The 47,409-nt window shown below is 45.6% G+C and carries 41 protein-coding genes and 1 pseudogene; 31 read left to right on the top strand and 11 right to left on the bottom strand.

What is annotated here, in order from left to right; genetic code table 11:
• Window positions 1-278: pseudogene (locus ACWI_RS18675) on the bottom strand (transposase); the annotation flags it as partial.
• A gap of 561 nt (window positions 279-839) precedes the next feature.
• Between ACWI_RS18675 and ACWI_RS17000 the strand changes: the two are divergent.
• From ACWI_RS17000 to ACWI_RS17035, 9 genes are all read left to right on the top strand, one after another.
• Window positions 840-1,394 carry an AlbA family DNA-binding domain-containing protein gene (locus ACWI_RS17000; RefSeq protein ID WP_070372644.1) on the top strand — a complete coding sequence of 185 codons (555 nt, stop codon included), beginning with the start codon at window positions 840-842 and terminating at the stop codon, window positions 1,392-1,394.
• 6 nt (window positions 1,395-1,400) lie between these two features.
• Entirely contained in the window at window positions 1,401-1,700 is a 300-nt protein-coding gene (locus ACWI_RS17005; protein WP_070372645.1) for a hypothetical protein, read from the top strand.
• A gap of 57 nt (window positions 1,701-1,757) precedes the next feature.
• Window positions 1,758-1,928 carry a hypothetical protein gene (locus ACWI_RS19150; RefSeq protein ID WP_175440977.1) on the top strand — a complete coding sequence of 57 codons (171 nt, stop codon included), beginning with the start codon at window positions 1,758-1,760 and terminating at the stop codon, window positions 1,926-1,928.
• A 26-nt stretch (window positions 1,929-1,954) separates the two neighbouring features.
• Window positions 1,955-2,206 (top strand): ATP-binding protein, encoded by a 252-nt coding sequence (locus ACWI_RS19575; protein WP_423230217.1) that lies wholly within the window; start codon window positions 1,955-1,957, stop codon window positions 2,204-2,206.
• 37 nt (window positions 2,207-2,243) lie between these two features.
• The gene (locus ACWI_RS17015) at window positions 2,244-2,699 is read left to right on the top strand and encodes a VOC family protein (RefSeq protein WP_070372647.1); all 456 of its coding nucleotides are present in this window, start codon (window positions 2,244-2,246) and stop codon (window positions 2,697-2,699) included.
• Between the two features lie 105 nt (window positions 2,700-2,804).
• Window positions 2,805-3,290, top strand: a complete 486-nt coding sequence (locus ACWI_RS17020) for a flavodoxin family protein (protein WP_070372648.1) — start codon at window positions 2,805-2,807, stop codon at window positions 3,288-3,290.
• 181 nt (window positions 3,291-3,471) lie between these two features.
• Window positions 3,472-4,314 carry a GNAT family N-acetyltransferase gene (locus ACWI_RS18680; RefSeq protein WP_084633804.1) on the top strand — a complete coding sequence of 281 codons (843 nt, stop codon included), beginning with the start codon at window positions 3,472-3,474 and terminating at the stop codon, window positions 4,312-4,314.
• Between the two features lie 48 nt (window positions 4,315-4,362).
• Window positions 4,363-4,974: a GNAT family N-acetyltransferase gene (locus ACWI_RS17030; protein WP_070372649.1), complete on the top strand. Its 612-nt coding sequence runs from the start codon at window positions 4,363-4,365 to the stop codon at window positions 4,972-4,974.
• A gap of 280 nt (window positions 4,975-5,254) precedes the next feature.
• The gene (locus ACWI_RS17035) at window positions 5,255-7,192 is read left to right on the top strand and encodes a sensor domain-containing diguanylate cyclase (RefSeq protein ID WP_070372650.1); all 1,938 of its coding nucleotides are present in this window, start codon (window positions 5,255-5,257) and stop codon (window positions 7,190-7,192) included.
• Between the two features lie 107 nt (window positions 7,193-7,299).
• Here ACWI_RS17035 and ACWI_RS17040 read toward each other — a convergent pair whose 3' ends face one another.
• The 3 genes from ACWI_RS17040 to ACWI_RS17050 form a co-directional block, all read right to left on the bottom strand.
• Complete coding sequence (locus tag ACWI_RS17040) at window positions 7,300-8,289, bottom strand: uroporphyrinogen decarboxylase family protein (protein ID WP_070372651.1); 990 nt, start codon at window positions 8,287-8,289, stop codon at window positions 7,300-7,302.
• 213 nt (window positions 8,290-8,502) lie between these two features.
• Complete coding sequence (locus ACWI_RS17045) at window positions 8,503-9,276, bottom strand: triose-phosphate isomerase (RefSeq protein WP_070372652.1); 774 nt, start codon at window positions 9,274-9,276, stop codon at window positions 8,503-8,505.
• A 7-nt stretch (window positions 9,277-9,283) separates the two neighbouring features.
• The gene (locus tag ACWI_RS17050) at window positions 9,284-9,733 is read right to left on the bottom strand and encodes an RpiB/LacA/LacB family sugar-phosphate isomerase (protein WP_070372653.1); all 450 of its coding nucleotides are present in this window, start codon (window positions 9,731-9,733) and stop codon (window positions 9,284-9,286) included.
• A 214-nt stretch (window positions 9,734-9,947) separates the two neighbouring features.
• Between ACWI_RS17050 and ACWI_RS17055 the strand changes: the two genes are divergently transcribed.
• From ACWI_RS17055 to ACWI_RS17145, 19 genes are all read left to right on the top strand, one after another.
• On the top strand, window positions 9,948-11,972 hold the full coding sequence (locus ACWI_RS17055) for a sigma 54-interacting transcriptional regulator (RefSeq protein WP_070372654.1): 2,025 nt from the start codon (window positions 9,948-9,950) through the stop codon (window positions 11,970-11,972).
• Window positions 11,973-12,127: 155 nt separating this feature from the next.
• Complete coding sequence (gene dhaM, locus ACWI_RS17060; RefSeq protein WP_070372655.1) at window positions 12,128-12,523, top strand: dihydroxyacetone kinase phosphoryl donor subunit DhaM; 396 nt, start codon at window positions 12,128-12,130, stop codon at window positions 12,521-12,523.
• Window positions 12,524-12,679: 156 nt separating this feature from the next.
• On the top strand, window positions 12,680-13,687 hold the full coding sequence (locus ACWI_RS17065; protein WP_070372656.1) for a dihydroxyacetone kinase subunit DhaK: 1,008 nt from the start codon (window positions 12,680-12,682) through the stop codon (window positions 13,685-13,687).
• A 137-nt stretch (window positions 13,688-13,824) separates the two neighbouring features.
• Window positions 13,825-14,466, top strand: a complete 642-nt coding sequence (dhaL, locus tag ACWI_RS17070; RefSeq protein WP_070372657.1) for a dihydroxyacetone kinase subunit DhaL — start codon at window positions 13,825-13,827, stop codon at window positions 14,464-14,466.
• Window positions 14,467-14,639: 173 nt separating this feature from the next.
• Window positions 14,640-15,362 carry a glycerol-3-phosphate responsive antiterminator gene (locus ACWI_RS17075; RefSeq protein WP_070372658.1) on the top strand — a complete coding sequence of 241 codons (723 nt, stop codon included), beginning with the start codon at window positions 14,640-14,642 and terminating at the stop codon, window positions 15,360-15,362.
• A gap of 45 nt (window positions 15,363-15,407) precedes the next feature.
• Complete coding sequence (locus ACWI_RS17080) at window positions 15,408-16,055, top strand: SGNH/GDSL hydrolase family protein (RefSeq protein WP_070372659.1); 648 nt, start codon at window positions 15,408-15,410, stop codon at window positions 16,053-16,055.
• 70 nt (window positions 16,056-16,125) lie between these two features.
• Window positions 16,126-17,664: an amidohydrolase gene (locus ACWI_RS17085; RefSeq protein ID WP_070372660.1), complete on the top strand. Its 1,539-nt coding sequence runs from the start codon at window positions 16,126-16,128 to the stop codon at window positions 17,662-17,664.
• A gap of 16 nt (window positions 17,665-17,680) precedes the next feature.
• Window positions 17,681-19,168, top strand: a complete 1,488-nt coding sequence (glpK, locus tag ACWI_RS17090) for a glycerol kinase GlpK (protein ID WP_070372661.1) — start codon at window positions 17,681-17,683, stop codon at window positions 19,166-19,168.
• A 114-nt stretch (window positions 19,169-19,282) separates the two neighbouring features.
• Window positions 19,283-20,089, top strand: a complete 807-nt coding sequence (locus ACWI_RS17095) for an amino acid ABC transporter substrate-binding protein (protein WP_070372662.1) — start codon at window positions 19,283-19,285, stop codon at window positions 20,087-20,089.
• A 96-nt stretch (window positions 20,090-20,185) separates the two neighbouring features.
• A complete protein-coding gene (locus tag ACWI_RS17100) occupies window positions 20,186-20,848 on the top strand; it encodes an amino acid ABC transporter permease (protein ID WP_070372663.1) in 663 nt (220 codons plus the stop codon).
• 9 nt (window positions 20,849-20,857) lie between these two features.
• On the top strand, window positions 20,858-21,652 hold the full coding sequence (locus ACWI_RS17105) for an amino acid ABC transporter ATP-binding protein (protein ID WP_070372664.1): 795 nt from the start codon (window positions 20,858-20,860) through the stop codon (window positions 21,650-21,652).
• Between the two features lie 378 nt (window positions 21,653-22,030).
• Complete coding sequence (rpoB, locus tag ACWI_RS17110) at window positions 22,031-25,696, top strand: DNA-directed RNA polymerase subunit beta (RefSeq protein WP_070372682.1); 3,666 nt, start codon at window positions 22,031-22,033, stop codon at window positions 25,694-25,696.
• A gap of 27 nt (window positions 25,697-25,723) precedes the next feature.
• Window positions 25,724-29,398, top strand: coding sequence for a DNA-directed RNA polymerase subunit beta' (rpoC, locus tag ACWI_RS17115; protein WP_070372665.1), 3,675 nt, complete (start codon window positions 25,724-25,726; stop codon window positions 29,396-29,398).
• 80 nt (window positions 29,399-29,478) lie between these two features.
• Window positions 29,479-29,718: a L7Ae/L30e/S12e/Gadd45 family ribosomal protein gene (locus tag ACWI_RS17120; RefSeq protein WP_070372666.1), complete on the top strand. Its 240-nt coding sequence runs from the start codon at window positions 29,479-29,481 to the stop codon at window positions 29,716-29,718.
• A 102-nt stretch (window positions 29,719-29,820) separates the two neighbouring features.
• Window positions 29,821-30,195, top strand: a complete 375-nt coding sequence (gene rpsL, locus ACWI_RS17125) for a 30S ribosomal protein S12 (protein WP_070372667.1) — start codon at window positions 29,821-29,823, stop codon at window positions 30,193-30,195.
• 140 nt (window positions 30,196-30,335) lie between these two features.
• On the top strand, window positions 30,336-30,806 hold the full coding sequence (gene rpsG, locus ACWI_RS17130) for a 30S ribosomal protein S7 (protein ID WP_070372668.1): 471 nt from the start codon (window positions 30,336-30,338) through the stop codon (window positions 30,804-30,806).
• Between the two features lie 36 nt (window positions 30,807-30,842).
• Window positions 30,843-32,918: an elongation factor G gene (gene fusA, locus ACWI_RS17135; RefSeq protein ID WP_070372669.1), complete on the top strand. Its 2,076-nt coding sequence runs from the start codon at window positions 30,843-30,845 to the stop codon at window positions 32,916-32,918.
• A 35-nt stretch (window positions 32,919-32,953) separates the two neighbouring features.
• Window positions 32,954-34,147 carry an elongation factor Tu gene (gene tuf, locus ACWI_RS17140; protein WP_070372670.1) on the top strand — a complete coding sequence of 398 codons (1,194 nt, stop codon included), beginning with the start codon at window positions 32,954-32,956 and terminating at the stop codon, window positions 34,145-34,147.
• A gap of 289 nt (window positions 34,148-34,436) precedes the next feature.
• Complete coding sequence (locus ACWI_RS17145) at window positions 34,437-34,694, top strand: hypothetical protein (RefSeq protein ID WP_070372671.1); 258 nt, start codon at window positions 34,437-34,439, stop codon at window positions 34,692-34,694.
• A gap of 39 nt (window positions 34,695-34,733) precedes the next feature.
• On the opposite strand, the gene ACWI_RS17150 is transcribed toward ACWI_RS17145, so the two are convergent.
• Entirely contained in the window at window positions 34,734-35,390 is a 657-nt protein-coding gene (locus tag ACWI_RS17150; RefSeq protein WP_070372672.1) for a TetR/AcrR family transcriptional regulator, read from the bottom strand.
• A 285-nt stretch (window positions 35,391-35,675) separates the two neighbouring features.
• Here ACWI_RS17150 and ACWI_RS17155 point away from each other — a divergent pair, with 285 nt between their 5' ends.
• Together ACWI_RS17155 and ACWI_RS17160 are read left to right on the top strand one after the other, a co-directional pair.
• Complete coding sequence (locus tag ACWI_RS17155; protein ID WP_070372673.1) at window positions 35,676-37,070, top strand: MFS transporter; 1,395 nt, start codon at window positions 35,676-35,678, stop codon at window positions 37,068-37,070.
• A gap of 155 nt (window positions 37,071-37,225) precedes the next feature.
• The gene (locus ACWI_RS17160) at window positions 37,226-38,620 is read left to right on the top strand and encodes an SLC13 family permease (RefSeq protein ID WP_070372674.1); all 1,395 of its coding nucleotides are present in this window, start codon (window positions 37,226-37,228) and stop codon (window positions 38,618-38,620) included.
• Between the two features lie 113 nt (window positions 38,621-38,733).
• Here the strand turns inward: ACWI_RS17160 and ACWI_RS17165 are convergent, their stop codons facing one another.
• From ACWI_RS17165 to ACWI_RS17190, 6 genes are all read right to left on the bottom strand, one after another.
• On the bottom strand, window positions 38,734-39,360 hold the full coding sequence (locus tag ACWI_RS17165; protein WP_070372675.1) for a corrinoid protein: 627 nt from the start codon (window positions 39,358-39,360) through the stop codon (window positions 38,734-38,736).
• 111 nt (window positions 39,361-39,471) lie between these two features.
• A complete protein-coding gene (locus tag ACWI_RS17170; RefSeq protein ID WP_070372676.1) occupies window positions 39,472-40,275 on the bottom strand; it encodes a methyltetrahydrofolate cobalamin methyltransferase in 804 nt (267 codons plus the stop codon).
• A gap of 66 nt (window positions 40,276-40,341) precedes the next feature.
• Window positions 40,342-41,322 (bottom strand): uroporphyrinogen decarboxylase family protein, encoded by a 981-nt coding sequence (locus ACWI_RS17175; RefSeq protein ID WP_070372677.1) that lies wholly within the window; start codon window positions 41,320-41,322, stop codon window positions 40,342-40,344.
• Between the two features lie 425 nt (window positions 41,323-41,747).
• Entirely contained in the window at window positions 41,748-43,208 is a 1,461-nt protein-coding gene (locus ACWI_RS17180) for an NAD(P)/FAD-dependent oxidoreductase (RefSeq protein WP_070372678.1), read from the bottom strand.
• Between the two features lie 43 nt (window positions 43,209-43,251).
• On the bottom strand, window positions 43,252-44,310 hold the full coding sequence (locus ACWI_RS17185) for an asparaginase (RefSeq protein ID WP_070372679.1): 1,059 nt from the start codon (window positions 44,308-44,310) through the stop codon (window positions 43,252-43,254).
• Window positions 44,311-44,433: 123 nt separating this feature from the next.
• Complete coding sequence (locus ACWI_RS17190) at window positions 44,434-46,230, bottom strand: ASKHA domain-containing protein (RefSeq protein WP_070372680.1); 1,797 nt, start codon at window positions 46,228-46,230, stop codon at window positions 44,434-44,436.
• Between the two features lie 1,046 nt (window positions 46,231-47,276).
• On the opposite strand from ACWI_RS17190, the gene ACWI_RS18685 reads away from it, so the two are divergent.
• On the top strand, window positions 47,277-47,409 hold a 133-nt coding region (locus ACWI_RS18685), incomplete at its 3' end, for a formate--tetrahydrofolate ligase (RefSeq protein ID WP_139142314.1).

Genomic DNA, 47,409 nt, shown 5'->3' on the forward strand with positions numbered 1-47,409 from the left:
AGCAGTTCCAGTAGAAATGGAAGGGCCAGCTGAAACCCGGAGTGGCAGAAAGAAGGCAGGATACTCACGGTCTTACCGCAATGAATACAGTAATGGCGTTGTACCGGAATGGAGAAGACATCCTCATGCCAGATTACATGTCGGTGATAGATACCATGAAGATGGAGCCGCCTGCGGGTGAAACAATGAGGGCAGCTGTCAATGCGGACTCTTTCCGTGGTGTGGAATTCGTTGATGTAATCCAGTGGGTGTTCAGAAAAGTGTTCCAGGTGAACCATGGTTGATGCTTCCTTAAAGTGCATAATGATTAATCATTATACCATAGTTAAAAAGCCGGGTTTAGCTGGAATAATTTGATTAAATCAGGACTGTTTTGACACTTATAATTTGCTAATTAACAACAAGATCCACCCGGATAGTGTCAGACATGATCAAAAGCAGAAGACGTGCCTGTAACCAACTTATACTAAAAATGCATACGAAGCCTATGACGAAATTATAAACTTCAACCCCAATGACGTAAAAGACTTTTTGAAAGCCCACGAGTTAATGACACAGGGCTTGGTTGAGGAATCTGGAAAGTTTCGAAGCGACCGCAATACTATGATACAATCGAAGCGGCAAGAAAATCGAATGATTCCGGCGTGTTTATTGAATTCACGCTATCCGCTGTTTTAGATACCATCGTCGAACAGGACAAGCACCAAGTAAAGCACCAAGTCGATTTAACCGGCACCCAGATAGACGTTTTGAAATCGCTTCAAGATAAAACGTTGTCGCATAAAGTGGCCCCGGGGCCAGGCACCACTTAACTAATGAAAATATAAATGAGGTGAACGATGAAAACAGAGCTAAAGAAACTACTAACGGCAGAATCAACCGATGTCGATTTTAAAGTTTCATTGGAAAAGGCAAAACCGAAGAGCTGGTTGAAAACGGTTGTTGCTTTTGCAAACGGCATTGGCGGTAGCATTCTGTTTGGCGTGGATGATGATCGCCAAATTATCGGCTTGGACCATGTTCAGGCGGATGCCGAAAAAATAAGCAACCTCATAAAAACCAAGGTTGATCCACTCATTATGTTTTCACTGAAGCCGGTCACCATGGAAAACAAGGACATTCTGGTTCTGGAGATTGCAGCCGGGAAAATGACCCCTTACTATTATGTCAATGAAGGGACAAGAACCGCATACGTGCGAATTGGTAATGAAAGTGTCGTTGCACCGGCGTATATCATTCATGAGCTGATGTTAAAAGGCCAGCGGCTTTCCTTTGATGCACTGTCAACCAATGAAAAGTTCAGCGACGCCAGCTTTACCCTGTTTAAATCCAATTTTTATAAAGCCACCGAAAAAAGAATTGAGGCCGGAAAGATTACATATCCTTTGGAATGATTGATCATGAAAAAACAAACAGGTGATGAGAATGAAGATTTCAGTGATGTGCAGAAACGAGCGGATAATGAGCGGATAATGAGCGAATATGAGCGGATAATGAGCGAATTAAACCCGAATGAAAAATTAATCGTTGAATACCTGATAAAAAATAAAAAAATAGTCAATCAGGAGGCAAGTTCATTAACCGGGTTATCACCGGCCCAGGTAAGACGGGTGTTTGTTTCATTACAGCAAAAACAAATTATCGAGGCCGTTGGAAAAAGCAGAGGTCGATTTTATCAATTAGCTCAGTCAGAGCTTTAAAATAGCGTCAATAACGAAAAAAAGGGAGACATCAGAGTTCAAGGGGACGAAGGTTTTGTGCACTATAAAACAAGATCCACCCGGATGGCATCAGACATGATCAATAATTCAGTCAAGCAGTTGCCGATCATCCATCTGACCAGCCGCCAGACCGAGTCCCAACTGGATCAGTTCATCATCGGTACAATCAGGGAGAAAGCCGTTAGAGCCTTTGGCGCATGCCCTTAACGTTTTAGTTTAAGAAACCGATTCTGATCCCCAAGAATCCTACCATTGCCCGATTCTTTAAGGAAATCGGACTGGTGGACGAACTGGGATCGGGTATCCGCAATACCTATAAATACTGCAAAATCTATTCCGGCACCGCACCCATTTTTATCGAGGGCGATGTGTTCCGGACGATTATCCCCTTGTCCATGGTAGCCGGTGACCAAGCTACCCCTACTGCTGAGAGTAAGGGACAACCGTTTCATTTGGCCAGTACCGCAAAGGTGGATGTTTTTTGAAGCCGTTGTTCATGCGGCATGGCGACGAAGGAGAATCATGAAGATAAAATTTACCCATACCAATATTATTGCCAAAGACTGGGAAAAGCTCTCGTGGTTTTACCAGGAAGTTTTTGAATGTGTGCCCGTCCCGCCAAAACGAGATCTGCAGGGAAACTGGATCGATCAGCTGACGGGAATCCGGGGGGCGCATATCCGGGGCGAGCATCTTTGTTTACCGGGCTATGAAAACAGCTTGCCGACGCTGGAAATATTTTCCTACGACGATTGGGTCGATGGGGGATTACCACAAATTAATCGGACGGGTTTGGGGCATCTTGCCTTTGAAGTCGATGATCTCGATAAAATGCTCAAAAAAGTGCTGGCGGCCGGAGGGGGTCAGATTGGCGAGCGGATTGTCGCGGACTATCCCAATCAGGTGGTGGCCACCTTTGTTTATGCCACCGATCCGGAAGGCAACATTGTGGAACTGCAGAATTGGGGTACCCGATAGACAGGCACCCATTCCCCTGATGCCGGTCACGTCACGTAATGTCGAACCAACGGAGAATAAATAACGGTTGAAAAAGAAATACAAAGTAAAAAATGGAGGAATGCTATGGGAAACGAGAATCACACCGCCATCGTCTATTTTTCAAAAGATGGGAATACCCGAAGCGGCGCAATGCGCTTAAATGAGCGGCTCGGCGGCAGAATAATCGAACTGCGGGAACAAAAAAAAGGCAACTTCCTGCAGGCGCTTTTTAAAAAAGGCTCCAAACTGCAAGGCGAGCCCTGGCAGGAAATCGCAACGGCGCAGGACGTCTATTTAATGCAGCCGATTTGGGCAAGTAATGCCGTACCGGCGATGAACGCCTTTCTTAAGCAGGCCGATTTTTCAGGGAAACGGGTGACCATCATCACCTTTCAGCAATTTACTGATCTGAGAAACAGCGACAAGGTTCATGAGAGTATTGCCGCAGCGGTTAAAAAACAAAACGGGCAGGTCATTGGAACCTATGCCTTTGTTGGCGGGAAAATGGGCCACTGTGCAGCAAAAAATTTGATTGATGAACAGATCGATTCAATGATCTTCCCGGGCTGAAGACGCACAGGCGCTAGCTGCCACAGTATCCGCTGGGTGTCAGGAACACTTAACTTACGCACAAAACGACACCACAGATTGGGACTGTAAGCACCAACATCGAATGCGACCTGTAACACGTGTATGTGGGGCTGTTGAATGCCATTTAATTTAAAGTATTTATAGAATAAAAGGAGTTATCATGTTTTCACGAACCTGGCATGGAATTGTGCCGCTTAAAATGCGGGCGGCGTTTGAACAATATGAATATCAAACCGGTGTTAAAGAGTCCCTGGCGATCCCGGGCAATCGGGGTGCTTTTTTGAAAATCGTCGAGCAGGAGGATTTTGCTCATTTTTTTCTCTGCACAAAGTGGGATTCAATGGCCAGCATGATTGCCTATGCCGGGCAGGAACCATTGATTGCCGTGACCTATCCTGAGGATGAACACTATGGATTGATCTCTGATCCGATTGTGATCATTCAGGAAGTCGCAGATGACAGGAATCCGTTTGCCGCCCAGGATGATATCGGGGGGCAAAGTAAGGAAAAAAGCCCGATCCAAGGCAAAAACCCCGCAATCACACCGATTACCTATCGCAGCGGCGATGAATCGCTGCTGGATGACATTAAGGAGTTGTGGGAAGCGCTGAACCGGCATCACCGCGATGCCGCCGTGAATTTTAAAGCTCACTATGAAGCCTTTACGTTTGCGATGCGCAAAAAAAATCTGCTCACGAAGGCCCAAAATGGGCGGCTGCGAATCGAAATTGCAGTTGATCCAAAAACTACTCAAAATGTCGGCTACTGCATTTCCCGGGTTGAATGCTCCGGTGATGCGGAGATGGAATCCTTATATGTCCAGGACGACTATCGGGGCCTCGGCCTCGGAGAGACCTTGCTTGGTAATGCCATTGCCTGGATGGATGAGTTGGGGGCCCATACCAAGTCCGTGTCGGTGGCCGTCGGCAACGAAAAAGCCTTCAGCTTTTATGAGCGCTTTGGCTTTTATCCCCGAAAAACCCTGCTGGAGCAGATAAAATAGTACCCGGAGCACTTAACTCATGTCAAACAAAAATACGGAGGAATGCAAATGTTAAATGAAAATGAACTAAAAACCTATACCCAATTGATGAAAACCCGTTTTATGGAAGATCCGGGGGTGATCTTTCAGGTCAATGGTCTTGATCGGGCCGACCTGTTGATTGAAGCTCAGTTTGCAGGGCAGATTCAGGCTTTCATGGTACAAAATGCCGTCCAGGTACTGCCTGATGGCCAGGGGCTGCTGATTGGTTACGCAACCCGGGAATGGCCCGAAGAACGGCTGACCCAGGTGATGCAGCAATCCGCCCAACAACTGCTGGCGGTCGTGAATCCGGAGGAATTGCAGCTGCTTTCCGATCGGGCGGTCTGTCAGACCCAGATCATTCCGTCGAATTGGCATCTCGCCTATGGTGCCACAGACGTTTATCATCTGCTGGTCATCGCCACTGACAAGTCCGCACGAGGTACCGGGGCTTTCAGAAAACTGCTGACACCGGTGCTAAAAAAATGTGCGGCCAATCAGGAGCCGATGGTACTGGAGACCTTCAATCCCGACAACCTGCCGATTTATGAACACTTTGGATTTCAGTTGATGGAATCGCATCGATCAGATGATATCGGCCTGACCTGTTACTGCATGATGCGTTCAGCGGAAAACTAAAACAAGTCGGGTGGTCAGGAAGCACAAAAATCGGCAACCGGAAAGGAAGACCGCAGCCAACGCACCTGCCCTGATGACGGCCGCCAGCGTCATAATGGTAACGGTGCCGGGTTGCTGCTTCACAAAAACCCGATTTCTGAGGCATTGCAAACGATCCCGTATTTTGATATGATAAACTATACATTTTTGCGCCGAGACAGTTATTAAGGGCATCATAGTGAGAATTACTGTATTTCTGGCAGGGGCTATACAGACAACAGATCAACCAGGAAGACCGGCGTTGCGAAAAGAAGCAACCATTAACAAGAAAAGAGACTGTTTAAAAATGATTAATAAAATCATTTCGATCAATCAGATTGAAACACTGAAGAAATGGCTTCAAACAGAAGAAGTAAAAAATCAGACCAAGCGCTCGTTGTCCGTCTTCGCACAAATATTCTCAGCCCGGAGTGATCCCCAATGGCTCACAGAAATCGAAGCTGCACTTCGGGTTGTTGCACCGCAAGCGGTAATTGTCGGAAGCTCGACCATGGGGGAAATTGGCGAGGGGCGGTTACTCACCAACACCACCGTCATTTCCCTGGTATTTTTTGAAAAGACCGGCGTGCAGGGTTTTTTAGTAGATACCAAAAACCAGGACGAAGCCCTTGTCGGAAAACGCTTATCAGAAAAAATTGAAAGCAACTGTCAGCAGATTGCCGGGGTTTTGCTGCTGGCAACCTCGTCATCAATGGATGTGTCTCATTTTCTCAAGGGTTTTTCGGCGGGCAGAAGGGGAACCTATCCGGTCTTTGGGGCTGGTGCCGGCGTTTACGAAGGCGAGCAGAAACCCATCGTCACCTTGAATCATCATTTCTCGTCAAGCGGGGTCGTTGCAGTGGTTTTTACGGGTGATGACATTGATATTGTGGTGCATACGTATTTAGGATGGGAACCCCTGAGTAAAGAACTGACACTGACCGAGACGGACGGCTTGTGGTTAAAAACAATTGATAATCAGCCAGCTTTTGAGGTGTACCATCGGTATCTGAACATTGAAGATGATGAAAACTTCTTTTTGAATGTGCTGGAGTTTCCCCTGCTGGTCGAAAGAAATGGGGTTGTCTACGCCAAAACGCCGAATGAAGTCAAGGATCATCACGACATAAAATTTATTGCCGATATCAAACAGGGCGAATCGGCCCGGATTGGCTACGGAAATCCGGCGATGATCATTCAAAATGCCAGGGCTATTCAGGATCGGGTTCAGGCCTTTCATCCGGAAGGGATTTTTATCTATTCCTGTACCTGTCGTCGCTTTCTGCTTCAGAATGAGGTGGAGCTGGAAACCAAAGCATTTCAAACCATTGCCCCGTCAGCCGGTTTTTATACCCATGGCGAGATTGTCTCTCACGAAGAAACAGTGATGTTGCTTAATGCCACCATGGTGACGGTGAGTATGAAAGAAGGAGTAGGTAAACCGCCTGAAGCGGTGCTTGAAACAGGGCCGACGGAACTACGAACCGGCCAACCCTGTAACCGCCGGGATAATCGGATGATTGCCCGACTGGTCAAATTTTTCAGCCGGGGCAACGCTGGAGGGGGCCGCAAAGCGGCTGAAAATGGGGGTGAAAAGCTGAGCGCTGAAGCCATGGTCGATCCCTTTAACCGCCAGAACAATCGCATTATTTCCCAACTCGTTAATTTTATTAAGGTGGTCACAGCGGAATTGGAGCAGGCCAACCAGGAGGCCAGACTGCTGGCTGAGCGGGATTATCTCACCCAGGTCTACAATCGCTTAAAAGGCCATGAATTCCTGCAAAGTGAAATCGCCCGGTGTAACCGGTATGGTCAGGAATGTGCCATTATGATGATAGATGTCGATTTCTTTAAAAATGTCAACGATACCTACGGCCACAATATTGGCGATGCGGTTCTTGTTCAGCTGGTAAAAATACTGACCCGGGAAATCAGAACCGTTGATGTGTTGAGTCGTTGGGGCGGCGAGGAATTTCTGCTTATTATGCCACAAATTGATGCACAAGGGGCAATATATGCGGCGGAACGGTTACGGACTGTTGTTGAAAAGACCTTGTTTACCCAGGGCCTCAGACAGACCGCCAGTTTTGGCGTAGCCACCTATAAACCGGGCGAGTCGCCGGAAGCTTTTATTGACCGGGCTGATAAAGCCCTTTACGAAGCGAAACAACTGGGCCGAAACTGTGTTGTGTCAAAGTGAGGGCAGCCATAAAACAGCCGGAGGTGCACAACGAGGTAGGGTATTGTGCACACTCCGGCCTGATAAAAAAGCGCTGCCGATTGCGCTGTCGCTTGCCTGGCTTTCGGTTAAGCGACGGGGTTATTTCGGGCGTATTCCCGGCCGTAGTTTGCCAGCTCGTCCATGACAATGCCGTTGTTCCATTCCCGGAAGCAGATGCCGTTGGGGATCGACGGATAGAAACGTCCGCCAGGACAGTAGCTGTCAACCGCCCGACGCACTTCGGCCCGGATCTGCTCTTCTGTGATGTTTTCGACATCGATCTTGGGCCCGTCAATGCCGCCGACCATGGCCAGTTTGCCCTGGGTGATGGCCTGGATTTTGACGATATCGTTCTGGGCAATGACGCCCTGCCAGATGTCAACGCCTATCTCCACCAGATCACTGACAATTGGTTCCAGAATGCAGTCGGCATGGTGCATGTAGATCATCCCGCAGTCATGGATGGTGTCGGCGATTTCCTGCTGCAGCGGTTTGATAATCTCCCGCCAGACCTTCGGGGGTAGAAACAGATTCTGTTTGGTACCCCAATCATCATGATAAAAAATGATATCCGGCTGGGTTTCTTCGGCCACTTTGCGGATATAGGCCATCTTATGATCGGCAATCACCCGTAGTAGGGCTTTCATTTCGTCGGGATACTCCAGATAAGCCATCAAGGCATCTTCCATCCCCAGCAGAAAATGACTGCGTTCAAAAAGTCCCCCCGGGTAGAAGAAGCAGGCCAGTTTTTCGTTTCGGTCGATTTGGGCGGCCGCTGCCCGGGCCGTGCTCCAGTCCAGATTGTCAAGGGAGGGGACAGTCAGCTGTTCTTCCCATTTTTCAATATCCGTAATGACCACATTATCCCGGGTGATATGGGGATGGGGCCCCGGTGCACCCGGCAGGAAAACCCGTACGGTTCCCCAGGAATCCTGATATTCCTGACCATCCTGAGGGAGCAGGGCATCCCGAACAAAGAAAGGATCAGGAATAAACTCGACCGCAGCCATCAAATCGCCGTAATAATCGGGTTGTTGGCCACGATACACGGCCATCACGTTTTCTCTTGGATTCATCAAAAAATTCTCCTCGCATCATTAGTAATTAGTAAACGATTGCAGCGCTACTGTGGTTATGTTTTGCTCCGGTGCAAACGTCACTGGCGTTTGCACAAACATTAAACATGTTTAAAATATACCACGGATGATTTGTAAAATCCAGCATTTTCTGAAAAAATAAAAGATACCCCTTCGGGTATCTTAAAAATCAGGATTCGTTTGTAAAAAGGCTTAGCGCAGCACATCGCTTACCGATGCCATCAGTGCTTCAAAAAGATCCGGTTCCCAGGCGCTGCGGCCGATGAAGAGGCCATCGACATTGTCAAGCTGGGCGTATTCACTGGCGTTGTTAATATTAACGCTGCCACCGTATAAAAGCGGCACATCGTTTCCGGCGGGGCCATACAAGGAAAGCAGCACGGAGCGCAAAAAGTCGTGGATCTCGTTGACATAGGGGGTTTCGGCGGGAATCCCGTTGACGCCAATGGCCCAGATCGGCTCGTAGGCAATCCAGAATGTGCCGATCTGATCGGCAGAAATGTCCTTCAGGGCCACCTTCAGCTGTTTGGCCAACATTTCCCGAGAAATGCCATAGTTGCGGTCACTCATTTTTTCGCCAATACAGATCAGTGGCAGCAGCTGGTGTTTGAGGGCGGCCAGGGCTTTCAGGTTGACGGTTTCGTCGGTTTCATTAAAATACTGGCGTCGCTCGCAGTGGCCCAGCTCGACAAGATCCAGGCCGATTTCGGCCAGCATCACAGGCGAAATTTCACCGGTGAACTGACCGGCATCCTCATAGTGCATATTTTGAGCCCCCAGTTTGAGGGTGCTTTTGTTTAAATCAAGCAGTTCTCTTAACTTCCACAGGTGGGTGTGTGGGGGAATGATAAAAAACTCAAACTGCGGGTATTTGGTAATAATTTCGGAAACGGCTAGGGTATAGTCGGTGGCCTCAGCCAGAGTTTTATTCATTTTCCAGTTGGTTCCCAGTAAAAATTTTTTCATGGTCGGCCTACTTCAGATAGGTTTTTTCCAGAGTCCGCATTTTTTCAACTTTTTTGGTTGAACCGCCGCCCTGGAATTCGCTTTTTAACCAGGCTTCGGCGATCATTTTGGCCAGTTCCACGCCGATTACCCGGGCACCCATGGTTAATACATTGGCATCGTTGCTTTTAGCCAGCCGCTCGGCTGAAAAGACATCATGACAGGTGCCGGCAAAAACCCCGGGAACCTTGTTGGCCATCATGGCTACCCCCAAACCGGTGCCACAGAAAATAAAGCCCCGGTCATATTCTTTGTTTTTGATGGTTTCGGCCAGGTTAAAGGCAATTTCCGGATAATCACAATCGTGAGTTGCAGAATAGGCTAAATCGGTGACATCGTAACCAGCCTTTTTCAGGTAGTTAAAAATCTCATTTTTAAAATCAATGGCAGCGTCGTCACAATCAACAGCAATTTTCATGATGAACCTCCTCGGTTTTGTTTTTTGGAAAAGATATTTTACATTATGTAAAAATGTCTTTCCCTTAAGGTAATTCGTTTTTGGATACGTTATCATTATTGCACAGAGTTTTGGGTTTGTAAAGTATAGAATCATTTGCGCGAAATAGAAATTAAGTAAAAGTGAATGGAAAATATGACAGAATGTCGGCCCATGAAAAGACAGGGAGGTTTTGATGGAAAAGACCCAGCGGATTATCATAAAAAATAAAAATGGCTTGCATACCCGGGTGGCGGCGATGGTTGCCCGGCAGTCCCAGAAGTTTGAAAAGATCTGGGACTGCCAGCTCTATTTGCGGCGGATTAATTCTCAGGAGGGGGTGCCCTGCAACAGTGTGTTGCCACTGGTTTCCCTGAAAGTTAAAAATGGCGAGATGGTGGAAGTGTATAGCAGTGACAGTGGCAGTGAGGAGGCGGTGTTCCGGCTGGCGTCGTTTCTGGGCCAGACGCCCGAGCTGGAAATACCGGAAACCGAAGCCATTGACAGCATCCTCCAGGAAAATACCCTGGCCAGTGAAAAGATTTTTGAAAGCATCAATAACGGTCTGATCGCCATGGACAGCAATGGCATCATCAATATTTTCAACCGGGCAGCCGAGGAAATCACCGGCATCAAGGCCAAGGATATTATCGGAAAAAAGGGTGATGAATGGGTGCCCAACTTTAATCTCAACGACCTGCTCCATTCCAAGTGTGAAAATCTCGGCTTGAAACACAAGATCGGCAACAAGTGGGTCATTACCAACAAGAGTCCCATCATTGTTGATGAAGAGGTGGTTGGCGGGGTGGTGGTGTTTCAGGATATTTCCCAGCTTGAGGAGCTGTCCTGGGAACTCCACAGTGTCAAAGAATTAAAAGAAAAATTCAATAACATTCTTGAAACCGTCGACGATGGCATCTGCATGATTAACCGCTGTCGGGAAATTACTTATGTGAACCACCCCTTTGTCAAAATGTTCAAGAAGGAAGGGACCCGGGTTCTAACCAGAAAGATTCAGGAACTCTTTCCCAAAGAAAAATTCGGCGATCCGTTTTTTGCCGGAAAAGAGGAGATCATTCTTTCCACCACCGACGGCCGGGAGTTTATCATGCATGCCCGTCCGATTATGATCGATGCCAAATTCAGGGGCAATGTGGTGGTCGCCCGGGAGTTGACCGAAATTGCCAAGCTGGCTGACCGGATTGAACTGCTGTCTCAGAAAACCCAGTATCTTCAGGAAGAACTGGCCAAAAAAGAGGGGCTCAATCAATCCTTTGATAACATCATCGGCAAGAGTGGCGCCCTGATTGAGAGTCTGACAGTGGCCTCAAAGGCCGCCCGAACCGATGCGGCGGTGCTGATCCGGGGCGAAAGCGGCACTGGTAAAGAACTGGTGGCCCGGGCCATTCACCGGGCTGGCGCCCGGAGTGATAAGCCTTTTGTAGGGATGAACTGCGCCGCCATCCCCTCCAATTTACTGGAAAGCGAATTGTTCGGCTATGAAAAGGGGGCCTTTACCGGCGCTTATAAAGAAAAACGGGGCAAGTTTGAAATTGCCAGCGGCGGTACGATCTTTCTTGATGAAATCGGTGATATGGACAAGGCCATGCAGGCCAAGCTGCTGCGGGTGCTCCAGGAGCAGGAAATCGAACGCATTGGTGGGGTTAAGCCGATCAGAATCGATGTCCGGGTGATTGCCGCCACCAACAGCCCCCTGGAATCGATGATGCAGGAAGGCAGCTTCAGACGGGATCTCTATTATCGCCTCAATGTCATTACCGTAATGCTGCCGCCGCTAAGGCAACGGAAGGGCGACATTCCCCTGCTGGTGGAATATTTTACCGAGAAAATCAGCAAAAAATATGATCTGCCCAAATGCGCCATCAGAAAAGATGCCCTGACCGCCCTGGAAAACTATCACTTCCCGGGAAATGTCCGGGAACTGGAAAACCTGATTGAAGGGGGTATGACCCTGTCAAATAACGAGTGGATCACCATTGCGGATTTGCCCGCCTATCTGTGTGATCAGGGAAGTGACCTAAACTGTCGGGAGAAGACGTTTTCATCGGATGGGGATGATCTCCCCACCTTTGCGGAAATGGAACGGTGGTTGATCGAACAGGCCCTGAAAAAACATGGCAGTTTCCGCAAAGCCGGTCAGGCACTGGGTTTGGATCATAAAACAATTTCTAAAAAAGCGGATAAATATCAACTCAAATAGAATTGGCACGTTATTTGCTATTACTAGCTTTCAGAATACCTGATAACACGATTCACCGTGGCATTAAAACAGAGAGCTGATAGATAATTCTGGTTACAAAGAGAAATTTGCCACGTGACAATGGAATGGGTAAATAAGCGAAAGGAGGAAGAAAAATGACAGGCGTAATTATTGTGTCCCATAGCGAAAAGCTGGCCGAAGGGCTGCGTGATATTGTGATGGAAATGAATGACGGCAGCGTCGATGTCATCGCAGCTGGTGGCGCTGACGGTGGTCGGATTGGCACCAATACATTAAAAATCAAAGCGGCGATTGAATCACTTACCAAATGTGATCATATTCTTATTTTTGTCGATTTGGGCAGTGCCGTTTTGTGTAGCGAAACGGCCATCGAAATGCTGGATGATGCGATCCAGGAAAAGGTTCATATTGTTGATGCCCCGTTGGTTGAAGGGGTTATTGGTGGTGTGGTTCAGGCAACCATCTGCAATGATCTGGAACAGATCATTGCAACCGCGAAAGAAGGGGCGACCCTCAGAAAAGTGTGTTAAAAAAAACAAAAAATGGGTAAATAATACCCGGGCGGGCAGAAAATCCCCGGAGTCCGGCAATGAAATAGTGTCAAATGGCTAGGTAACGAGTATTTATTTTGGCATGGTTCTTGCTTTTAAGAAAACGTATACAAATTATTTTTTCAGGAGGATGAAATGAAACGATTAATCAATGATCCCTATGATGTAGTAGAAGAAATGCTGGCCGGTTACGTAACGGCCCACAAAGATCATGTGGTTTTGGATCAGGCATCAGAAGCCCAGGGCCGAGTGGTCGTCAGCAAAAGCGCCAAGCAAAAAGATAAGGTTGGCGTGATCATCGGTGGTGGCTCCGGTCATGAACCGTTGTTTTTGGGGTATGTGGGCAAAGGCTTTGCTGATGCGGCGGTTATTGGTAACATTAATACCTCTCCATCGCCTGATCCTTGCTATGCATCGGTTAGAGCGGTGGATACCGGAAAGGGTTGCATCTATCTTTACGGGAACTATGCCGGTGATGTCATGAACTTTGATATGGGTGCTGAAAAAGCCGACGAAGAAGACGGCATCCGGGTCGAAACCGTATTGATTACTGATGATGTTATTTCTTCAGAGAACATTGAAGATCGTCGGGGGATTGCCGGAGATTTCTTTGTCTTTAAAGTAGCTGGAGCCAAGGCGGAAATGGGCGGTGATTTAGATGAAGTGGTCGCTGTTGCTAAAAAGTGCAACGATGTTACCCGCACGATGGGTGTGGCGATGTCCTCAGCCACCCTGCCATCTAAAGGCGGCCCGATTTTTGAAATGGAAGACGGTGACATGGAAATTGGCATGGGTATCCATGGTGAACCTGGGGTTCGTCGGGGCAAAATTGAACCAGCGGACAAGGTCATTGACCAAATTATGGCACCAATTCTGGCGGATCTCCCTTATACAGCTGGCGATGAAGTATACGTCCTGGTCAATAGCCTCGGCGCCACGCCGCTGATGGATCTTCATATCTGCTTCCGTCGGGTTGCCGAGATCCTGGCAGAAAAGGGTATTACCATCTACAAATCCCTGATCGGTTCCTATGCTTCCTCGATGGATATGGCTGGCATGTCGGTCACCCTTGTCAAGCTGGACGACGAGATCAAAGAATTATTGGATTATCCCTGCGATACTCCTTATTTTAAACAGTTTTAAGCCCGAATCCCAGAAAAATAAACGATCAAAATCTATTCTTAAATAACAATTTCTTAATAACATAACCCTAAATCTTAATAACAAACCAAATGGGCGGTCAGAAGACTGCCCATTAATCCATTGTCAGGAGAAAGAATATGAGCGATTATATCTTAAATAAAGACTATTTTATTGCAGTCATTGAAGACCTTATTGAAATGGCAGAAGAAAAAAAGGAATACTTCATTCAATTGGATTCCGCCATCGGCGACGGCGATCACGGCATGAATTTAAGCATTGGTTTTCGTGAAGTCAGTAAAAATCTGGAAGAATGGAAATCAGAAGATATTAACACTATCTTTAAAAATGCCGGGACAGCCTTGCTGGACAAGGTTGGCGGAGCCGCTGGTCCATTGTATGGGGGCTTTTTTATGAAGTTTGGTCTACCGGTCAAGGGCAAAGATGAGGTGACCTTCGATGAATTCATTGAGATGATGGAGTCTGGTGTGGCCATCATCGAAAAGCGTGGCAAAGCAGTGGTTGGCGATGCAACCATGGTTGATACCCTGCGTCCGGCGGTTGATGCCATGAAAAAAGCCTATCACGATGACGGGTGCTCCCCCAAAGAAGCGATGAAAATAGCCATGGAAGTTGGGGCTCAGGGATCCGACTCAACAGTGCCACTGATTGCCAAAAAAGGTCGAGCCATGCGTTTAGGTGAACGGGCCATCGGTCATCGGGATCCGGGATCAGCCTCCAGTGCGGCGATGCTGGAAATTTTCTATAAACACATGCCATAATCCTTACAGCTGCTTCGTGTAAATATAGCAAATCGACCTTGACAATATCGCGGAATAAGCATAAAATAAAAGATGGTAAACCATTACAAAAGAATACCAACAGGGCAAGAGTTTAAGAGATGTCCGTATGATACTGTGGTGCGTCACGCCGGAATGTCCGGCTGTGCCCCAGTATGATGCGGACTTTTTTCACGTTTGAAATAAGTGCCGGAAAAAACCGGGACAATCGCCGGAGGGCGGCAAAAGCCCAAGGAGCAAAAGCGATCAGGCAACGGGGCGTGGAACATCGGGAAGTGAGTACTGAGAAAGGAATGCCTGTGGAAACAAAAAATACAAACAAGTCATTTAAAAGCAAACCGGTGATCCCCTCGGTTCATCAGCGCAAAGAACTGCTTTATGCCATGGCAGAAACCGGGGCGGATTGGATCATGCTTAAATTGGGCGATGTCAACACCCTGCCACAACTGGTAGGGCATATTCATCGTTTTGGGAAAAAGGTGATGGTTCACCAGGATTCGATTAAAGGAATTGCCCGGGATAAAATGGGTATCCAGTATATGGCAAACTGCGGTGTTGACTGCGTCATTACAATGAAGGCACCCTGTGTGAAATATATCAAAGAGGCCGGTATGTTTGCCGCTTTCGGATTTTTTGTCATTGATTCTGATGCCTGCCGTAGTGGTTTAGCGAATATCAAAGAACAACAGCCGGATGTGGTTATTCTGATGCCGGGAACCATCCCCCGGCAGCTTGTCCGGGAGATAAAAAGTGAAGCCACAACACCCATCATCCTGGGCGGTTTAATGACAACCGCCGAACAAATCGCCGGAGCCATGGCCATTAGCGTGGCAGCCGTCGCTACCAGCAATCCGGATTTATGGAATCTGGAAACCTGAGGCTTTCTATTGGTATCAAAAATTTATATAAATGGAGGAAAATTCATGAAGAACGTAATGATTTTTGGCGATTCAAACACCTGGGGATGGGATCCATCCAATGATCTGGTTGACGTGATTAAACGCTGGCCGGATGAGGTTCGCTGGGCCGGAGTACTTCAGCAGGAACTGGGTGGTGATTACAAGGTGATTCCCGAAGGACTAAACGGTCGAACCACTGTATGGGATGACCCGATTGAAGAATACCGCTGTGGCAAGCAGCATATTATCCCGCTGCTGGATAGTCATGCGCCGCTGGATCTGGTGATTATTATGATCGGCACCAATGATTTAAAATGCCGTTATACCGTGACGGCTCAGGATATTGCCAATGGTGCCAGTCTGATTCTCGATAAAACTCTGGCCCAGGTTGGTGCTTTTGGTCCCGATGGTCCAAAGGTTCTCTTTATTGCGCCACCGCCTCTGGGTCCCATTGAAGATGGCATCTTTAGCGTGATGTTTGCCGGAAACCGGGAAAAATCAATCGAGATGGCCAAGTTTTATCAGGGTGTAGCGGAAAGCCGGGGCGTACCTTTCTTTGATGCCGCCACGGTGGCCAAGGTCAGTGCGATCGACGGTCTTCATCTCGGCGCCGATGGTCATGCCGCCCTCGGCAAAGCAGTTGCCGCCGAAGTTAAAAAGATCCTGGAGTAAAGAAAAATGGCGGCAGCGATGCCGCCTTTCTGAATTAAACCATGGCGTTAAAGGGAAAAAGGAGGCTGCTATGGAAAACAAATTGGCCCTGATAAACGGTATTGGGGTGACCATGGATGCGAATCAACCGTCGTGCCAGGGCATTTATATAAAGGATGGCGTCATCGAGAAAATCGGAGCATCTCCGGCAATAAAAAATCTGGCAGCAGGCGAAGGGGCGCAGATTATCGATCTGGGTGGCAAAACGTTTATCCCGGGGCTTCACGATTGCCACGTGCACATGATGAGCACCGGCTTGTCGGCCATTGGGATTAATCTTTATCATTGCCGGGCGGTTAAAGAGGTGCTGGAAACATTGGTAAAGGAACAGACAGGTGATTCCAGCGAATGGATTTTTGGCTATGGTCTGGATGAATCCCGGCTGGTGGAAAAAAGACCGCCCACTGCTGCCGAGCTGGATAGCTGTTTTAAAGAGCGACCAGTATATCTGGTGGATCGGGGGCTGCACTATACCCAGGTCAATACCATCGCCATGGAATTGATGGCCATTGGCGAAGCCGAAGACGGACTCGGTCGGGATGCCGCCGGGAATTTATCAGGTCGGCTGCACAGTCAGGCCAACAGCCACGCCCGGAAGTATTTTTTTGACAAGATGAGCTGGGCCCAGCGGGAAACGGCCATCCGCCATACGGCGCAAATTGCCGCAGTCATGGGGGTGACCACCATTCATGCCATGGAAGGTGGCGATCTGTCTTCGGATTACGACATTCCGGTGTTTTTAAAGATCATCGACGAACTGCCCATTCATGTGGTGCTCCATTGGTGCAGCACTCGAGTGGCGGATGTTGTCGCCCAAAATCTTAAAATCATTGGCACCGATATTCTTCTGGATGGCTCAATTGGTTCCCGAACGGCAGCTTTTAAAGAAGCCTATTGTGATGATCCCACCTCGGTGGGCGAGCTTTTTTTCTCCGATGAATGGGTCACTAGCTACATCGAAGCCGCCCACCGGGCTGGATTGCAGACCGGCTTTCATGCCATCGGCCAGCGGGCCATCACGCAGGTATTGAATTGTCTGGAACAGGCTCTTGCTAAGTTTCCGATGCCGGATCACCGTTTCCGGATTGAACACTTCGGCTTTCCTGATGAAAGCGACATAAAACGGGCGGCCGCCCTGGGTGCCGTGATTTCTACCCAGCCAGCCTTTACCTATTTGCGGGGCGGCCCCGACAGTGTTTATGAAGAACGGGTGGGGCCAAAACGCAATCGTCGGGCTTATCCCCTGCGGGAACTGCTGGATGCCGGTTTGGTCGTCAATGGCGGCTCCGATTCCAATGTCACCCCCATCAATCCGCTGTTGGGCATCCATGCGGCGGTCAACCCGCCCTATTCCGGGAACGCCATCAGTCCCGCCGAGGCGCTGCGACTCTTTACTATTGATGGCGCCTATACGGCCAAAGAAGAAAAAATCCGGGGCAGCTTGAGGGCTGGCAAAGCCGGGGATATTACGGTGCTCAATCAAAATCCATTGGCGGTGGCACCGGAAACGATCAAAGAAATTGAAGTGGCAATGACGATTTTTAAGGGTAAGATCGTGTATCAAAAATAAAGAATGGAGAAAGACAATGAAATATATTTTAGGAATTGATGAAGGCACCACCGGCGTAAAGGTCATGATTTTTGACAAAGCGGTCAATATCATTTCGCAAGCTTACTCGGAATTCACCCAACACTTTCCCCAGTCTGGCTGGGTTGAACATGATGCCAATGAAATCTGGGCGGTTACCCTAAAAATGGTGGGCGAAGCCCTGCAAAATGGTAACATCAAACCTCAACAAATTGAAGCGATTGGGATTACCAATCAGCGGGAAACCACTGTGTTTTGGGATAAAAATACCGGTCAGCCGGTTTGTCGGGCGATCGTCTGGCAGGATCGCCGCACCCTGGATATCTGCGAAGGCCTGGAAGCCAAAGACGGGGCTGGGATTGTCGATCGCACCGGGATGATCATTGTCCCCAATGATGCGGCCACCAAAATCCGCTGGCTGCTGGATCACGACCAAAAGGTCAGAACCGGCGTTGATAAGGGGGAACTGCTGTATGGCACTATCGATACCTGGCTGGTCTGGAAGCTGACCGGTGGCCAGGCTCACGTCACCGATTATTCTAATGCCTCCGTGACCCTGCTGCAAAACGCCCGAACCCTGGACTATGATGAGTGGATTTTAAAGGAACTGGCGATTCCCCGGGAAATTCTACCGGAGCTGCGAACATCCAGTGAGGTTTATGGCCTGACTGATCCGGAGGTTTTCTTTGGTGTTGCCGTGCCAGTGGCGGGAATCCTGGGCGATCAGCAGGCGGCGGCCTTTGGTCAGGGCTGTCTGGAAAAGGCAATGGCCAAAAACACCTACGGCACCGGTTCCTTCATGGTGATGAATACCGGTGATAAATATGTTCCCCCATCAGACGGCGTTTTCTCTCCGGTTTTGTGGAGTGCCAAGGGCCGAACCGATTACGGTCTGGAAGGAATGGCCGATGTTTCCGGGGCGGTCCTCCAATGGTTGCGGGACGGCCTGGGGATTATTGACGATGCCAAAGAGGCTGAGGAATTAGCCCGGCAGGTTGAGGACAGTATGGGGGTTTATTTCGTCCCGGCCTTTGTCGGTTTAGGGGCACCCTATTATGATTCCTATGCCCGAGGCACCATTATCGGGATCTCCCGGGGAACCACTAAACAGCACATTGCCCGGGCGGCTCTGGAGTCGATGGCCTTCCAGGTCAAGGATGCCTTTAATGTGATGGAAAAGAAGTCCGGCTTTAAACTGACCAGACTAAGAGCTGACGGCGGTGGTGCCAAAAGTGATTTTTTGCTGCAGTTTCAGGCAAATATTTTAGGGATTCCGGTGGAACGGCCGGTCATCACCGAAACCACCACCCTGGGAGCCGTTTACGCCGCCGGGCTGGCAGTGGGCTACTGGGACAGTTTTGAAGAAATTGGCCAATTCTGGAAAATTGAAAAACGTTTTGAACCGCAAATCAATGATTCCAAACGTCAGGAATTATGCGGATTCTGGGATAAAGCCGTGAACCGGTCAGCCGGTTGGCTAAAATAATCCAGGGATGATTTCTGGCATTATCCTAAAAATTTTGATGTAAAGGACTAGCAATGCACAGTGATAAAGTGTATAATAGCCTCAGATTATATTAGGAAAAGAGGACTAAAAGGAATGAAAAAAAGAAGTATACTTGGCCTGATGCTGGTAGTCGTTCTGGTTGCCGGATTATTTGCCGGTTGCAGCAGCACTGCTAAAAAAACTGAAGACAATGCAAACAATGACGACAAGACCTTTGTGGTCGGCTTGGATGACTCCTTCCCACCAATGGGCTTTAGAGATGACAAAAACGAAATTGTTGGTTTCGATGTCGATCTGGCCAAAGAAGTTGGTAAGCGAATGGGCATGGAAGTGGTTCTGCAACCGATCAACTGGGACACCAAGGAACTGGAACTGGATTCCGGTAATATCGATGTCATCTGGAATGGCTTAACCATCACCGACGAACGTAAGCAAGCCATGGATTTCACTGCACCCTACCTGGAAAATGATCAGGTGATTGTAGTCAAAAAAGATTCTCCGATTAAAACCAAAGCCGATTTAGCCGGTAAAAATGTTGGGGTTCAAAAAGGTTCTTCAGCTTATGATGCCTTTACAGCTGACCCGATCAGTAAAGAGGCAGCAGCCTTAAATGAATACCCGGAAAATGTATCGGCCCTGAGCGATCTGGGCATTGGCCGAATCGATGCTGTTGTGGTAGACTCCATTGTCGCCCGCTACTACATTACCTCTGAAAATGCCGAGTTTGTCATCTTAAGCGAAAGCTTATCACCCGAACTGTACGGCGTGGGGATTAAAAAAGGCAATACCGAGCTACTGACTCAGGTTCAGGATGCTCTGGATGCGATGATTGCTGATGGCACCGCCGCCACCATTTCGACCAAATGGTTTGGTGAAGACATTATCTACAAAGCAAACTAACAGAAAACAATCAGTTTTTAGAAATCGGATCGTTTCGATCCGATTTTTTTATGACTGGTGATACCATAACTTTAATTCATTCCTCAGGAGAAAAAAATGTCAGATTTTTATATTTATTTATCAAATATCACCGTGCCGATGTTGCAGGGGATGGTGATTACGCTCAGTGTTTTTGCGGTCACCATTGTCTGTTCGCTGCCGCTGGGTTTTATGTTTACCCTGATGGCCCGAAGTCGGATAGCGCCGGTTAAATCATTTGCCAAGGGTTATATTTATGTGGTCCGGGGGACACCGCTGTTGCTCCAGATCATGTTTGTTTATTTTGGCCTGCCGCTGCTGCCGGTGGTGGGAGACTACCTTGTGTTTGAACGCTTTACTGCGGCCTGCATCGCCTTTTGTATGAACTATGCGGCTTATTTCGCAGAAATCTTCCGGGGCGGTCTGCTGGCCATTGATAAGGGACAGTACGAAGCGGCTAAAGTGCTGGGGCTGACCAAAATAGAAACGATGACCCGGGTGGTGATCCCCCAGATGATTCGGGTCTGCTTGCCGGCGATCAGTAATGAAACCATCACCCTGGTCAAAGACACCGCCCTGGTCACGGTTATTGGGGTAGCGGAGATTCTTCACTATGCCAAAACCTCAGTTAACCGGGATGGCGATACCTTTGCTTTTCTGGTGGCGGGAGCCCTGTATCTGCTGATCAATTTTGTGATCACGATGGTGTTTAAAAAGCTTGAAAACAAATACGAGTTCTAGAGGAAAACGATGGAAATTATAAAAGTCAATCAACTCAATAAAAGTTTTGGGAACAATCACGTCTTAAAAGACATCTCGTTTACCGTCAATAAGGGCGATGTGATGGCCATCATCGGGTCATCCGGATCGGGTAAATCGACACTGTTGCGTTGCCTGATTGATCTCGAGAAGGCTGACAGCGGGGACATCATCATGGAGGGGAAGCCGCTGCTAAAAGATGGCGTCTACCCCAGTGCCCCGGAGATCCGCACCATTATCATGAAAATGGGGATGGTCTTTCAGCACTTTAATTTGTTTCCCCACCTCACCGTTCGCCAGAATCTGGAACTGGCGCCCAAGGTCGTCAAAAAAGAAGAAGTGGTTGCGATGAATACCCGTGCTGAAGCCTATCTTAATAAGGTCGGCCTATTGGATCGGATTGATGCCATGCCCTCGACCCTGTCCGGTGGAGAAAAACAACGGGTGGCCATTGCCCGGGCGTTGATGATGAACCCCGATATTCTGCTTTTTGATGAACCGACCTCGGCTCTGGATCCGGAACTGACTGGCGAAGTATTAAGCGTTATGCAAAGCCTGGCCAACGAGCACATGACGATGGTGGTGGTGACCCACGAAATGGGTTTTGCCCGGGAAGTCGCCAACAAGGTGGTCTTTATGGATTCGGGAACAATCCTTGAAGAGGGGACCCCGGAAGATATTTTTATCCATCCCAAAGAAAAACGCACCCAGGCATTTTTAAGCAGCATCCTGCGCGATCAGAAAAAGAAAGCCCCCAAAAAATACCGGCTCAAAAAATATTGTTGAGCCAATTGTAAAAAAGTCCGAAAAAAAGCCTTCCGTCAGTGAGCCGGAAGGCTTTTTGAATGCAAAAATAGATTTGACAAAAATAAAATTTTGTGATAGCATATAAAATTGCATTGGTATCTTTTAAAATAAGGTTAGAATGCATCCTTGTCGTCAATTTTAGCGGCATCAACGGAAGCATTTGCGACTCGGTCATGAATAACTGATCAAAGGGGAAACATGTCGGAGTCAGCGGATATGAAATTGATTACGGTCTAATCATAACACAAGGCGAGATGAAACACAACAGGCAAATTTGGGATACCTACAGGCTCGACGCGAGTCGTTTTGGGGTAATCCGTTGCTGAGTATTTTTGCGAGGGGTGATATTGGATGGTAATGTTGCATCCTGAAAAAGATGGTTTAAGAACACGCCAAAGCTTTTCTAAAATCAAAGAAGTTATTGAAATGCCGAACCTGATCGAGGTTCAGAAAGATTCATACAACTGGTTTATCGAAAAAGGACTCAAAGAGGTTTTTGACGATATTGATAAAATCGAAGACTACACGGGAAATCTGGTTTTAGAATTCGTGGATTATTCCATTGAGGGAAAACCGAAGTATTCAGTGGAGGAGTGTAAAGAAAGGGATCAAACCTACTTTATACCATTAAAAGTAACAGTTCGTTTAATTAATAAAGAAAAGAACGAAGTTAAAGAGCAAAAGGTTTATATGGCCGATTTGCATAAAATGACCGAAACCGGAACCTTCATTGTCAATGGAGCGGAACGGGTTATTGTCAGCCAGCTGGTGCGATCACCAGGCGCCTATTTTTCCTTGAGCCGTGATAAACTGGGGAAAAAACTGTTTTCAGCCCAGGTTATTCCCAATCGTGGGGCCTGGTTGGAATACGAAACAGATTCCAATGACATCATGTACGTTAAAATCGACCGAACCCGTAAATTACCGATCACAGCACTGATTCGGGCTCTGGGATTGGGAACCAATCAGGAAATTCTTGATTTTTACGGTGACGATTACCGACTGATTGAAACGATCAAAAAAGATGAAAACAACAATATGAAATCAACCCGGGATGGTCTGATTGAAATCTATAAAAGACTGCGACCCGGTGAGCCACCAACGGTGGAAAGTGCCCAATCCCTGCTTAACTCGATGTTTTTTGATGATCGCCGCTACGACCTGGCCAAGGTCGGCCGTCACAAATACAATAAGAAATTAGCCCTGGCTACCCGAATTGCCGGTCAGCGGGCCGCCCAGGCTGTCGTTAATCCGGAAACCGGGGAAGTTTATGTGGAAGAAGGCGAAATTATTTCCAATGATATCGCCACCGATATCCAAAATTCCGGGATCAACGTGGTTGATGTCCGGGTGGATGATAAGGCAGTTCGGGTTATCGGTAATGGTTTTGTCGACATCAACGCTCAGGATCTGCCATTTGACATCAGTGATCTGGACATCAAAGAATTTGTCTGTTATGAAGTGCTAAAAGAGATTTTAGAATCAGACATGACTGATGACGAAAAGAAAAAATCGCTTAAAAAGCGGATGGATGAGCTGGTTCCCAAGCATGTGCTGATCTCCGATCTCCATGCCTCGATCTCTTATATTATTGGTTTGGATTATGACATCGGCGCCATTGATGATATTGACCATTTGGGCAACCGTCGTTTGCGTTCGGTCGGCGAGTTGTTACAGAATCAGTTTAGAATCGGTTTATCCCGTATGGAACGGGTGGTTCGGGAACGAATGTCAGTTCAGGACGATGAAATTTTAACACCCCAGGGCTTAATCAATACCCGTCCGGTCAACGCCGCTTTAAAAGAATTCTTCGGTAGCTCCCAGCTGTCCCAGTTTATGGATCAGACCAACCCATTGGCCGAACTGACCCATAAGCGCCGTTTATCAGCTCTGGGACCTGGTGGTCTAAGCCGTGAACGAGCCGGGTTTGAGGTTCGAGATGTCCATCATAGCCATTATGGCCGGATGTGCCCAATTGAAACCCCGGAAGGTCCCAACATCGGACTAATCGGTTCCCTTAGTACCTATGCCCGGGTTAATGAATATGGTTTTATCGAAGCCCCCTACCGAAAGGTTTATGATGGCGTGGTTTCCGATGAAATTCATTATCTGGCAGCGGATGAAGAAGGCCGTTACACCATTGCCCAGGCCAATGAACCATTAGATGAAAATAATCGTTTTATCCGCAAACAGGTTACGGGTCGTGCCGGCAGCAAACGGGATTTCGTGCTGATTCCCCCGGATCGCGTCGATTACATGGATATCTCGCCGAAACAGATTGTTTCGGTGGCGACATCCCTGATTCCCTTCCTTGAAAATGATGATGCCAACCGGGCCCTGATGGGGGCCAACATGCAACGTCAGGCGGTACCGCTGCTGATTCCCAAAGCTCCGGTTATCGGGACGGGAATGGAGCATAAGGCCGCCAAAGACTCCGGTGTTTGTGTTATTGCCAAACGAGCCGGTACCATTGAACGGGTGGAAGCTGCTGCTATTCATATCCGTACCGATAATGGCGAACTGGATAAATACACCTTGCTTAAATTTAAACGCTCAAACCAGGGTACCTGTATGAACCATAAACCGTTGGTCAATAGAGGTCAATATGTTCAGGCGGGCGAAATCATTGCCGATGGTCCGTCCACCGAAATGGGTGAACTGGCTCTGGGTCGCAACATTTTGATGGGCTTTATGACCTGGGAAGGTTACAACTACGAGGATGCCATCCTGATCAATGAAAAGTTGTTAAAGGAAGATGTCTTTACCTCGATTCATATTGAAGAATTTGAAGCCGAAGCCCGGGAAACCAAACTGGGACCGGAAGAAATCACCCGGGATATTCCCAACGTCAGCGAAGATGCGCTGAAGAACCTCGATGAACGGGGGATTATCTTTGTCGGTGCCGAGGTTAAATCGGACGACATTCTGGTTGGGAAGGTTACACCAAAGGGTGAAACGGACCTGTCTGCTGAAGAAAAATTGCTCCGCGCGATCTTTGGCGAAAAAGCCCGGGAAATCCGGGATACCTCATTAAAAGTTCCCCATGGCGAATCGGGGATTGTTCTGGATGTTAAAGTCTTCTCAAGAGAGAATAAAGATGAAGATTTAAAACCGGGGGTTAATACCCTGGTGCGGGTTCTGATTGCGGTTAAACGTAAAATCTCGGTTGGAGATAAAATGGCTGGACGGCATGGAAACAAAGGGGTTATTTCCCGTATCCTGCCGGAAGAAGATATGCCGTTCATGCCGGATGGTACCGCCCTGGAAATTGTTCTTAATCCGCTGGGGGTACCTTCGCGAATGAATATCGGTCAGGTACTGGAAGTTCATCTGGGACTGGCGATGCGGTCCATTGGCTGGCATATTGCCACCCCAGTTTTTGACCCGGCTAATGAACAGGACATTATGGATCTGCTCACTCAGGCAGGCTTGCCGGAAGATGGTAAGATCCAGCTTTATGATGGCCGTAGCGGGGAACCCTTTGATAATAAGGTAACTGTTGGTTACATGTATATCCTTAAGCTTCACCATTTGGTTGATGATAAAATGCATGCCCGTTCAACCGGACCCTACTCTTTAGTTACCCAGCAACCATTGGGTGGTAAAGCGCAATTCGGAGGCCAGCGTTTTGGAGAGATGGAAGTTTGGGCGCTCGAAGCCTACGGCGCCGCTCATACCCTGCAGGAAATCTTGACGATTAAGTCCGATGACGTCGTTGGTCGGGTTAAAGCCTATGAAGCCATTGTCAAAGGTGAAAACATACCAAAACCAGGTATTCCCGAGTCATTCAAGGTACTCATGAAAGAATTCCAGAGTTTGGGTCTGGATGTGAACATCCTTAATGACCAGGAAGTTGTCAAGATTCTGGATGACGAAATGGACGAGCGGGATCCGCTCGAAGAACTGGCCATCGAAATCGGCAGTACTGAACTTTCCGAAATTGGTGATGACGTGAAATTGGAAGATAGCTTCCAGATTAAGAGCGTTGATGATGACGAATTCGAAGATGACTTATATGAATAAATTAAAATTAGAAGGGAGCGAAGCCATTTGTTAAACGAGGAATTCACCTTCAAATCCTTACAGATCGGATTGGCCTCACCTGAGAAAATCAGAGAGTGGTCACGTGGAGAAGTAAAAAAACCGGAAACCATTAATTATAGAACCCTGAAGCCAGAAAAAGAGGGGTTATTTTGCGAGAAAATTTTTGGACCGCAGAAAGACTGGGAGTGTAATTGTGGTAAGTACAAGCGTATTCGCCATAAGGGCATTGTCTGTGAAAACTGTGGGGTTGAAGTAACTAAGGCAAAGGTCAGACGTGAGCGGATGGGTCATATTGAATTGGCTTCTCCAGTATCGCACATCTGGTATTTTAAAGGCATCCCCAGTCGAATGGGATTGATCCTGGAAATGTCGCCCCGGAATCTGGAAAAAATTATTTATTTTGCGGCTTATGTTGTCACTGATCCCGGTGAAAGTAATTTTGATTTCAAACAAATTTTAACCGAAGCGGAATATAAAGAAGCTAAAGGTCAATTCGGCAATAAGTTTACCGCCAGCATTGGTGCCGAAGCGATTCAGGAACTTTTGAAACTGGTTGATCTTGACCAGGAATCAGCAGTACTCAAAGAAGAACTTAAAGGCAGTTCCGGTCAGAAAAAAATCCGGGTTGCCCGACGACTGGAAGCGGTTGAAGCGTTTCGCAGTTCCAATAACCGTCCGGAGTGGATGATTCTTGAAACCATTCCAGTTATCCCACCGGAACTGCGACCAATGGTACAGCTCGATGGGGGCCGTTTTGCGACCTCCGATCTCAATGATCTGTACCGTCGGGTCATTAACCGTAACAACCGTTTGCTAAAGCTGCTGGAACTGGATGCGCCGGATATCATTGTTCAAAATGAAAAACGGATGCTTCAGGAAGCAGTCGATGCCCTGATTGACAATGGGCGTCGTGGCCGGGCTGTCACCGGACCGGGTAATCGTCCGTTTAAATCCCTCAGTGACATGCTTAAAGGGAAACAGGGTCGGTTCCGTCAGAACCTTTTGGGAAAACGGGTTGACTACTCGGGCCGTTCGGTTATCGTTGTTGGACCGGATCTGAAAATGTTCCAATGCGGTTTACCTAAAGAAATGGCCATAGAACTGTTTAAACCGTTTGTAATGCGGGAACTGGTGGGCCGTAACCTGTCACAAAATATTAAAAGTGCAAAAAAAATGGTTGAAAAACTCGATCCGATTGTTTGGGATGTACTGGAAGATGTCATTCAGGAACATCCAGTACTGCTTAATCGGGCCCCGACCCTCCATCGTCTGGGGATTCAGGCTTTTGAACCGATTCTGGTTGAAGGGAAAGCGATCAAACTACATCCATTGGTTTGTACGGCCTACAATGCAGACTTTGATGGGGATCAGATGGCTGTCCATGTACCTTTATCGGTAGAAGCCCAGGCCGAAGCCCGCTTCCTGATGCTGGCATCCAATAATATTCTTAAGCCCCAGGATGGAACCCCGGTTGTGGCACCAACCCAGGATATGATTCTGGGAACCTACTACATGACCATCTACAAAAAAGATGGCAAGGGTACCGGAAGTATCTTTAGAGATCTGGACGAAATGGAAATGGCTTATTTCAACAAGGATGTCGATCTGCACGCCATGGTTAAGGTACGGATTGCTAAAGAGATCGATGGCGAAACGGTGACCCGTCTGGTTGAAGCGACGGTAGGACGATTTATTTTTAACACCATTATTCCTCAGGAATTAGGTTTTGTAAAACGGGAAACCATCGAAGATCAGTTTAAACTGGAAATCGACCGCCAAGTGAATAAGAAAGTTCTCTCAGAAATCGTTGAGCGATGCTACAAAACCTTCGGACCGACCAAAACATCGGAAGTGCTGGATGAAATCAAGCGCTTAGGTTTTAAATTCTCAACTCGTGGTGCGATTACCGTTGGGGTCAGTGATATGGAAGTTCCGAAAAATAAAGAGGAAATCCTTTCAAAGGCCGATGATAAGATCACCGAAAATATGATGCTTTACCGTCAAGGGTTTATCAGTGATGAAGAACGTTACAACAACGTCGTTGAAATCTGGAACAGAGCCACCGATGAGGTTACTGATGCACTACTTGATCACCTCGAGGATCTGAACCCGATCAATATGATGGCCGACTCCGGGGCCCGAGGTAGCAAGAACCAGATTCGGCAGCTGGCCGGGATGCGTGGTCTGATGGCCAACCCGAGTGGTCGTATCATCGAATTGCCGATTCGTTCTAACTTCCGTGAAGGGCTGAATGTGCTCGAGTTCTTCTCTTCCACCCATGGAGCCCGAAAAGGTCTGGCCGATACTGCGCTTAGAACGGCCGATTCCGGGTATCTGACAAGACGTCTGGTTGATGTCAGCCAGGATGTCATTGTCCGGGAAGATGACTGTGGGACGACCCGCGGTTATGAAGTATCAACCATCAATGATCACGGTGAAATCATCGAAACCCTCCAGGAACGACTGGTCGGGCGCTATGCCTTTGAAGATGTGAAGCATCCGGAAACCGGTGAAATACTGGCTCCGGCTGGTGAAATCATCTCGACAGAAATGGCTCAGAACATCGAAAAAGCTGGCATCGAAAAAGTATTAATTCGGGCGGCCTTTAATTGTCAGTCCAAATATGGGGTTTGTAAAAAATGCTATGGGGTTGATTTAACCACCTGGCGACCAGTAGAAATCGGTGAAGCGGTAGGGATTATTGCCGCTCAGTCGATTGGTGAGCCAGGTACCCAGCTGACCATGCGTACCTTCCATACTGGTGGGGTTGCTTCAGCTGACGATATCACCCAGGGTCTCCCTCGTATCGAAGAGCTTTTTGAAGCCCGAAAACCAAAAGGTCAGGCCATTATTTCAGAAATTGATGGTCGCGTTGAAATTCAGGATAACCAGAAAAAAACCGAAGCGGTTGTTACCGGTGCAGACGGTGAAATGAAGGTTTACCTGATTCCGTACGGCTCGCGACTGCGGGTTCACACTGGCGATCAATTAGCTGCCGGGGATGAAATCACCGAAGGTTCAATTAATCCAAGTGATATCTTAAGAATCCAGGGGATTGACCATGTACAACAATACCTGCTTCAGGAAGTTCAGAAAGTTTACCGTATGCAGGGTGTACACATTGGTGACAAGCATCTGGAAGTCATTATCCGTCAGATGCTCAGAAAAGTTAAGGTTGAAAATCCTGGCGATACCAATTTACTGGCCGGCAGCTTAGTGGATATTTTCAGTTTTGAAGAAGAAAACAAAGCCGCCCGGGAAGAAGGCGGCGAGGAAGCCACTGCCAGTCGGGAACTGTTGGGGATCACTAAAGCCTCATTGGCAACCGATTCATTCTTGTCAGCCGCATCCTTCCAGGAAACCACTCGGGTATTAACCGATGCCGCCATTAAAGGCAAAGTTGACCCACTGATCGGTCTGAAAGAAAATGTTATCATTGGTCAATTGGTACCCGCTGGTACCGGAGTTAAGATGTATGGTGACGTTGATCTGGTTTATGAACGGGAAGAAGACGACGTGTACGAAGATATGCTTGAAGAAGACAGCAGCGCTGAATCTCTGGATATTGTTTTTGATGATGATATCTTAAATGCCTATGTTGAGGAAGAACAGGAAGAAACCGAAGATGCCATTATTACTGATCTTGATATCTTCGATCTGGATTTCTTAACTAAAGAATAATTCTTGACATTTAAGGCTCAAACAGGTATAGTTATTAGGTGTGTTTATCGAAACACGCAGACAGCAAGAAGGAGGAACCGATGAATCAATTTGTTGATGTTTCAAAAGTGATTGGAATGAAACAAACTCTCAAAGCTGTAAAAGAAGGAAAAGCACTTAAAGTCATTTTGGCAGAAGATACTGATGAAAGTATCAAAAAAAGCATCGTTGAATGTTGTGACAGCCATCAGATCACAGTGGAACGAGTTGAAACCAAGGTGGGACTCGGAAAAGCTGGCGGAATTGATCGAGCTGCCGCTGTCATTGCGATTATTAAATAACACTAACCGGGGTTGTCGTCAAGATAACCCTGGTTTAAAACAAGTCATTAATAATCGTTTCGATTATTGATATATTATTATTAAAAGGAGGTGCAGGACTAAATGCCTACCATTAATCAGCTTGTAAAAAAAGGAAGAAAAAGTCTGGATGAAAAAACCAAAACTCCAGCTTTGAAAGCAAACCCTCAAAAAAGAGGCGTATGTACAGCAGTTAGAACATCCACACCAAAGAAACCAAACTCGGCGCTTCGAAAAATCGCCAGAGTTCGTCTCGTTAACGGAATGGAAGTAACCGCTTATATCCCAGGTATTGGACACAATCTGCAAGAACATAGTATTGTTCTGGTAAAAGGCGGACGTGTTAAGGATTTACCAGGGGTTCGTTACAAAATTATCCGTGGTGCGCTTGATACCGCTGGTGTTGACGCTCGTAGACAAGCTCGATCCAAATACGGGGCTAAGAAGCCTAAAAAGTAGTAGTGCATAGTGCTGCATATTCAAGCGCTCGTTATTTAAATTGATCGAGACCAAATATATGTTAGAGACGCTATACGCACAACAACGAAACGTTGGATGTCGAGTACCGATGAACATAAAATGTTAAGGAGGGAAGTAAAGTGCCTAGAAAAGGACCTGTTCCAAAAAGAGAAGTTTTACCTGATCCAATCTATGGAAGTATTGTTGTAACCAAATTAATCAACAACATCATGTTAGATGGGAAAAAAGGTGTTGCCCAGAAAATCGTTTACGATGCATTTGAAAAAGTTACTGAAAAAACTGGTAAAGATGCACTGGAAGCATTCCAGGAAGCCCTTGCCAATATCACACCTGTTTTAGAAGTAAAAGCTCGCCGTGTTGGTGGTGCAACCTATCAAGTACCAATGGAAATCCGTGCTGAGCGTAAGCAGGCTTTGGGTCTTCGTTGGTTAGTTAATTACTCCAGAAAAAGATCTGAAAAAACCATGAAGGATCGTTTAGCTGGCGAAATTATGGATGCACTCAATAATAGTGGTGCAGCTGTTAAGAAAAAAGATGATACCCACGCTATGGCTGAAGCGAATAAAGCTTTTGCACATTATCGTTGGTAATTTGTTTAGATTTAGAAATAAGAGAGGAAAGCATCTGTGTCAAGAGAGTATAGTTTAGCAAAAACAAGAAATATAGGTATTATGGCACATATTGATGCAGGAAAAACCACTACCACAGAAAGAATTCTGTTCTATTCCGGAAAAATCCATAAAATTGGAGAAACCCATGATGGGGTTTCCCAAATGGACTGGATGGAACAGGAACAAGAAAGAGGTATTACCATTACCTCGGCAGCAACCACGTGTTTTTGGAAAGACAACCGGATCAATATCATTGATACACCAGGACACGTTGATTTTACCGTAGAAGTTGAACGATCATTGCGCGTTCTCGACGGATCGGTAGCTGTTTTTTGTGCAAAGGGTGGCGTTGAACCGCAATCAGAGACAGTATGGCGTCAAGCAGATAAATATCATGTTCCCCGAATGGCTTACATCAACAAGATGGACATTACCGGAGCTGATTTTTATAACGTACTGAAAATGATGGAAGACCGTTTAAACGCAAATCCTGTTCCAATTCAATTACCTATCGGCAAAGAAAGTGATTTTGTAGGGATCATTGACCTTCTGAATATGAAAGCGATGATTTATCAAGATGACTTAGGTGAAAAAATCGATATCGTTGATATTCCTGAAGATATGACAGAACTGGCTGAAGAATATCGTGAAAAACTGATTGAATCTATCGCTGATCACGATGAAGCCATCATGGAAAAATTCCTGGAAGGCGAAGACATCGGTATTGATGAGCTAAAAACAGCCATTCGAAAAGCAACATTGAATGTTGATATTATTCCGGTTGTTTGTGGCTCTTCCTATAAAAACAAAGGCGTTCAGCTGGTGCTGGATGCAGTTGTGGATTATATGCCATCTCCACTGGATGTACCGGCGATTACCGGGATCAATCCAGATACTGAAGAAGAAGACAGCCGTAAAGCAAGTGATGACGAGCCATTCTCAGCACTGGCATTTAAGATCATGACTGACCCCTTTGTTGGAAAACTGGCATTTTTCCGTGTCTATTCCGGAACGATTGACTCCGGTTCCTATGTTTTCAACTCGTCAAAACGAAAAAGAGAACGTCTGGGCCGAATTCTGCAAATGCACGCCAACCATCGTGAAGAAATTACTACGGTTTATACCGGGGATATCGCTGCGGCAGTTGGTTTAAAAGATACCTCAACCGGGGATACTCTGTGTTCTGACAAAGCACCCATTATTCTGGAGTCCATGGAATTCCCGGAACCGGTAATCCATGTTGCGATTGAACCAAAAACAAAAGCTGGCCAGGAAAAAATGAGTACCGCTTTAGCCAAATTAGCTGAAGAAGATCCAACTTTCAGAACTCATACTGATGAAGAAACCGGTCAAACCATCATCTCTGGAATGGGTGAGCTTCACCTTGACATCATCATTGACCGAATGCTGCGAGAGTTTAAAGTTGAAGCTAATGTTGGGGCACCACAGGTTGCCTACAAAGAATCCATTACCAAAGCCGTTGACGCTGAAGGTAAATTTGCTCGTCAATCCGGTGGACGTGGTCAATACGGTCATTGTCTCATCCGCATGGAGCCTGTTGAACCAGGTACTGGATACATCTTCGAAAACAAAACCGTTGGGGGATCAATTCCTAAAGAATTCATCAACCCAATTAATCAAGGGATTGAAGAAGCCATGCGTAATGGTGTGTTAGCTGGATATCCGGTACTTGATCTTAAGGTTACCGTTTATGATGGTTCTTACCATGACGTGGATTCCTCAGAAATGGCCTTTAAAGTGGCTGGATCGATGGCATTCAAAAACGGTATGCGAAAAGCTGATCCGGTTATCTTAGAACCAGTTTTCAAACTGGAAGTTGTTATTCCGGAAGAATACATGGGTGACGTTATGGGGGATATTAACTCCCGACGTGGTCGTGTTGAAGGAATGGAAATGCGTGGCGGTGCCCAGATTATTAAAGGGATGGTGCCATTGGCTGAAATGTTCGGCTATGCAACCACACTTCGAAGCAAGACCCAGGGACGTGGCGTTTACACCATGCAGTTCTCACACTATGAAGCTGTGCCGAAATCAATTTCTGAGCAGATCATAGAAGGTCGTAAACAATAATAAATCAATAAAATAAATTTTAAGGAGAAGAACAAATGGCAAAGTCAAAATTTGAAAGAAATAAGCCCCACGTAAATGTTGGAACAATTGGTCACGTTGACCACGGTAAAACAACATTAACAGCGGCCATCACATCTGTATTAAACAAGCGATTTGGAACCGGTGAAGCCGTAGCATTCGAAAACATCGATAAAGCCCCCGAAGAAAGAGAGCGTGGAATCACAATTTCTACAGCTCACGTTGAATATGAAACAGCTAACCGTCATTACGCACACGTTGACTGCCCGGGCCATGCCGATTATGTTAAGAACATGATCACTGGTGCTGCCCAAATGGATGGTGCCATCCTGGTTGTTAGTGCTGCCGATGGTCCAATGCCACAGACGCGTGAACATATCCTGTTAAGCCGTCAGGTAGGTGTACCATACATCGTTGTTTTCTTAAACAAAGTCGATATGGTCGATGACGAAGAATTACTGGAATTAGTTGAAATGGAAGTTCGTGAACTGCTTGACGAATACGAATTCCCAGGCGATGATACCCCAATCATTCCCGGATCTGCTTTAAAAGCGTTAGAAGATCCAGACGGAGAATGGGGCGACAAAATTGTTGAACTGATGACAGCTGTTGACAACTGGATCCCCGATCCAGAACGTGATACCGACAAACCATTCCTGATGCCAGTAGAAGATGTTTTCTCAATCACTGGTCGAGGAACTGTTGCAACCGGACGTATCGAACGTGGGGTTGTTAAAGTTGGTGAAGAAGTTGAAATCGTCGGTATTCACGACAGCCGTAAAACAGTAGTAACCGGAATCGAAATGTTCCGTAAATTACTGGACGAAGGTCGTTCAGGCGACAACGTAGGGGCGTTACTGCGTGGTGTTGACCGTACTCAGATCGAACGTGGTCAGGTACTGGCTAAACCAGGTTCAATCAAACCACATACCCACTACATGTCAGAAGTCTATGTCTTAACCAAAGAAGAAGGTGGACGTCATACGCCATTCTTCGACGGCTACCGTCCACAGTTCTACTTCAGAACAACTGACGTAACGGGTGTCATCAAATTACCAGAAGGCGTTGAAATGGTAATGCCTGGCGATAACGTTCAAATGGAAATCACCCTGATCACTCCAATTGCGATCGAAGAAGGTTTACGTTTTGCGATTCGTGAAGGTGGCCGTACTGTTGGTTCTGGTGTTGTTGCCAAAATGTTGGAAGACTAATAGCTTAAAACAGAGCAAATGCAGATTTTGAGACGAATGTCCTTGTATGGATAGGATTCTTGAAAAAGCTGTAATAAAAACCTTAAACATATAATAATACCAAAAATATTTTAGCGGTGCTGTTTGATCAGTTCGATAGCGTCAGGTAAATACGAATATTTTTGGTCAATCTTGCCGCCTCTCGAAAGAGGCGGCTTTTTATTTGCCAAAGGGGGGATAAAAAACTCCGTTCGATCTTCAGCGGCATTTGTGATACAATAGAGTCATAAATAGTGTTGGGGGAAAGTTAATGAAAAAGTATATCAGTGTAACCATTTGTGATAAAGTGGAGTCAGTCGGAAATGACTATAACAAGGGCTTTAGAAAATGTAAAACAGAAGAATTAGCCCAGGAGATTGAGGATCTCTGTAATCAATACGATGAGAAAGGCTATGAGCTGGCATCAATCGTACCCATTGTTCAAGGACAGCACATCGTTTTTTCCAGCGATGGTAGCTGGGCCAACAGCGTCACCGAAGGGGTGATTATTACCTTTAAAGCAAAATAAAAAAAAGGTCTATTCAGAAAACTTCTGAATAGACCTTTTTTAAATCAGTAATTTAATTTCGGAAAAATCATTTTCCCGGAAAAACAGAAGCGCTTCATAAGAAACACGGTAGATCGATTTTTGGGGAATTCCAAGACAGCGAGCTGTATTGGTGATAATTAGAATCGAAAAATCTTCCACTGGCATTTTTATGCGGGTCTCACAAAAAGCCCGGGTAAGCTCACGTCTGGCGCCAAAATCGGCAATCAACAGGGCATCAAATTCAATTGGACGGATCCGCAAATTATAGTCGCTGACAAAATTATGATAGATTTCACCCATTTTTCCATGTAGAAAAGGATAGAGAGAATCATTTTGAGAGATCTCATAATAAAAATGGTTAACGCGCGGATCACTCAGTAAATAATGATACCAAACCATGGTTAAGTAGAAGTGTTTTTCAAATGCGTTAATGGGTTTATATCCGATCAGTTTCTGATTGAGCAGTTCATGGATCGAATCCAGATAATCATCAAATATTTTAGCGATAAAGGTATCTTTGGTCGCAAAATGATAGGTCATCGAACCTAAAGTAGTATCAGAATGATCAGCGATTTGTTGAATGGTGGTGGCATTATAGCCCTGATTATAAAATAGTTCTTTGGCACTCGTGTAGATGCGTTCTTTTGTCATCTCGCCCTTGGTCATTTTTCGCATTGGTATTCTCCTTATAAGCAATGTGGCATAGCAATTTTAGCATTAAGTGAGAAAATTAACAAGGAAAAACCGTAAAAGTATGAAATAAAAAAATAATATAATGCAAATTACTAAAAAAACAGTAAAACGATAATTATTTAATAAAAAATACTTGACAAATCTGATGTAAAGGGTTACTATTTAGTAAGTCTTAGTAATATTACTGAAAAGATCAAAAAAGGCGAGGGTAATACTCCGGAAATTTTACTCTGGTCGATCATTTAAAAATTTTGAGGAGGCTCTTTTATGGAAAAAAAACCCTTGAGTTCAGGGCTTAAGAGATTCTTCGGTGTTGGGGATCTTGGATTTACTCTGATGTCGAATGTCGAAGTGTTTTATTTTGCATATTTTTTAACAAATATTGCAAAATTTGATTTGGGTACAACTGCAATAATTATGACCTTAACAAGTACAGTGGATATGGTGTTATCACCGTTCTATGGTGGATTTATTGATGCTCTTAAACCAATGAAATGGGGAAAATACCGATCATATTTACTGGTAATCCCACCAATGGTCGTCGTTCTCTACACATTGATGTTTACGGTTATTGGCACTGGAATCGTACCAATGGTTATCATCTGTGTCGCATTCATTACTTCACACGTGGCTTGGAACTTTTCTTACGTTGCAAATATAGCACTTATTCCAACAATTTCAACGACACCTGATGATCGAACACAATTATCGGCAACACGAGGCGCTTATGCAAATGTTGGGAAAATTATTTTCTCAGCAATGGGCTTAGCCACTATTTTATGGGTTGGCGAATTAGTTAAAAACCCAGTACTTGGGTTCACGATTTCGGCATTTGCCATGGCATGTGTTTACTGGTTAGGCTATTTCATCCACTTCAAACTGACAAGTGGATATGAAGCAACAATTGAAGATGGAACAGCAAATACAAACACTGCCAAAAAAGAAAAAATTTCCATTGGCGATATGGCTCGATCATTGGTTCAGAACCCACATTTGTTAGTATTACTGTTAGCAGATGTCGCCCGTTGGATAGTTAACTTTGTTTGTGCCGGTTCAGCAGTTTACTTCTTTACCTATGTAGCAAACGATGTTGCAATGTTTAGCGTCTACTTGCTGGTTGCTAATATTATGGCGGTAATTGGATCGTACTTAAGTAAATATGTAGCCGCAAAAGTATCAACACGAACAGCCGCATTGATTGGCTGTTACGGTTTAGGTGTATTCTTAATTGTTACTCAATTCGTTGTTGGTAACATCACCATGGTTCTGGTTGTTCTTTCCTGTGCGCAGTTCTTCTTAGGATTCCTGTACGCATTGATGGTGGCACTATATGGTGATGCATCAATCTACAGTGAATGGAAAACAGGAAAAGCAGCATCAAGCTGGGTCATGGGATTATCGAATTTACCACTGAAGCTGGCGATCTTTTTCAAAGGTTTAATCATTCCAGCCATGCTGGCTTCAGTCGGTTTCGTTGCCAAAATGGATCCAGCAACTGCCACTCCAGAATTAAAAGCTGGTATTACAACCTTATTCTGCACCATTCCTGGTTGCACAGTTTTGGCTGGCGCGGTTCTGTTAACCTTTGGATACCGTTTAACCAAAGATAAAGTGACTCAATATCAGGCTGAAATCAACGCCAGAAAACAAATCGCAGAATAATAGACGTTAAAATGATGACAGTAAAATAATTACAGAAAAATAAGAAGCCATATTCAAATCAATTGATTGGCTTCTTATTTGTTTCATAGAGCGAATAGCGATATGTTGGGGGACAACAGAATAGCTAGCGTTTAAAAATACGACAGAGGTGGATTATGAATAAAAAACAGATAATCGGATTGATCATAAGCATTGCCGTGCTGATCGCCGTTTTTTTTCTACCCATACCAATGGGTTTGACAGATAAGGGACTGATTACCATCGGGCTGTTGCTGTTCTTTTTAATCATGCTGATTACTGAAGCACTGCCAGTTGGGGTTATTTGTTTTCTGTGTCTGGCGCTATTGCCAACCCTGGGAGTTACAAAGAATCTGACTGCTGGATTAAGCGGCTTTACCAACACGATCTTATTTTTTGTATTGGCATCATTCGGTCTGGCGGAGGCGGTGACCTCGACGCCGATTGTTCAACGGATCTTGCATGCCCTGCTTAAAAAATTTGGCAGAGACGTTAGGACCTGCGTCCTGGCAATTATGGTGGCTGGAGCCCTGGTATCCTCCATCGTGACAGACGTACCATCGGTGGTGGTGTTTATGGGGATCGGCGCCAGTTTTCTCAAACTCTTTGTTAATGAAAATGATCGTGCCCAGACTGCAAAATCACTGATGATGGGGATTCCCATTGCCGTGATGCTGGGGGGACTGATGACTCCAGCCGGTAGCGGCATTAACATCTTGACAATTGGATTGTTGCAAAGCCAGGCGGGAATTCAGATAACATTTCTTCAGTGGATGGCCTGTGGTATTCCGATTGTAATCGTGATGGTGCCCTTGACCTGGTTCATCTTGACGAAAATATTTCCTCCGGCAGAGATTGATAAAATGGAGATTGCGAGCTACCTGGATGAGATCGAGGTTAAAGAAAAAGTGGATAGTCGGGAATTGAAAGTCATTGTGATTGGTTTGATCATGATTTTCTTCTGGCTACTCAGCTCGTTCTATCCGTTTATTGAAGTAACTGTGGTAGCCCTGTTTGGCTGTGTCTCTTTCTTTTTGCCGGGAATTCGCGTCCTCACCTGGGATCGCTATATGAAAGCGGTCAGCTGGATTTCATTTATTCTGATCGGAACAGTTTTATGTATTGCCAATACCATCGTTGCAAACGGTGTCAGCGAATGGTTTGTCAACTATGTATTACCATCGTCTTTATCATTCTCACTAATGGGTGGGGTTTTCTTTGTCTCAGTCATGTGCTTTGTGATCATGCTAATTGTTCCTGTGGCTCCAGCTTTAATTGGGGTGTTGACGCCAGTTATTATCAGTTTGGCAGCCACCACCGGAATCAATCCAGCTTTACTGATCATTGCGCTTGGCTTATGTGCCGGTAACTGTTATTTATTCCCCATTGACACCATACCACTCATTACCTATACTGCTGGCTATTACAAAATGACGGATATGCCTAAGGCCGCAATCTGGCTTCAAATTGCTTTTGTTTGTCTGGCTACATTATGGTTGCCAATCGCCGGAAAACTGGTAGGATTGGCATAAAAAAGTTTTTTTGTAATAAATAGGGACATTTCAAGCACAAAAAAAGAGAAACCGTGTGGTTTCTCTTTTTTTATAGAGTTATTAAATTAAGGGGCTAATTAATTGTTTGTCGCTTATGCAACCATTTCTTTAGCTTTAACAGCGGCGCTACCAGCATCAGGAGCAAATCCATCGGCACCAATTTCAGCTGCATATTCAGGAGTAACAGGTGCACCACCAACGATGACTTTTACGTCCAATCCGCTGGCTTTAATGGTTTGTACGGCTTCTTTCAGAGCTGGCATAGTGGTTGTTAACAGACCGGAGCAGGCTACCAGGGTAACATTTTCGTTTTCTTTGATGGCTTCAACAAAACGTTCAGCAGGAACATCCACACCCAGGTCAACCATGGTAAAGCCAGCACTTTCGATCATCATTGAAACCAGGTTTTTACCGATATCATGTAAGTCGCCAGCAACGGTTCCAATAATACAGGTTCCTAATGAGTTTGAAGTATCACCAGCTAACAGCGGACGTAACACATCAACACCTTTGGCCATGGCTTTAGCAGCGATTAGCATTTCTGGAACAAAGATCTCTCCAGATGAGAATTTTTCCCCGACAACACCCATCGAGTCAACCATGGCTTGCAGGATATCAGCTGCAGAGCTACCTTCATCTAATGCTTCCTGAACCAGTCCAGGAACCAGTTTCGTTTTACCAATTTCTACTTTTTCTTTAACTTCTTGAATTTTTGACATTTCTTTCTCCTATTCAGTAATTATAATAAATATTAGTGTCTGTCAGCTGATTGTGTGATCAGCTGACAGAATTTGTTTGACAGTTTTATAATGAGGCTTCGTTACAAGCGACTATTTTTTCTGACCGAAAATTCCTTCACGGTAAGCGCCGATATATTCCATACAGTAGTCATCTTCGCCCAGCAGCGCTTCAGTGGCATAGATGATTCCCATCAGGTCACCATTGGTCGGATCAAGGATGGCACTGTCCAGTCCAGCATTCATGGCCAGAACGGTAAAGCCCATGTTGACCATTTTTCGGGCAGGCAGGTTGAATGAGATGTTGCTGACGGCGCCGGTGACATGAATGGTCGGGTATTGTTCTTTAATACTTTTGATTACTTCCACAACCATACTGATACCATCTTCTGACGTACAAAGCATTTCAACCAATGGATCGATGTGCATTCTTGACGGATCAATGCCGTATTCTTTGACTTTGGCCATTAAATCAGCAAAGACATCCAGACGGTCTTTAGCGGTTTTAGGAATGCCCTTATCGCTGTTAAGCAGCGCCACACATTCCCATTTGGTATCAGCAATGGCTTTAAATGCAGCATCGACTTTATCGCCTTCAAGGGATACGGAGTTGAATAAGCCCGGTTTGTTACAGTATTTCATCGATTCGATACAGGTATAGACGTTGGGACTATCCACAGCAATGGGGATATCGGTGACTTCCTGAACCAGATCAATCAGCCATTTCATGGTTTCCAGTTCGATATCATCATCAACGGAAGCACAGACATCGATATAATCGACGCCAGCTTCGGCCTGGATCTTGGCCAGATTTTTGATAAATTCGCCATCTTTGGCAGCGATGGCTTTGGCAGTGGAAGGAATCGCACCGTTAATTTTTTCTCCGATAATAATCATTTTATCTCTCCTCTGGATATTAATTTTACCACTCTTTCAGAGTATGGATTGTTAAATTGCTTTGGACTAGAATAGTTCTTTGGTCATTTTTTCGATGGCTTCATCACAGGCTTCGTAAACGCCCGGGAAGGAAGAAACGGGCAGCCCCTGACAAGCACCTGGGATGAAGTAGAGTTTTCCAGATTCACGGCAGGCTCGGTCAAATTCAGCATCAATTTGTTCTTTTGTCCATTCAGGATGATCGATGACACCACTGTGAACACCACCCATAAAGGTGATTTGTCCGCCGTATTCTTTGATCATTTTAGGAATGTCATTGGTTGTCATAACACCCTGCCAGATATCAATACCCATTTCAATCATATATGGAACTAAGGTTGCGGCATAGCTGTCGCTATGGTGAACAATCAGTTCAACACCGTTAGCTTTGTAAAAACCATAGATTTTTTTGTAGGATTCTAAAAAGAATTCTTCAAACATTGCTGGCGAAAGGAAGGTGGAAATCTGGCTGCCCCAGTCGTCATGGTGTAAAATTGCATCAGGGTGCAGATTTTCAACCAACGCTTTAGCATAATCCAGCTCATACTCGGTTAAATAATCGATCAGTTCATGCATGGCCTCGGGTTCTTCGTAGAAACTCATGAGGGCATTTTCCATACCCATCAGATAATGGGTCATTTCAAATAAACCGGGAGCGATGAAGGCCGCAACATATTTATTATCACGATCAACGGCCTTAGCGTCAGCAATGGCCTGATCCCACGCCCCTGCAGGTCGTTCCATGCTTGGAGCTTTAACGTATTCTTTCCATTCAGTAACATCTTTAAGAACAACATGTTGTTCATCGTGTACTGGGAAAGAGGCAAGTTGACCTTCGGGCCAACGGATGGTAATACCCCATTCATTGATTACTTCGCCACCGATTTGGGGTTTGATACGACCAGATGGTACGCTCATAATCATTTCCAGAAATTCATATTGTTTGACAAAACGATCTGGATTTCCACCGGTCATGACTTCTTTTAAATTCTCTTTTACAGTTAACATAGTGTATAGCCTCCTTAGTTTATCTGGAATAAATCATTGATCAGTTTTAGCATCGTTGCTGATAATTACATATTTTGACTGCGATTACAATAAAAATAACGATCAAATGAGCGAACAGATTTAAAACCGATTTTTTAGTATATGATATTTTATTTACTATTATTTTAGTAAATATTCTTTCATTTACTGTGATTATAAACGGTTGCAGGTATTTTGTCAACGAAAATTTTTGTAAAAGTGTCGGAGTTATCGTTTTTCTTAAAGAATGAGCAATAAATCACCTCAATAAGCCAGTAAAATAAGCTCAATCACAGGTGGACACGAAAAAGAGCCGCAGTTTTATATAAGACTGCAGCTCTTTTTTAGTCTGTTCACACCGATACGTGCGTTATCGTCCCGACGACGAAGGACAAGGGCAGAATCGGTCAATCGCTATGTTTTTTTATATAGTCAACGATTTCGTTTTTTCCCACCCGATTGACGCCGCTGTGTTCCACGTCAAACCCGGCATCAATCGCATGACCAAGCACCTTTTCCATTACTTCAGCGACCCGGGGACGGCAGAAGGTTCCTTGACACCAGCCGCAGCCTGCCCGGGTACGTCGTTTGATGCCGTCAACGGTGGTTACGGGAATACCCCGGTTCATGGCATCAATAATAGTCGCTTCATTGACTTGTTCGCAGCGGCAGATTATTCTTTCCGGGCTGGAGGCCATGTCCACCAGCGGCTGGATTTCTTTCACCGGTTTTAATTCAGTGCGGGTAATAATCGGAGCCCGATAAGGATTGAAGCTGGGGTCTTCTTCAAAGGGACAGTTCAGCTCTTTTAAAAGGCCCAGAACCATCTCGGCAATAGCTGGTGAAGACGTCAGACCCGGAGATTGAATACCGGCGCAATTTATAAATCCGGTCACGGGGGTGGCTTCAATAATAAAGTCGTCGGTGGAGCTGACTGCCCGAACGCCGGTAAAACTACGGATGAACTGTTTTATGTTTAATTTGTCGGTGGTGTGTTTGGCTTCATTAAAAATTTTCAGGAGCCGTTCGGCATGGGTGGATTTGTCAACTGTATCTTCATTGACCGCATCCGGACCGATCAGCAGGTTGCCGAAATAGGTTGGGGTGACAAGGATTCCTTTGCCCATTTTTGTGGGCATTTGGAATAAGACCGTATTGATGATGCTGGCAGAGCCCCGTACCATCAGGATGTACTCACCGGTGCGGGGGGTAATGGTGAAATAATCAACACCAACCATTTTTGAGACGGCGTCTGAGGATACACCGCCAGCGTTAATCACATAATGCGACTGGTACTGTTGGCCATTTTGGTCAGTCAGGGAAAAGCCGTCAGTGTTTTTTTGGATGCTGGTAATTTCGGTGTTCAACAACAGCTTAACACCATTGGCAACAGCGTTTTCGGCCAGTGCTATGGCCATTTCGTAGGGTGAGCAGATGCCGGCCCCTTTACAGTACAGGGCGTATTTGACAGCTGGGTTGACATTTGGTTCCATGGCCATAATCTGGTCATGATTAAGAATTTCCAGATCGTCGACACCATTGGCCAGGCCGTTTTCATATAATTCCTGGAGTTTTGCCAATTGCTCTTCTTCAAAGGCCAATACCAGCGATCCGATTTTTTCAAAGCCAAAGTTAAGCTCCTCGTTTAGCTGATCGAATTGCTTGCGGCCCTTGTAGCACAGACCTCCTTTTACTTTGGTGTGGGATTCGGCAAAGCCTCCATGGACAATGGCTGAATTGGCTTTAGTGGCCCCCATCGACACATCATCTTCCTTATCAAAAACAACAACAGATAATTTGTAACGGCTTAACGCTCGGGCGATCGAGGTTCCGATAATACCGGCGCCGATTATAGCAACATCATACATAGCAGTCTCCTTCAGTATCATTAGATTTTTAGCAATCGAATGCTTAGATTACATACCCATTTTCCTTGGCATCTCGCAGAAATTCATAGAAAAATTCCCGTTTTACATAGTTTAGCGGGGCATATTCCTGCTGGTTGTAGGCAAAATTCAATTTGGTGACAGCAGCCTCAAAGGAAATATTTTCCAGAGGGATGCCGCCAGCGGCAATCAGTTCCCGACAGGACGCATAAAGATCGCCCTGTATATTTTTGTAGGAAATCAGATAATGATCGACCTGGGGATTATTTTTGATAAAGGACAGGAGCGACGTTCCGTTTTCCCCTGTAACATTACCGCTGCCACAGTGGTATAAGGAGTGAAGGACAGCCCGGATTGGACGGTTATGCAGGTTGATCACCTCATAGTTTAAACCGGGATAGGCTCGCAGCGCCAATACTTCATTACGAAATTCGGCAATGGTTGGGACACAGTCAGGAGTCGGATTATAAAGCTTGAGCATGGACGGATTTTTAGGACTGGGGACACAGCACAGTCCCCGATGATCAAAAACGCCTAAAGGATCTCCGAAACTGGTAAAGTCATCCCGTAGCCAATCCGCTTCCTGAAGCCGGGTGGCCAGGTGAACATAAATAATATGATCGCTATTTTCATAAAGGGTATAAAAACCAGGCAGTTTCATATTAATGATAAATGCCACTGCCGCTGAAAAATTGGCGATGGCATTGCTGTTTGGTTGGCCGATGGCGTAGTTGGCAGCCACTAAAACGATCGGAATCAGAGGACTGTCAAGACCATAGGAAAGGGCGGCCCCGGTATAGGGCAGGGTATCCGATCCGTGGGCAATAATGACACCATCATAGTCGCAAAGACGATGGGATTGCAGGGTTTCTATTATTTGCAGCCAGTGTTTTGGTTCGGCGTTTTCACTGAGGATGTTAAAGGGACGGACGACCTCAAATTCGACTTGACAGTTGCTTTGTTCGTTGTAGATGGCGAGTAAGTCGTCACTGCGACGGGAATCAACATCGATACAGCCATCATTGACAGCGCTGCCGATGGTTCCGCCGGTTAATACTAATAAAATTCTGGGTATTTTTTCCATAGCTGAGCATCCTTTCGGTAATTTAGAATAATTATAGCATCTAATCAGGAGCAGGGGAATAAAAAAAGCAAACAGCAGAAATGTGTTTGCTTTTTAATGACCAGATCAAAAGGAGAAAGACAATTAGGCCATTTCATTACGACCAAGAAAGGTGTTTTGCATGTACCGGTTCGAAAAATCAGGATCAGTGGCTAACTCGATGTGAGTGGTGACTTTGGGGATTGTTTCGCAGCGTTTGGCTTCATCCTGAGATAAGAGAAAAAGTTGGGAACCGGTTCCGGCTCCATTACCTATGGAGCGGATCGGTACGCCAGAAATTTCTGGAAGTAAACCAATAAACTGAGCATTTTCGATATCGATGTAATTGCCAAACGCACCTGCCAGAGTTATTTCTTTGAGATCCGTGGCTTTGATGCCGTACTTTTCAGTTAGCAGGCAGCAGCCGGTAAAGATGGCGGCCTTGGCCAATTGTACTGCCCGAACATCTTTCTGGGTGATGATCATTTCTTTGCCATTGGGGTTATCCTGATGACGGACAAAAACAAAATAGCGTTGATTGTTCTCGTCGGTTTTGAACCGATCTTTAAAGGGGTGATTATCAAGATCCTCGCCTTTAATAAAATTACCGCGATCATAAATCAGTCTTTCCCGAAACAGGAAGGCAATGGCATCGATAATCCCCGAGCCACAAAATCCCAGGGGCGCAGCATCGCCAATAACATGACATTTGATTTCATTGTCAATCAGTTCGATTTTTTCGATGGCTCCAGTGGTGCCACGCATCCCCATGTGGATACCGGCTCCTTCAAGTGCAGGACCGCAGGCCGTGGAAGCGACAAAGTAGCGGTTCCGGTTGCCGACAGCTATTTCGCCATTTGTACCCAAGTCAATCATCAAGCGGTATTCGTCATCCTTTGGCAGACCCAGCAATACTGCTGTTGTATCGGCGCCAACAAACCCTCCCAATAAGGGCAGAAAGGTTATTTTACCGTTGGGGTTAATATTGATGGTAAATTCTTCGGCATCGGCAACCACCATATCCCGGGTGATCCCGGTAAATGGGGAAAGACCCAAATGCAGGGGATTTAAGCCCAGAAAAAGATGGGCCATGGTACTGTTACCGCAGAATACACACTCATAAACAGCTTCTGCAGCGATCTTTGATTCATAGAAAAGGTTTGAAAGGATGTTGTTGACCGTTTCAATAATAGCATGTTGGATCGCCTTCAAATTTTCAGGCGAGGTGGATGCATAATCGATACGGCTGATTACATCACCGCCAAAAGATATTTGCTTATTCAAAGAGGAATACTGATGAATCAGAACTCCACTGGTGAGATCATAAAGGTAGCCGACAACCGAGGTCGTCCCAATGTCAAAGGCAACACCATAGGCGTTTAGCGATTCACTGCTGGGGATTAGATCAATCACTTCATCATTATAGAGCACAAAATTCATCAAAGGAAGGCTTTTCTGATGAAAGATTTCAGCAGATTTCTGCAATACTTTAATAGAAGACATCTTGATCGGCATATCGAGGGCGTTGCGGATGGCTTCAAGATCGTAGGAACACATCTCCGGTTTCAAGTGTGCCATTGGGGTGGTCACAACCCTGGTTTTGGGGTTAAAACTCAGTGTCTCATTTTCGGTGGTTTCCAGTATTTGTGATACGGCGGCTTCTTTTGAAATGAGAATAGCCATATCGTTGGACACGGGATGCTGGCAACCAAGGACTTCTGAAACTAAATCGTTTTCACGAATGGTCACAAGGCATTTCTTACACGTTCCCTTGCCTCCGCAAACTAGATTTTGAGGAAAACCAACCTGAGCACAGGCGGCAGCAACGGTAGTTCCAGTTTCAACCAGGATACTTTTATCCAGCAATGGGAAAAAAATGCGAATAGTCTTCAAAGATGACATAAAATTGTCCTTTCTCAGTTATAAATTGGGGGGACCTGTAAAATATTTTCTAAACTGATTTTATTATACCCGTAAAATACGAGATTTTCAATACGCAGCGAATGATAATGAAAAATTTGTCTGAGGCTTATTTTTCTGAGGGCTGGTTTATGAATAAAATCAGCCCATTGCGGTTTTTGAATGAAGGTCAGGTGATTCGTTTATATCAATGAAGTTGTTGAGAGCGATTGGAAGTGAAATGCAGTGTTAACCAGACTAATCCTTTTTAAAGACAGCTGAATCGGAACGGCAATACAAGATGGACCGAAGCCAGTAATTTTTCCCGAAAATACCCTACTAGCAAGCACAGTAAAATTTTACAATATAAAAACGACATTTAATCAAATCTAAACGATCTGAGCATCAATTTAGAGAGATATATTACCCCTATTTTTATTGTTTGAGATTTAACAAACGATAAAAGAAAATAAATTGAATTAAACTAGAAATAATTTGACATTCTTTAAAATTGGTGGTAATCTGAATTAAATTTGTATATACAATTAAATAGTGGACAACCTGCCCGGTATCAGTATTTATAAAGCGGACTTAATAGGGCAATTAGAATAGCATAATTTGGGATAAATATGATTCAAAAACAAGTTTGGAGGTGAAGTTGTAGGTTAGTCACTTATTGAACATCGGAATGCTGGAGTTGTCTGTCAAGGGATTAATAAAATTCATGGTACAAAAATGGAAAAGCATCAAAAATTACAAAAATGGATGATTTTCTATGATGATTTGTAAAAATATGTCATAGAATTCATTTTAAAAGCGGCTTTAAAAAACTATATAGAATTAAAATGCAATCTAATGTTGAATTGCACAGAAGTTTTGTGTCGCAGAGTAAAATATTGTTCAGATTATTGATGTAAACCCCGTAAATGTAAACGTTATTCGTATTTTTTCAGTAAAAAATTGTCACATTTATTATTTGATTTTTAGATTGAAATCATATATCATAAATGCAGATGTTAAAAATTTATCAAAGTATTGGAGGAAATAGTATGGGTTTTAAATCAGACATTGAGATTGCACAAGAAGCTACACCACAGGATATTCGTGAGATAGCAAAGAAATTGGGTTTAACAGAAGACGATCTGGATTTATACGGGAAGTATAAAGCAAAGGTAGACTATA

This window comes from Acetobacterium wieringae (assembly GCF_001766835.1).
In the GTDB taxonomy this organism is placed as follows: domain Bacteria; phylum Bacillota; class Clostridia; order Eubacteriales; family Eubacteriaceae; genus Acetobacterium; species Acetobacterium wieringae.

Bases quoted from the DNA above. Each gene is read 5' to 3' on its own strand.
- ACWI_RS17000 (WP_070372644.1), top strand. From the start codon at position 840: ATGAAAACAGAGCTAAAGAAACTACTAACGGCAGAATCAACCGATGTC.
- ACWI_RS17005 (WP_070372645.1), top strand. From the start codon at position 1,401: ATGAAAAAACAAACAGGTGATGAGAATGAAGATTTCAGTGATGTGCAG.
- ACWI_RS17015 (WP_070372647.1), top strand. From the start codon at position 2,244: ATGAAGATAAAATTTACCCATACCAATATTATTGCCAAAGACTGGGAA.
- ACWI_RS17020 (WP_070372648.1), top strand. From the start codon at position 2,805: ATGGGAAACGAGAATCACACCGCCATCGTCTATTTTTCAAAAGATGGG.
- ACWI_RS18680 (WP_084633804.1), top strand. From the start codon at position 3,472: ATGTTTTCACGAACCTGGCATGGAATTGTGCCGCTTAAAATGCGGGCG.
- ACWI_RS17030 (WP_070372649.1), top strand. From the start codon at position 4,363: ATGTTAAATGAAAATGAACTAAAAACCTATACCCAATTGATGAAAACC.
- ACWI_RS17040 (WP_070372651.1), bottom strand. From the start codon at position 8,289: ATGAATCCAAGAGAAAACGTGATGGCCGTGTATCGTGGCCAACAACCC.
- ACWI_RS17045 (WP_070372652.1), bottom strand. From the start codon at position 9,276: ATGAAAAAATTTTTACTGGGAACCAACTGGAAAATGAATAAAACTCTG.
- ACWI_RS17050 (WP_070372653.1), bottom strand. From the start codon at position 9,733: ATGAAAATTGCTGTTGATTGTGACGACGCTGCCATTGATTTTAAAAAT.
- ACWI_RS17055 (WP_070372654.1), top strand. From the start codon at position 9,948: ATGGAAAAGACCCAGCGGATTATCATAAAAAATAAAAATGGCTTGCAT.
- dhaM (WP_070372655.1), top strand. From the start codon at position 12,128: ATGACAGGCGTAATTATTGTGTCCCATAGCGAAAAGCTGGCCGAAGGG.
- ACWI_RS17065 (WP_070372656.1), top strand. From the start codon at position 12,680: ATGAAACGATTAATCAATGATCCCTATGATGTAGTAGAAGAAATGCTG.
- dhaL (WP_070372657.1), top strand. From the start codon at position 13,825: ATGAGCGATTATATCTTAAATAAAGACTATTTTATTGCAGTCATTGAA.
- ACWI_RS17075 (WP_070372658.1), top strand. From the start codon at position 14,640: ATGATGCGGACTTTTTTCACGTTTGAAATAAGTGCCGGAAAAAACCGG.
- ACWI_RS17080 (WP_070372659.1), top strand. From the start codon at position 15,408: ATGAAGAACGTAATGATTTTTGGCGATTCAAACACCTGGGGATGGGAT.
- ACWI_RS17085 (WP_070372660.1), top strand. From the start codon at position 16,126: ATGGAAAACAAATTGGCCCTGATAAACGGTATTGGGGTGACCATGGAT.
- glpK (WP_070372661.1), top strand. From the start codon at position 17,681: ATGAAATATATTTTAGGAATTGATGAAGGCACCACCGGCGTAAAGGTC.
- ACWI_RS17095 (WP_070372662.1), top strand. From the start codon at position 19,283: ATGAAAAAAAGAAGTATACTTGGCCTGATGCTGGTAGTCGTTCTGGTT.
- ACWI_RS17100 (WP_070372663.1), top strand. From the start codon at position 20,186: ATGTCAGATTTTTATATTTATTTATCAAATATCACCGTGCCGATGTTG.
- ACWI_RS17105 (WP_070372664.1), top strand. From the start codon at position 20,858: ATGGAAATTATAAAAGTCAATCAACTCAATAAAAGTTTTGGGAACAAT.
- rpoB (WP_070372682.1), top strand. From the start codon at position 22,031: ATGTTGCATCCTGAAAAAGATGGTTTAAGAACACGCCAAAGCTTTTCT.
- ACWI_RS17120 (WP_070372666.1), top strand. From the start codon at position 29,479: ATGAATCAATTTGTTGATGTTTCAAAAGTGATTGGAATGAAACAAACT.
- rpsL (WP_070372667.1), top strand. From the start codon at position 29,821: ATGCCTACCATTAATCAGCTTGTAAAAAAAGGAAGAAAAAGTCTGGAT.
- tuf (WP_070372670.1), top strand. From the start codon at position 32,954: ATGGCAAAGTCAAAATTTGAAAGAAATAAGCCCCACGTAAATGTTGGA.
- ACWI_RS17145 (WP_070372671.1), top strand. From the start codon at position 34,437: ATGAAAAAGTATATCAGTGTAACCATTTGTGATAAAGTGGAGTCAGTC.
- ACWI_RS17150 (WP_070372672.1), bottom strand. From the start codon at position 35,390: ATGCGAAAAATGACCAAGGGCGAGATGACAAAAGAACGCATCTACACG.
- ACWI_RS17155 (WP_070372673.1), top strand. From the start codon at position 35,676: ATGGAAAAAAAACCCTTGAGTTCAGGGCTTAAGAGATTCTTCGGTGTT.
- ACWI_RS17160 (WP_070372674.1), top strand. From the start codon at position 37,226: ATGAATAAAAAACAGATAATCGGATTGATCATAAGCATTGCCGTGCTG.
- ACWI_RS17165 (WP_070372675.1), bottom strand. From the start codon at position 39,360: ATGTCAAAAATTCAAGAAGTTAAAGAAAAAGTAGAAATTGGTAAAACG.
- ACWI_RS17170 (WP_070372676.1), bottom strand. From the start codon at position 40,275: ATGATTATTATCGGAGAAAAAATTAACGGTGCGATTCCTTCCACTGCC.
- ACWI_RS17175 (WP_070372677.1), bottom strand. From the start codon at position 41,322: ATGTTAACTGTAAAAGAGAATTTAAAAGAAGTCATGACCGGTGGAAAT.
- ACWI_RS17180 (WP_070372678.1), bottom strand. From the start codon at position 43,208: ATGTATGATGTTGCTATAATCGGCGCCGGTATTATCGGAACCTCGATC.
- ACWI_RS17185 (WP_070372679.1), bottom strand. From the start codon at position 44,310: ATGGAAAAAATACCCAGAATTTTATTAGTATTAACCGGCGGAACCATC.
- ACWI_RS17190 (WP_070372680.1), bottom strand. From the start codon at position 46,230: ATGTCATCTTTGAAGACTATTCGCATTTTTTTCCCATTGCTGGATAAA.